This is a genomic window from Micromonospora sp. NPDC047527 (genome assembly GCF_040643015.1).
GTDB lineage: Bacteria > Actinomycetota > Actinomycetes > Mycobacteriales > Micromonosporaceae > Micromonospora.
On the sequence record NZ_JBEYTK010000010.1, the window covers coordinates 1 to 57,671 of the forward strand.

At 72.5% G+C, this 57,671-nt stretch carries 52 protein-coding genes (1 of these 52 running past the window's edge); 35 read left to right on the top strand and 17 right to left on the bottom strand.

Annotated features, from left to right (window positions below; genetic code table 11):
- Window positions 1–133: 133 nt before the first annotated feature.
- The 4 genes from ABZ808_RS27770 to ABZ808_RS27785 all read right to left on the bottom strand — a co-directional run bounded on the left by ABZ808_RS27770 (window position 134) and on the right by ABZ808_RS27785 (window position 4,414).
- Complete coding sequence (locus tag ABZ808_RS27770; RefSeq protein WP_357012033.1) at window positions 134–1,198, bottom strand: NADH:flavin oxidoreductase/NADH oxidase; 1,065 nt, start codon at window positions 1,196–1,198, stop codon at window positions 134–136.
- A 68-nt stretch (window positions 1,199–1,266) separates the two neighbouring features.
- A complete protein-coding gene (locus ABZ808_RS27775) occupies window positions 1,267–2,571 on the bottom strand; it encodes a dicarboxylate/amino acid:cation symporter (protein ID WP_357012415.1) in 1,305 nt (434 codons plus the stop codon).
- Window positions 2,572–2,772: 201 nt separating this feature from the next.
- The gene (locus ABZ808_RS27780; protein WP_357012036.1) at window positions 2,773–3,456 is read right to left on the bottom strand and encodes a DUF998 domain-containing protein; all 684 of its coding nucleotides are present in this window, start codon (window positions 3,454–3,456) and stop codon (window positions 2,773–2,775) included.
- On the bottom strand, window positions 3,449–4,414 hold the full coding sequence (locus ABZ808_RS27785) for a glutathione S-transferase C-terminal domain-containing protein (RefSeq protein WP_357012038.1): 966 nt from the start codon (window positions 4,412–4,414) through the stop codon (window positions 3,449–3,451). Before ABZ808_RS27785 ends, ABZ808_RS27780 begins: the two co-directional genes overlap by 8 nt.
- A gap of 107 nt (window positions 4,415–4,521) precedes the next feature.
- Between ABZ808_RS27785 and pcaF the strand changes: the two genes are divergently transcribed.
- The 11 genes from pcaF to ABZ808_RS27840 all read left to right on the top strand — a co-directional run bounded on the left by pcaF (window position 4,522) and on the right by ABZ808_RS27840 (window position 20,328).
- Window positions 4,522–5,727: a 3-oxoadipyl-CoA thiolase gene (gene pcaF, locus ABZ808_RS27790; RefSeq protein WP_357012040.1), complete on the top strand. Its 1,206-nt coding sequence runs from the start codon at window positions 4,522–4,524 to the stop codon at window positions 5,725–5,727.
- 153 nt (window positions 5,728–5,880) lie between these two features.
- A complete protein-coding gene (locus ABZ808_RS27795; RefSeq protein ID WP_357012042.1) occupies window positions 5,881–6,693 on the top strand; it encodes an SAM-dependent methyltransferase in 813 nt (270 codons plus the stop codon).
- 4 nt (window positions 6,694–6,697) lie between these two features.
- Window positions 6,698–8,863 carry an EAL domain-containing protein gene (locus tag ABZ808_RS27800; protein WP_357012044.1) on the top strand — a complete coding sequence of 722 codons (2,166 nt, stop codon included), beginning with the start codon at window positions 6,698–6,700 and terminating at the stop codon, window positions 8,861–8,863.
- Entirely contained in the window at window positions 8,860–9,360 is a 501-nt protein-coding gene (locus tag ABZ808_RS27805) for a DUF456 domain-containing protein (RefSeq protein ID WP_357012046.1), read from the top strand. Before ABZ808_RS27800 ends, ABZ808_RS27805 begins: the two co-directional genes overlap by 4 nt.
- A gap of 298 nt (window positions 9,361–9,658) precedes the next feature.
- Window positions 9,659–11,245 carry an amino acid permease gene (locus tag ABZ808_RS27810; RefSeq protein ID WP_357012048.1) on the top strand — a complete coding sequence of 529 codons (1,587 nt, stop codon included), beginning with the start codon at window positions 9,659–9,661 and terminating at the stop codon, window positions 11,243–11,245.
- Window positions 11,246–11,403: 158 nt separating this feature from the next.
- On the top strand, window positions 11,404–12,768 hold the full coding sequence (locus tag ABZ808_RS27815) for a glutamine synthetase family protein (protein ID WP_357012050.1): 1,365 nt from the start codon (window positions 11,404–11,406) through the stop codon (window positions 12,766–12,768).
- Between the two features lie 180 nt (window positions 12,769–12,948).
- A complete protein-coding gene (locus tag ABZ808_RS27820; RefSeq protein WP_357012053.1) occupies window positions 12,949–14,310 on the top strand; it encodes an aldehyde dehydrogenase family protein in 1,362 nt (453 codons plus the stop codon).
- Between the two features lie 5 nt (window positions 14,311–14,315).
- Complete coding sequence (locus ABZ808_RS27825; RefSeq protein ID WP_357012055.1) at window positions 14,316–15,083, top strand: 3-oxoacyl-ACP reductase; 768 nt, start codon at window positions 14,316–14,318, stop codon at window positions 15,081–15,083.
- A gap of 44 nt (window positions 15,084–15,127) precedes the next feature.
- Complete coding sequence (locus tag ABZ808_RS27830; RefSeq protein WP_357012057.1) at window positions 15,128–15,883, top strand: gamma-glutamyl-gamma-aminobutyrate hydrolase family protein; 756 nt, start codon at window positions 15,128–15,130, stop codon at window positions 15,881–15,883.
- A 46-nt stretch (window positions 15,884–15,929) separates the two neighbouring features.
- Window positions 15,930–16,481: a pyridoxamine 5'-phosphate oxidase family protein gene (locus ABZ808_RS27835; RefSeq protein WP_357012059.1), complete on the top strand. Its 552-nt coding sequence runs from the start codon at window positions 15,930–15,932 to the stop codon at window positions 16,479–16,481.
- 190 nt (window positions 16,482–16,671) lie between these two features.
- Window positions 16,672–20,328 carry a SpoIIE family protein phosphatase gene (locus ABZ808_RS27840; RefSeq protein ID WP_357012061.1) on the top strand — a complete coding sequence of 1,219 codons (3,657 nt, stop codon included), beginning with the start codon at window positions 16,672–16,674 and terminating at the stop codon, window positions 20,326–20,328.
- Between the two features lie 10 nt (window positions 20,329–20,338).
- On the opposite strand, the gene ABZ808_RS27845 is transcribed toward ABZ808_RS27840, so the two are convergent.
- Window positions 20,339–20,653 (bottom strand): STAS domain-containing protein, encoded by a 315-nt coding sequence (locus ABZ808_RS27845; protein WP_357012064.1) that lies wholly within the window; start codon window positions 20,651–20,653, stop codon window positions 20,339–20,341.
- A gap of 95 nt (window positions 20,654–20,748) precedes the next feature.
- Between ABZ808_RS27845 and map the strand changes: the two genes are divergently transcribed.
- Complete coding sequence (map, locus tag ABZ808_RS27850; RefSeq protein WP_357012066.1) at window positions 20,749–21,606, top strand: type I methionyl aminopeptidase; 858 nt, start codon at window positions 20,749–20,751, stop codon at window positions 21,604–21,606.
- Window positions 21,603–22,316 carry a VIT1/CCC1 transporter family protein gene (locus tag ABZ808_RS27855; protein ID WP_357012068.1) on the top strand — a complete coding sequence of 238 codons (714 nt, stop codon included), beginning with the start codon at window positions 21,603–21,605 and terminating at the stop codon, window positions 22,314–22,316. The genes map and ABZ808_RS27855 overlap by 4 nt, the downstream gene beginning before the upstream one ends.
- 28 nt (window positions 22,317–22,344) lie before the next feature.
- Here ABZ808_RS27855 and ABZ808_RS27860 read toward each other — a convergent pair whose 3' ends face one another.
- The 6 genes from ABZ808_RS27860 to ABZ808_RS27885 form a co-directional block, all read right to left on the bottom strand.
- Window positions 22,345–22,827, bottom strand: a complete 483-nt coding sequence (locus ABZ808_RS27860) for a nitroreductase family deazaflavin-dependent oxidoreductase (RefSeq protein WP_357012070.1) — start codon at window positions 22,825–22,827, stop codon at window positions 22,345–22,347.
- A gap of 97 nt (window positions 22,828–22,924) precedes the next feature.
- Window positions 22,925–25,699, bottom strand: coding sequence for an FtsX-like permease family protein (locus tag ABZ808_RS27865; protein WP_357012072.1), 2,775 nt, complete (start codon window positions 25,697–25,699; stop codon window positions 22,925–22,927).
- Window positions 25,696–26,409, bottom strand: a complete 714-nt coding sequence (locus ABZ808_RS27870) for an ABC transporter ATP-binding protein (protein ID WP_357012418.1) — start codon at window positions 26,407–26,409, stop codon at window positions 25,696–25,698. The genes ABZ808_RS27865 and ABZ808_RS27870 overlap by 4 nt, the downstream gene beginning before the upstream one ends.
- A gap of 17 nt (window positions 26,410–26,426) precedes the next feature.
- Window positions 26,427–27,029, bottom strand: a complete 603-nt coding sequence (locus tag ABZ808_RS27875) for a PadR family transcriptional regulator (protein ID WP_357012075.1) — start codon at window positions 27,027–27,029, stop codon at window positions 26,427–26,429.
- 54 nt (window positions 27,030–27,083) lie between these two features.
- Window positions 27,084–27,521, bottom strand: a complete 438-nt coding sequence (locus ABZ808_RS27880) for a ferritin-like domain-containing protein (protein WP_357012078.1) — start codon at window positions 27,519–27,521, stop codon at window positions 27,084–27,086.
- The gene (locus ABZ808_RS27885) at window positions 27,518–28,045 is read right to left on the bottom strand and encodes a hypothetical protein (protein WP_357012080.1); all 528 of its coding nucleotides are present in this window, start codon (window positions 28,043–28,045) and stop codon (window positions 27,518–27,520) included. The genes ABZ808_RS27880 and ABZ808_RS27885 overlap by 4 nt, the downstream gene beginning before the upstream one ends.
- 154 nt (window positions 28,046–28,199) lie before the next feature.
- Between ABZ808_RS27885 and rimP the strand changes: the two genes are divergently transcribed.
- The 9 genes from rimP to ABZ808_RS27930 all read left to right on the top strand — a co-directional run bounded on the left by rimP (window position 28,200) and on the right by ABZ808_RS27930 (window position 36,158).
- Entirely contained in the window at window positions 28,200–28,919 is a 720-nt protein-coding gene (gene rimP / locus ABZ808_RS27890) for a ribosome maturation factor RimP (protein WP_357012082.1), read from the top strand.
- Window positions 28,916–29,959: a transcription termination factor NusA gene (nusA, locus tag ABZ808_RS27895; protein ID WP_357012084.1), complete on the top strand. Its 1,044-nt coding sequence runs from the start codon at window positions 28,916–28,918 to the stop codon at window positions 29,957–29,959. Before rimP ends, nusA begins: the two co-directional genes overlap by 4 nt.
- A gap of 16 nt (window positions 29,960–29,975) precedes the next feature.
- Window positions 29,976–30,308 carry a YlxR family protein gene (locus tag ABZ808_RS27900; RefSeq protein WP_357012086.1) on the top strand — a complete coding sequence of 111 codons (333 nt, stop codon included), beginning with the start codon at window positions 29,976–29,978 and terminating at the stop codon, window positions 30,306–30,308.
- Between the two features lie 93 nt (window positions 30,309–30,401).
- Window positions 30,402–33,416: a translation initiation factor IF-2 gene (gene infB / locus ABZ808_RS27905; protein ID WP_357012089.1), complete on the top strand. Its 3,015-nt coding sequence runs from the start codon at window positions 30,402–30,404 to the stop codon at window positions 33,414–33,416.
- Window positions 33,417–33,506: 90 nt separating this feature from the next.
- Window positions 33,507–33,803: a DUF503 domain-containing protein gene (locus ABZ808_RS27910; protein ID WP_357012092.1), complete on the top strand. Its 297-nt coding sequence runs from the start codon at window positions 33,507–33,509 to the stop codon at window positions 33,801–33,803.
- 125 nt (window positions 33,804–33,928) lie between these two features.
- On the top strand, window positions 33,929–34,414 hold the full coding sequence (rbfA, locus tag ABZ808_RS27915; RefSeq protein WP_357012094.1) for a 30S ribosome-binding factor RbfA: 486 nt from the start codon (window positions 33,929–33,931) through the stop codon (window positions 34,412–34,414).
- Window positions 34,411–35,469 (top strand): bifunctional oligoribonuclease/PAP phosphatase NrnA, encoded by a 1,059-nt coding sequence (locus ABZ808_RS27920; RefSeq protein WP_357012096.1) that lies wholly within the window; start codon window positions 34,411–34,413, stop codon window positions 35,467–35,469. Before rbfA ends, ABZ808_RS27920 begins: the two co-directional genes overlap by 4 nt.
- Window positions 35,470–35,541: 72 nt before the next feature.
- On the top strand, window positions 35,542–35,949 hold the full coding sequence (locus ABZ808_RS27925) for a hypothetical protein (RefSeq protein WP_357012098.1): 408 nt from the start codon (window positions 35,542–35,544) through the stop codon (window positions 35,947–35,949).
- A complete protein-coding gene (locus ABZ808_RS27930; RefSeq protein ID WP_357012100.1) occupies window positions 35,949–36,158 on the top strand; it encodes a DUF6186 family protein in 210 nt (69 codons plus the stop codon). Before ABZ808_RS27925 ends, ABZ808_RS27930 begins: the two co-directional genes overlap by 1 nt.
- A gap of 585 nt (window positions 36,159–36,743) precedes the next feature.
- On the opposite strand, the gene ABZ808_RS27935 is transcribed toward ABZ808_RS27930, so the two are convergent.
- The gene (locus ABZ808_RS27935) at window positions 36,744–37,493 is read right to left on the bottom strand and encodes a hypothetical protein (protein WP_357012104.1); all 750 of its coding nucleotides are present in this window, start codon (window positions 37,491–37,493) and stop codon (window positions 36,744–36,746) included.
- Between the two features lie 395 nt (window positions 37,494–37,888).
- On the opposite strand from ABZ808_RS27935, the gene ABZ808_RS27940 reads away from it, so the two are divergent.
- The 7 genes from ABZ808_RS27940 to dapB all read left to right on the top strand — a co-directional run bounded on the left by ABZ808_RS27940 (window position 37,889) and on the right by dapB (window position 46,580).
- A complete protein-coding gene (locus ABZ808_RS27940) occupies window positions 37,889–39,229 on the top strand; it encodes an MATE family efflux transporter (RefSeq protein ID WP_357012107.1) in 1,341 nt (446 codons plus the stop codon).
- 31 nt (window positions 39,230–39,260) lie between these two features.
- Window positions 39,261–40,145, top strand: coding sequence for a tRNA pseudouridine(55) synthase TruB (truB, locus tag ABZ808_RS27945; protein WP_357012110.1), 885 nt, complete (start codon window positions 39,261–39,263; stop codon window positions 40,143–40,145).
- Between the two features lie 76 nt (window positions 40,146–40,221).
- Window positions 40,222–41,151, top strand: a complete 930-nt coding sequence (locus ABZ808_RS27950) for a bifunctional riboflavin kinase/FAD synthetase (protein WP_357012112.1) — start codon at window positions 40,222–40,224, stop codon at window positions 41,149–41,151.
- A 201-nt stretch (window positions 41,152–41,352) separates the two neighbouring features.
- Complete coding sequence (gene rpsO / locus ABZ808_RS27955; RefSeq protein WP_030337594.1) at window positions 41,353–41,622, top strand: 30S ribosomal protein S15; 270 nt, start codon at window positions 41,353–41,355, stop codon at window positions 41,620–41,622.
- A 226-nt stretch (window positions 41,623–41,848) separates the two neighbouring features.
- Window positions 41,849–44,245 (top strand): polyribonucleotide nucleotidyltransferase, encoded by a 2,397-nt coding sequence (locus tag ABZ808_RS27960; RefSeq protein WP_357012115.1) that lies wholly within the window; start codon window positions 41,849–41,851, stop codon window positions 44,243–44,245.
- A 47-nt stretch (window positions 44,246–44,292) separates the two neighbouring features.
- Window positions 44,293–45,690, top strand: a complete 1,398-nt coding sequence (locus ABZ808_RS27965; protein ID WP_357012117.1) for a pitrilysin family protein — start codon at window positions 44,293–44,295, stop codon at window positions 45,688–45,690.
- Window positions 45,691–45,806: 116 nt separating this feature from the next.
- The gene (gene dapB, locus ABZ808_RS27970) at window positions 45,807–46,580 is read left to right on the top strand and encodes a 4-hydroxy-tetrahydrodipicolinate reductase (protein ID WP_357012120.1); all 774 of its coding nucleotides are present in this window, start codon (window positions 45,807–45,809) and stop codon (window positions 46,578–46,580) included.
- A gap of 11 nt (window positions 46,581–46,591) precedes the next feature.
- Here the strand turns inward: dapB and ABZ808_RS27975 are convergent, their stop codons facing one another.
- Genes ABZ808_RS27975 through ABZ808_RS27985 form a run of 3 tightly spaced genes read right to left on the bottom strand, consistent with a single transcriptional unit; the run spans window position 46,592 to window position 48,472 of the window.
- Window positions 46,592–46,834 (bottom strand): VOC family protein, encoded by a 243-nt coding sequence (locus tag ABZ808_RS27975; RefSeq protein ID WP_357012122.1) that lies wholly within the window; start codon window positions 46,832–46,834, stop codon window positions 46,592–46,594.
- 9 nt (window positions 46,835–46,843) lie between these two features.
- A complete protein-coding gene (locus ABZ808_RS27980) occupies window positions 46,844–47,821 on the bottom strand; it encodes a sigma-70 family RNA polymerase sigma factor (protein WP_357012124.1) in 978 nt (325 codons plus the stop codon).
- Between the two features lie 60 nt (window positions 47,822–47,881).
- Window positions 47,882–48,472, bottom strand: coding sequence for a GNAT family N-acetyltransferase (locus ABZ808_RS27985; protein WP_357012127.1), 591 nt, complete (start codon window positions 48,470–48,472; stop codon window positions 47,882–47,884).
- A gap of 35 nt (window positions 48,473–48,507) precedes the next feature.
- On the opposite strand from ABZ808_RS27985, the gene ABZ808_RS27990 reads away from it, so the two are divergent.
- Window positions 48,508–49,782, top strand: coding sequence for a glycosyltransferase 87 family protein (locus ABZ808_RS27990; RefSeq protein WP_357012130.1), 1,275 nt, complete (start codon window positions 48,508–48,510; stop codon window positions 49,780–49,782).
- Here ABZ808_RS27990 and ABZ808_RS27995 read toward each other — a convergent pair.
- Window positions 49,681–50,232 (bottom strand): GNAT family N-acetyltransferase, encoded by a 552-nt coding sequence (locus ABZ808_RS27995; protein WP_357012132.1) that lies wholly within the window; start codon window positions 50,230–50,232, stop codon window positions 49,681–49,683. The genes ABZ808_RS27990 and ABZ808_RS27995 overlap by 102 nt on opposite strands.
- A 79-nt stretch (window positions 50,233–50,311) precedes the next feature.
- Here ABZ808_RS27995 and ABZ808_RS28000 point away from each other — a divergent pair, with 79 nt between their 5' ends.
- From ABZ808_RS28000 to ABZ808_RS28020, 5 genes are all read left to right on the top strand, one after another.
- Window positions 50,312–51,541, top strand: coding sequence for a crosslink repair DNA glycosylase YcaQ family protein (locus ABZ808_RS28000; RefSeq protein ID WP_357012134.1), 1,230 nt, complete (start codon window positions 50,312–50,314; stop codon window positions 51,539–51,541).
- 64 nt (window positions 51,542–51,605) lie between these two features.
- Window positions 51,606–52,142 carry a DUF2752 domain-containing protein gene (locus tag ABZ808_RS28005; RefSeq protein ID WP_357012420.1) on the top strand — a complete coding sequence of 179 codons (537 nt, stop codon included), beginning with the start codon at window positions 51,606–51,608 and terminating at the stop codon, window positions 52,140–52,142.
- A gap of 883 nt (window positions 52,143–53,025) precedes the next feature.
- Window positions 53,026–53,766: an FAD-dependent thymidylate synthase gene (thyX, locus tag ABZ808_RS28010; RefSeq protein ID WP_357012421.1), complete on the top strand. Its 741-nt coding sequence runs from the start codon at window positions 53,026–53,028 to the stop codon at window positions 53,764–53,766.
- Between the two features lie 47 nt (window positions 53,767–53,813).
- Window positions 53,814–54,740, top strand: coding sequence for a 4-hydroxy-tetrahydrodipicolinate synthase (gene dapA, locus ABZ808_RS28015; RefSeq protein ID WP_357012136.1), 927 nt, complete (start codon window positions 53,814–53,816; stop codon window positions 54,738–54,740).
- Between the two features lie 52 nt (window positions 54,741–54,792).
- Window positions 54,793–56,481 (top strand): ribonuclease J, encoded by a 1,689-nt coding sequence (locus ABZ808_RS28020; RefSeq protein WP_357012139.1) that lies wholly within the window; start codon window positions 54,793–54,795, stop codon window positions 56,479–56,481.
- Between the two features lie 75 nt (window positions 56,482–56,556).
- Here ABZ808_RS28020 and ABZ808_RS28025 read toward each other — a convergent pair whose 3' ends face one another.
- Window positions 56,557–57,671 carry the 3' portion of a YbjN domain-containing protein gene (locus tag ABZ808_RS28025; protein WP_357012141.1) on the bottom strand. 550 nt of this gene lie beyond the right edge of the window, so only the last 1,115 of its 1,665 coding nucleotides appear in the window; the start codon falls outside the window, past its right edge — the gene reads right to left on this strand; its stop codon occupies window positions 56,557–56,559.

Consider the following 57,671-nt stretch of genomic DNA (forward strand, 5'->3'; position numbering starts at 1 on the left):
CTCCCGCTCCCCCAATACCCCACCCCCGCGCGCGGGCGGGGCGTGTGGGGGGCCGCCGGGGGGGGGGGGGGGGGGGCCCCGGGGGCGGGGGGGGGGGGGGGGGGGCCCCCCCCGCCCCCCCGCCCGGCGGGGATCAGGCGCGGGCGTACTGCGCCGGCCCGTTGTACGCGACGCCGAGTTTCGCGGCGGCCCGGCGGGGCCAGTACGGGTCACGCAGCAGTTCCCGGCCGAGCAGCACCAGATCGGCCTCGCCGTTGGCGATGATCTGCTCGGCGTGCTCCGGCTCGACGATCAGGCCGACCGCGCCGGTCGGTACGCCGGCCTCGCGGCGGATCTGCGCCGCCAGCGGCACCTGGTAGCCGGGGCCGAGCGGGATGCGCTGGGCCACGCTGATGCCGGCAGAGGACGCGTCGACCAGGTCGACGCCGACACCGGCCAGCTCGCCGGCGAGCACGACGCTGTCCTCGATCGTCCAGCCGCCCTCGACCCAGTCGGTGGCGGAGATCCGGGTGAGCACCGGCACGCTCTCGCCGACCGCAGCGCGTACCGCCCGGGCCACCTCCAGGGTGAGCCGCATCCGGGCGGCCCGGTCACCGCCGTAGCCGTCGGTGCGGTGGTTGCTCAGCGGCGACAGGAACTCGTGCAGCAGGTAGCCGTGTGCGGCGTGGATCTCCACGGCGGCGAAGCCGGCGGCGAGGGCCCGCTCGGCGGCGGTGCCGAACGCCTCGACGACCCCGGCGATGCCTGCCGCGTCGAGGGCGGTCGGCGTCCGGTAGTCGGCGGCGAACGGCTCCGACCCGGGGGCGACGGGCGTCCAGCCGCCCTCGGCGTCCGGTACGCCGCCGCGCTCCGGTGCCCACGGCCGGTACGTGGAGGCCTTGAACCCGGCGTGCGCGAGCTGGACGGCCGGCACCGCGCCGTGGGCGGCCACGAACGCGGTCACCGGTCGCCACGCGTCGACGTGCGCGTCGGACCACAGCCCGGTGTCCTGCGGGCTGATCCGGCCCTCGGGCAGCACGGCCGTCGCCTCGCTCAGCACCAGCCCGGCGCCACCGACCGCGCGGCTGCCGAGATGGATCAGGTGCCAGTCGGTGGGCAGGCCGTCCGGGCCGGCGGAGTACTGGCACATCGGCGCCAGGGCGATCCGGTTGGGCAGAGTGACCGCGCGCAGGGCCAGCGGTGCGAACAGGGAGCTCATATCGTCATCCTTTCGGAAACGCCGACGGACCCCGTGCGGAGGGGTCCGTCGATGTCGGTGTGCCGAGGTCAGGCCGGGACGGGGCTCAGCTCGTCCCGCCGGTCGGGGCGCGCCGGCGGAGCCGGCTCCGGGTCGGTCAGGTCCCGTCGACCGGCGGCGTTGTACGCGGCCCGGTCGAGGGTGCCCTCGCGGGCGGCGACGACGGTCGGCACGAGTGCCTGCCCGGCCACGTTGGTGGCGGTCCGGACCATGTCCAGGATCGGGTCGATGGCCAGCAGCAGGCCGGCGCCGGCCAGCGGCAGACCCAGCGTGCTCAGGGTGAGGGTGAGCATCACGATCGCGCCGGTCAGGCCGGCGGTGGCCGCCGAGCCGACGACCGAGACGAAGGCGATGAGCAGGTAGTCGGTAATGCCGAGGTGCACGCCGAACACCTGGGCCACGAAGATCGCGGCGAGCGCCGGGTAGATGGCGGCGCAGCCGTCCATCTTCGTGGTGGCACCGAACGGCACGGCGAACGAGGCGTACTCGCGGGGCACGCCGAGCCGCTCGACGGAGCGCTGGGTCACCGGCATGGTGCCCACCGAGGAGCGGGACACGAACGCCAGCTCGATCGCCGGCCAGGCGCCGGCGAAGAAGCGCAGCGGGTTGAGCCGGCCGGCGAGGATCAGCACCAGCGGGTAGACCACGAACAGCACGATGGCGCAGCCGACGTAGACGTCGGTGGCGAACTTCGCGAGGGGGGCCAGCAGGTCCCAGCCGTACGAGGCGACGGCGTTGCCGAGCAGGCCGATGGTGCCGATCGGGGCGAGCCGGATCACCCACCAGAGTGCCTTCTGCACGATCTCCAGCAGGGAGCGGTTCAGCGCCACGAACGGCTCGGCGGCGTCGCCGACCAGCAGCGCCGCGGCGCCGACCACGAGGGCGAGGAAGACGATCTGGAGGACGTTGCCCTCGACGAACGCGCCGACCGGGTTGGTGGGCACGATGCCGGTGAGGAAGTCGGTCCAGGAGCCGGTGTTCTTCGGCGGTGCCGCGCCGCCCAGGTCGAGGGTGACGCCCCTGCCCGGGTTGGTGAGCAGGCCGATGCCGATGCCGATGCTCACCGCGATCAGCGCGGTGATGCCGAACCACATCAGGGTCTTCAGCGCGAGCCGGGCGGCGTTGGCCACGCCGCGCAGGCTGACCACGCTGACCACGATGGCGGTGAAGACCAGCGGCGGCACGGCCAGCTTGAGGAGTTGGATGAAGAGGCTGCCGACGGTGTGCAGGGTGGTGGTCAGCCAGCTCAGGTCATTGCTTCGGGCAACGAAACCGAGTGCGACGCCGAGCACGAGGCCGAGCAGTATCTGCACGGAGAAGGGGATCTTGCGCAGGCCGAAAGACATGAGAACGTATCCAATTGTCGGGGTCTGGTCGAGGTAGGCGCGGGGAGGGCGGCTACGCCGGACAGATGCCGCTGGCCTGCAGTCGAAGATCGACATACAGGCGAACGGTGAGGCCCCAGACATTGGTCATCGCTGAGCGAGGTTACGCCGATGGTGGGCCACCGCAAGGAGTGCTGGCCGTGATGCTCCTTACCGTCGCGCAACCTCAAGCTGCGGAATAAACCTGCTCAGGGCCAGCGTGGTGGCGGTGGCCACCGCCCACAGCACCGCGAGCCCGAGGACCAGCCGTTCCAACACGCCCACCAGGGTTCCCCGGCCGACGACGAGCATGGCCACCCCGACCGCCGCGCACAGCGGAAAGGCGAGCGTCGCCGCGCGAGCGGCCAGCCGGCGCACCGCCGGACCCGACTGCTCGGACCCGGCCAGCACGGCCATGGTGAGGACCACCGCCGCGGTCGCCACGATGCTCGCGCCGCCATGCACCAGGTCGGCCACCGTCGCCCGCTCGAACGGCGGCAGCGGGCAACCGGCCGAGCAGGTCACCGCCCCGGACACGGCGGTGAACACCGCGCTGGTGGCGAGCAGCGCCGGCGCGATCCGCACCCCCGGGGGCAGCGCCACGGCGAGCAGCAGCAACGCGCCGGCCAACGCCAGGACCCCGATCCGGTACGCCGCGGCGTACGCGCTGCCGGCGATGCCCGCCTCGCTCACGTACCCGGTGAGGCCTGGACCCGGACCGAAGACCACCGCGAACGTCACCGCGACCGCGCCGGCCAGCGCGCCCCCGGCAGCGGCCGACGCGGCGGCCCGGCGGGCGATGTCCCTGCGGGCGACGGACGCGGCCCCGGTGCCGGCCCGGCCCGGCTCAGTCACGCCCGTGCGGCGTGGTCCAGCCGGCCTCGTAAGGCCCGAGCGGCACGATGCCGCTCGGGTTGATCTCCCGGTGGGTGCCGTAGTAGTGCCGCTTGATGTGGTCGAAGTCCACCGTCTCGCCGAAGCCCGGGGTCTGGAACAGGTCCCGGGCGTACGCCCATAGCACCGGCATCTCGGTCAGTTTGTCGCGGTTGCACTTGAAGTGCCCGTGGTACGCGGCGTCGAAGCGGACCAGCGTGGTGAACAGCCGCACGTCGGCCTCGGTGATCGCGTCGCCCATCAGGTAGCGCTGCCCGGCCAGCCGCCGCGACAGCGCGTCCAACCGGGCGAAGAGCGCCCGGAACGCCTCGTCGTACGCCTCCTGCGAGGTGGCGAACCCGCACCGGTAGACGCCGTTGTTGACGTCGGTGTGGATCTCGGCCATCAGCGCGTCCATCTCGGGGCGCAGTTCGACCGGGTACAGATCCGGTGCGTCGGGGGCGTGCAGCCGCCGCCACTCGGTGGAGAAGTCGAGGGTGAGCTGCGGGTAGTCGTTGGTCACCACCCGGCCGGTCAGCGTGTCGACCAGCGCCGGGACGGTCACCCGGCCGGTGTAGTCCGGGTCGGTGGCCAGGTACGCCTCGGAGAGGAAACCGACGCCGAGGACCGGGTCGAAGCCATCCGGGTCGAGGGCGAACGCCCAGCCGCGCTCGTCCCGGATCGGGTCGACGGTGCCCAGCGAGATCGCGTCGTCCAGGCCGAGCAGGCCGCGCACGATCTTCGCCCGGTGCGCCCACGGGCACGCGCGGCACCAGATCAGCCGGTAACGACCGGCCTCCAGCGGCCAGCGGTCCTGATCGTCGGGGCCGCCGCCGGGCGGGGAGGTCGAGTGCGGGGTGACCCGACCGGTGAACCGGTTGGGCTGGCGGACGAACGCGCCGTCGCCGCTGGTCTCTGCGCTGAACTGGGCCGGGGCCATGCCGTCAACCTATCCGCTGCCGGCGCGGATATCCTGGCGGCCGGCAGCCTCCGCGACCCGGTGGGCGTGCCCCCACCCCCGCCGTCTGCACCCCCGAAGGACTCGCGATGACCGTGGCATACCTGGTGGCCGGTGTCCGTACCCCGATCGGCCGGTACGCCGGCGCGCTGGCCGGCGTCCGCCCCGACGACCTGGCCGCGCACGTGATCCGCGAGTTGGTGGCCCGCCACCCGTCGGTGGACTGGGCCCGCGTCGACGACGTCGTGCTGGGCTGCGCCAACCAGGCCGGCGAGGACAACCGCAACGTGGCCCGGATGGCGGCGCTGCTGGCCGGTCTGCCCGAGGAGGTGCCGGGCAGCACGGTCAACAGGCTCTGCGGCTCCGGGCTGGACGCCCTCGCCACCGCCGCCCGGTCCATCGTGGCCGGAGAGGCGGAGCTGGTGGTCGCGGGTGGGGTGGAGAGCATGAGCCGGGCGCCGTTCGTCATGCCGAAGGCCACGTCGGCGTACTCCCGCTCGGCCGAGGTGCACGACACCACCCTGGGCTGGCGGCTGGTCAACCCGCTGATGCGCGACGGCTGGGGGGTCGACTCGATGCCGGAGACGGCGGAGAACGTGGCCGCCGAGTACGGCGTCAGCCGCGCCGAGCAGGACGCCTTCGCGTACCGCTCACAGCAGCGCGCGGCCAAGGCGCAGGCCGACGGCCGGTTCGCCGAGGAGATCGTGCCGGTCACCGTGCCGGCCGGCCGCCGGGAGACCCGGCTGGTCGAGGCCGACGAGCACCCCCGGGAGACCACGCTTGCGAAGTTGGCCGCGCTGCCCACCCCGTTCCGCGACGGCGGCACGGTGACCGCGGGCAACTCCTCGGGCGTCAACGACGGCGCGGTCGCGCTGCTGGTGGCCAGCGAGGCGGCGGTCGCCCGGTACGGCCTGACCCCGCTGGCCCGCATCGGCGGTGCGGCGGCAGCCGGCGTGCCGCCCCGGATCATGGGGATCGGCCCGGTGCCGGCCACCCGCAAGCTGCTTGACCGCGTCGGTGTCGAGTTGAGCGCGGTGGATGTGATCGAGCTGAACGAGGCGTTCGCCGCGCAGTCGGTGGCGGTGCTGCGGGAGCTGGGCCTGCCGGTCGACGCCGAGCACGTCAACCCGAACGGCGGTGCCATCGCGCTCGGGCACCCGCTGGGTGCCAGCGGCGCCCGGCTGGCGTTGACCGCCGCCCTGGAGTTGCGCCGTCGCGGTGGCAGCCGGGCGCTGGCCACCATGTGCATCGGCGTCGGTCAGGGCATCTCGCTGTTGCTGGAGTCGGCGGCCTGAGCGCGGAAAGAGCGTGAAGGGATCTCCCGAACGCGGGAGTCGGCGGCCTAGAGTGGTCCACACCACACGAACCGCGGGGTCGGCCGGTGGTCGCGCGGGCCCGCCGACGCCGGAGCCGCCTCGCGCCGCGGCGATGAACTGGGGAGCACGCTGATGCCGGACGGACTGCCGACCGAGATCGATCTGACCAGGCCGAGCGCGGCCCGGGTGTACGACTATTTCCTGGGTGGGGCACACAACTTCGAGATCGACAGGCAGTTGGCCGAGCAGATCGCCAGCATGACCCCGAACCTCGCCGCCACCATGCGCTCCGGTCGGGAGTTCCTGCGCCGGGCCGTACGCGCGCTGCTCGACGCCGGCATCGATCAGTTCCTCGACATCGGCTCCGGAATTCCCACCGTGGGCAACGTGCACGAGGTGGCCCAGTCGGCGAACCCGAAGGCCCGGGTGGTCTACGTCGACATCGACCCGGTGGCCGTCGCGCACAGCCGGGAACTGCTCGCCGGCAACGACCTGACCGGGGTGATCCACGCCGACCTGCGTGAGCCGGAGCGCATCCTCGACGAGACCCGGCGGCTCGGGTTGATCGACTTCAGCCGGCCGATGGGCATCCTGCTGGCCGGGGTGGTGCACTTCATCCCGGACGCCGACCGGCCCGATGACATCCTGGCGACCCTGCGGGCGGCCGCCGCGCCCGGCAGCTTCCTGGTCATCTCGCACTCCACCTTCGAGGACCAGCCGCAGGAGATGCTGGACGCCCAGCGTCTCTCCTCGCGTACCGACACCGAGATCACCCTGCGCTCCCGCGCGCAGGTCACCGGGTTCTTCGGCGACTGGACCGTCCTCGAACCGGGCGTCGTGCACATGCCGCTCTGGCGTCCCGACTCGCCGTCCGATGTGGACGAGCACCCCGAGAGGTTCGGCGCCTTCGGGGCGGTGGCCCGGTACGACCAGTCCGTCGGCTGACCCCGTGGCCGCCGTCCCGGACCCCACCGGAGTCGACGTCGGCCGTGCCGACGCCCAGGGCTACGCCGCCGACTGGGCCCGCGCGGTACGCCGCCTCGGTTTCGTGCCGCTCAGCGCGGCCGAGACCGAGCGGCTGCTGCTGGCACACACCCTCCGGCTGGCCCAGGCCCTGCGGGCAGAGCCGTTCTCGGTCCGTCCCGCCGAGGAGGTCGGGCGGGCGCTGGTGGAGGCGCACCTGACCGAGCCCCGGGCGTTGGAGTGGTCGCTGCGCGCCCTCGGTGACGATTTTCCCCAGCGGGTGCTGACCGCCGACGACCGACCGGTCGACCTGACCCGGCGGATCGCGGCCGTGCAGGGCGGCCTGGCGGCCGGGTTCGCCCGCGCGTTGCGCGACCGCACCTTCACCCAGCAGGAGCGGATCGCGCGGTCGGCGTGGCAGGCACGCGACGAGGTCGAGCAGGCGCTGCGCGACAGCGAGGCGCGGTTCCGGGCGGTCTTCACCGGCGCCGCCATCGGGATCGGCATCGCCGGGGTGGACGGTCAGATCCTCGACGTCAACCAGGCGTTCGCCGACATGCTCGGCTACTCGATCGAGGAGTTGTGTGAGACAAACGTGGCGGGGCTGTTCCACCCCGACGACACCGCCGGCATGTGGGAGCTGTACCAAGAGTTGATCGAGGGCAAGCACGAGTCGGCGCGGGCCGAGAAGCGCTACTACCGCAAGGACGGCAGCGTCGTCTGGACCAACCTGGTCGTCTCGCTGATCCGGCACGACGACGGCCGACCCCGCTTCACCGTCGCCATGATCGAGGACATCACCGAGCGGTACGAACTCCAGCAGCGGCTGCGCTTCCAGGCGTCCCACGACCCGCTGACCGGGCTGCCCAACCGGACGCTGTTCTTCGAAACGCTGGGCCGGGTCCTCGACACCGCGGGTGCCGGGCAGCGGGTCGGGGTGTGCTTCCTCGACCTGGACGGCTTCAAGGCGATCAACGACAGCCTCGGCCACGACCTCGGTGACCGGCTGCTGGTGGTGATCGGCCGGCGGCTGGCCGAGTGCGTGGCCGACCACGGCCACCTGGTCGCCCGGATGGGTGGCGACGAGTTCGTGATCCTGGTCGACGGCGGGGCCGGCACCGCCGACGCGGTGGCCGTGGCGGAGGCGGCGCTGGCCGCCGTCGCCGCCCCGGTGCACGTCGGCGACCAGCAGTTGGCGGTCTCCGCCAGCGTGGGCATCGTGGACTGCCCGGCCGCGGAGACCACCGCCTCGGAGCTGATGAAGGCCGCCGACACCACGCTCTACTGGGCCAAGGCCGCCGGCCGTGGCCGGTGGGCGGTGTACGACCCCGAGCGCAGCGCCCGCGACATCGCCCGGTCGGCGCTTGTCGCCGGGCTACCCGCCGCGCTTGACCGGGGCGAGTTCGTGGTGCACTACCAGCCGATCGTGTCGCTGCTGGAGGGCACCATGCTCGCGGTGGAGGCGCTGGTCCGCTGGGAGCACCCGGAGTTGGGCCTGATCGGCCCGGACCGGTTCATCGGCCTGGCCGAGGAGACCGGCCTGATCGTCGGGCTCGGCGAGTGGGTGTTGCGGCAGGCCTGCCAGGACGCCGAACGGTGGTGGCGGGAGTTCCCCGAGGCTCGGCTGGTGGTCAGCGTCAACCTGGCCGCCCGGCAGGCCGACGACCCGGCGATCGTCGAGACGGTGGCGGACGTGCTGGCCACCAGCGGGCTGCCGGCGGAGCTTCTCCAACTGGAGTTGACCGAGAGCGCCGTGATGGGCAGCGCCGGGGAGCCGCTGCGCAGCCTGCACCGGCTCGCGGCGCTCGGCGTCCGGCTGGCCGTGGACGACTTCGGCACCGGCTACTCCAACCTGGCGTACCTGCGCCGGCTGCCGATCCACTGTCTGAAACTGGCCGGCCCGTTCGTCGAGGGCATCCGCGCCGACGGGACGGACGTCGTGGCCGACCACCGTGACGAGCGGATCGTCGACGCGTTGGTCCGGCTCGCGCACGCCCTGGAGCTGTGGGTCACCGCCGAGGCGGTGGAGACCGGGGTGCAGGCGGAACGGCTGCGGGCGCTGCGCTGCGACACCGGTCAGGGGCGGTACTTCGGCGCCCCGGCCCCGGCCGATGTGATCACGGCCCGACTACGCGGCGGGGTGGCGGCGTGAGCCTGACGGACTCACAGACGGTGGTGACCGTGGTGGCCGCGCTGGCCATCCTGGCCGGGTTGGCAGGCGTGGTGGTGCCAGGTCTGCCGGCGCTGCCGCTGTGCTGGGGCGGTGTCCTGGTCTGGGCGATCTTCGGCGGTGCCGGCGTGGGTGGCTGGGCGGTGTTCGCCGCCGCCACGTTTGTCGCCGTGTCCGGCGCCGTGATCAAGTACGCGTGGCCCGGGCGGAACCTGAAACGCACCGGCGTGCCGACGTCCACGCTGCTCGCGGGCGGCGTGCTCGGCATCGTCGGGTTCTTCGTGGTGCCGATCGTGGGGCTGGTGCTCGGCTTCGTCGGCGGGGTGTGGGCGGCGGAGCGGCTGCGGCTCGGCAGCCACCAGCTCGCCTGGCCGTCCACCGTGCAGGCGCTCAAGGCGGCCGGCCTGTCGATGCTGGTGGAGTTCCTGGCCGGCCTGGTCATCGCGGTCCTCTGGGCAACCGGCCTCCTCCTCACCTGACCGCTTTTCGTCGGCGATCAGGAGGAGGGGGCGCGGGGCACATTTGGGTACGGCGGTGCCGTCCGTGAGAGAGAGGCTGTGCCCCGCGCCGCCGCGGTCCGGGCGGTCCGAGCGCCCGGGGTCGGCCCGTCGTGATCGGGCCTGGTCACGAGGTCAAGGATGCGGCCGGGTGGCCGGCGTGGCAACACAATTACCGCGACGGCGGTGCGATTCCCACCGACCAACGTATTGACCGCCTTAATCGGCCAGGATCACACTTTGCCCACTCGCACGCGGAACCACCTCAGGGAGGTGTGCAGTGGCCACGACCCCCGTGCCGACCGCCGAGCAACCGATGGACGAGGACGCCCGACGGCTCGCCGAACTCGGCTACAAACAGGAACTGCGCCGTAAGTGGAGTGGCTTCTCCAACTTCGCCATCTCGTTCTCCATCATCTCCATCCTGGCCGGCTGCTTCACCACGTTCGGCCAGGCGTGGAACAACGGCGGGCCGGTCGCCATCTCCTGGGGCTGGCCGCTGATCTCACTGTTCATCCTGATCATCGGCTTCTGCATGGCCGAGCTGGTGTCGGCGTACCCGACGGCCGGCGGGATCTACTGGTGGGCGGCCACCATGGGTCGTCCGGTGCACGGCTGGTTCACCGGCTGGTTGAACCTGATCGGCCTGGTCGCGGTCACCGCGTCGGTCGACTACGGCTGCGCGACGTTCCTCAACCTCACCCTGTCGGCGCTCTTCGACGGCTGGGCCGGCACGCTGCGCCAGGCGTTCATTCTCTTCGTGATCATCCTGGCGCTGCACGGGCTGATCAACGTCTTCGGGCACCGGATCATCGACGTACTCCAGAACGTCTCGGTCTGGTGGCACGTGGCCGGCGCTGCCGCCGTGGTGGCCATCCTGGTCTTCGTCCCGGACAACCACCAGAGCTTCCAGTTCGTGTTCACCGAGCGGTTCAACAACTCCGGCTTCGGTGACGGGGACATCGGCGGGTTGACCTTCTGGTTCTACGTGCTGCCGCTGGGCTTCCTGCTCACCCAGTACACGATCACCGGCTTCGACGCCTGCGCGCACGTCTCCGAGGAGACCCGCGGCGCCTCGCAGGCCGCCGCCCGCGGGCTCTGGCAGTCGATCTTCTATTCGGCGATCGGCGGCTGGATCCTGCTGCTGGCGTTCCTCTTCGCGGCCACCGACGTCGAGGCGGTCAACGCCGCGGGTGGCTTCTCCGGCGCCATCTTCGAGTCGGCGCTCACCCCGGTATTCTTCAAGATCGTCATCATCATCTCCACCATCGGGCAGTTCTTCTGCGGCATGAGCTGCGTGACCTCGATGAGCCGCATGACGTACGCGTTCAGCCGCGACCGGGCCGTGCCCGGCTGGCGGCTGTGGTCCAAGGTCGACCGCAACGGCACCCCGGCCAACGCGATCATCGGCGCCACCCTGGCCGGCCTGGTGCTCACCCTGCCGGCGCTCTACGAGAGCTCGGCTGGCATCCCGATCGCCTTCTACGCGGTCGTCTCCGTCGCGGTGCTCGGGCTCTACCTGTCCTTCCTCATCCCGATCGCGCTGCGACTGCGCCTCGGTGACCGGTTCACCCCCGGCCCGTGGACGCTGGGGCGCAAGTACAAGGTGCTCGGCTGGATAGCGGTGATCGAGATCGTGGTCATCGCCGTCTACTTCGTGCTGCCGATCGTGCCCGCCGGGGTGCCCGGCAACGACGACTTCGCCTGGTCGGCGGTGAACTACGCGCCGCTGGCCGTCGGCGGGGTGCTGCTGGTGGTCGCCGTCTGGTGGTACGCCTCGGCCCGGAAGTGGTTCACCGGCCCCGTGCGTACCGTCGAGGACCCGGCCCGGTCGCCCGACCCGGCGCCGGTCGACGGGCCGGGCTGACCCGACCGTCCCGGTCCGTCGCACGGCGGACCGGGACGCGGGTACGGCCGCAGCCCGCCGCCTGCGCACATCCGAGCGATCCCGTTTGCGGGGGTCGCCGCAGCGGGCATTGACGGTGGTCCGGTTTGCCAGTAGACCTTGGTGATGGAGGCCCGCGAATGAGGAAAGCACCGCTCACGCTGGAACAACTGCGGGTCGCCGTCGCCGAGGGCGAGATCGACACCGTGGTGCTGGCCCTCGTCGACATGCAGGGCCGGTTGCAGGGCAAGCGGTTCCACGCGCCCTACTTCCTCGACCAGGTGGTGGCGGGCGGCAGTGAGGGCTGCAACTACCTGCTCGCCGTGGACGTCGACATGAACACCGTCGACGGGTACGCGATGTCGAGCTGGGAACGCGGCTACGGCGACTTCGCGATGGTTCCCGACTTCGACACCCTGCGCCGGACGCCCTGGCAGCCCGGCTCCGCGCTGCTGCTCGCCGACCTGACCTGGCTGGACGGCTCCGGTGACGTGGTCGCCTCGCCCCGGCAGATCCTGCGCCGGCAACTGGCCCGGCTGGCCGAGCACGGGCTGACCGCGTACGCCGGCACCGAGCTGGAGTTCGTGCTGTTCCGCGACTCGTACGAGGACGCCTGGCGGCGCGGCTATCGTGATCTCACCCCGGCGAATCAATACAACGTGGACTACTCGCTGCTCGGCACCGCCCGGGTGGAGCCGCTGCTGCGCCGCATCCGCACCGAGATGGCCGGCGCGGGGCTCACCCCGGAGAGCGCCAAGGGCGAGTGCAACCTCGGGCAGCACGAGATCGCCTTCCGCTACGACGAGGCCGTGGCGTGCGCCGACCACCACGTGATCTACAAGAACGGGGCCAAGGAGATCGCCGCCCAGGAGGGCATGGCGATCACCTTCATGGCCAAGCCGAACGAGCGGGAGGGCAACTCCTGCCACATCCACTTCTCACTGCGGGACTCGGCCGGCTCGTCGGCGATGCTCGGCGACGGGCCGGCGCACCTGTCGCAGACCGGCCAGCGGGTGCTCGCCGGGCTGCTCGCCACCATGCGGGAGTTCAGCCTGCTCTTCGCCCCGAACATCAACTCCTACAAGCGCTACCAGCCGGGGTCGTTCGCCCCGACGGCGCTGCGCTGGGGAGTGGACAACCGCACGTGCGCGCTGCGGGTGGTGGGGCACGGGCAGGGCATGCGGGTGGAGAACCGGGTGCCGGGCGCCGACGTCAACCCGTACCTGGCGATCGCCGGTCTGGTCGCCGGCGCGCTGCACGGCATCGACCAGGAGTTGGAGCTGGGCGACGAGTGCACCGGCAACGCCTACGACGACCCGGAGGCCGAGCGCGTCCCCGGTACCCTCCGCGACGCCCTGACCCTCTGGGAAAACTCCACCGTGGCCCGCGACGCCTTCGGCGACGAGGTGGTAGCCCACTACGCCAACCAGGCAAGAGTCGAGCTGAAAGCCTTCGACGCAGCGGTGACGGACTGGGAGCTGACCCGTGGCTTCGAACGCCTCTAACCCACCCACCGCGCCGCGTTCCGCGCCGCCACCCTCCGCCGCGATCTTGCACTTTCTGTCGCTGATTCGTGATGGATCGCGGCTTATGTCGGGGCAGTAACTGCAAGATCGCGGCAGAGGGCGGGGAGCGCGCGGGAGCGTGGGAGCGCGGGGAGCGCGGCGGAGCGCGGGAGAGGGGTGGTGACGGTGGCTTTGGTTGTTGATCCGGCTTCTGGGGTTGGGTTTCGGGACGTGCCGGGGGCCTCCGTGGAGGTCGTTGATTCCGCGATCTCGCGGGCTGTCGCCGCGTTCGAGGTGTGGCGGAAGGTCACGCCGGGGGATCGGGCTCGGTTGTTGCGGCGGTTCGCCGCTGTTGTCGACGCGCACCTGGACGAGTTGGCCGCGCTGGAGGTTCGCAACTCCGGGCACACCATCGGCAACGCCCGCTGGGAGGCCGGCAACGTCCGGGACGTGCTGGACTACTACGCGGGCGCGCCGGAGCGGCTGACCGGGCGGCAGATCCCGGTGCCCGGCGGGCTCGACGTCACCTTCCACGAGCCGCTCGGCGTGGTCGGCGTGATCGTGCCGTGGAACTTCCCGATGCCGATCGCCGCCTGGGGGTTCGTCCCGGCCCTCGCCGCCGGCAACACCGTGGTGCTCAAGCCCGCCGAGCTGACCCCGCTCACCGCGCTGCGCCTGGCCGAGTTGGCCCGCGAGGCCGGTTTGCCCGAGGACGTGTTCACCGTCGTCCCCGGCGAGGGCGCGGTGGTGGGGGAGCGGTTCGTCAGCCACCCGGCCGTCCGCAAGATCTGCTTTACCGGCTCGACCGAGGTGGGCACCCGGATCATGGCCGGCTGCGCCGCGCAGGTGAAGCGACTCACCCTGGAGTTGGGTGGCAAGAGCGCCAACATCGTGTTCGCCGACGCCGACCTGGAGCGCGCCGCCGCGACCGCGCCGGGCGCGGTCTTCGACAACGCCGGCCAGGACTGCTGCGCCAGGTCGCGGATCCTGGTCCAACGCCCGGTGTACGACCGTTTCCTGGAACTGCTCGAACCGGCGGTGCGGGCGGTACGGGTGGAGGATCCGTCCCGGGACACCGCCGAGATGGGTCCCCTGATCTCCGCCGCCCAGCGCGACCGGGTCGCCGGCTACCTGACCGGGGCGACTGTCGCCTTCACCGGCTCCTGCCCCGACGGCCCGGGGTTCTGGCACGCGCCCACGGTGCTGCTGGCCGACTCACCCGCCGACCGGCACTGGCGGGAGGAGATCTTCGGTCCGGTGGTCTCGGTCCTCCCGTTCGACGACGAGGCCGACGCGATCCGGCTCGCCAACGACACCGAGTACGGTCTCTCCGGCTCGATCTGGACCCGCGACGTCGGTCGCGCCCTCCGGATGGCCCGCGCTGTCGAGGCCGGCAACCTGAGCGTCAACTCGCACTCCTCGGTGCGCTACTGGACCCCGTTCGGTGGGATGAAGCGCTCCGGGCTCGGCCGTGAGCTGGGTCCGGACGCGCTGCATTCCTTCACCGACGTCAAGAACGTGTTCATCGCGACAGAGGAGTGACGCCAGTGCAGGGTCGGTTGCAGGACCGGGTGGCCGTGGTCACCGGAGCGGGTAGCGGGATCGGGTTGGCCACCGTCCGGCGGTTCGCCGCAGAGGGTGCCCGGGTGGTCTGCGTGGACATCGACGCGGCGGCCGGCGAGAGGGCCGCGCGGGAGTGCGGCGGCGAGTTCGTGGCCGCCGACGTCGCCGATGAGGCGGCGGTGCGTGACCTCTTCGACGGGGTCGCCGAGCGGCACGGACGGGTCGACGTCGCGTTCAACAACGCCGGTATCTCCCCACCGGACGACGACTCCATCCTGGACACCGGGCTCGACGCGTGGGAGCGGGTGCTGCGGGTCAACACCACGAGCGTCTACCTGTGCTGCAAGTACGCGATTCCGCACATGCGCCGTCAGGGCAAGGGCTCGATCATCAACACCGCCTCGTTCGTGGCGCTGATGGGTGCGGCGACGTCGCAGATCGCGTACACCGCGAGCAAGGGGGGCGTGCTGGCGATGACCCGGGAGTTGGGTGTCCAGTTCGCCCGGGAGGGCATCCGGGTCAACGCGCTCTGCCCCGGCCCGGTGGCGACCCCGCTGCTGCTGGAGTTGTTCGCCGCCGACCCGGAGCGGGCCGCGCGTCGGCTGGTGCACGTGCCGATGGGCCGGTTCGGGCAGCCGGAGGAGATCGCCGCCGCGGTGGCGTTCCTGGCCAGCGACGACGCCTCGTTCATGACCGCCGCGCAGTTCGTGGTGGATGGGGGCATCACCGGCGCGTATGTCACTCCGCTGTGAGCGCGAGGAGTGGGCCGGGTTTGCGAGCGAACGGTGCCGGTCCCGTGAGGCGGCCACTAATCGGGATCAGCGCGTACGTCGAGCCCGCGGACTGGGCGGTCTGGCGTGGCGTGCGGGCGGTGCTGGTGCCCGAGGCGTACGTCCGGGCGGTGACCGCCGCGGGTGGCCGGGCGGTGGTGCTGCCGCCGGACGACGAGGACGGTGACGTGCTGGCCGTCCTCGACGGGTTGCTGCTGGCCGGCGGTGCGGACGTGGACCCGGGGCGGTACGGCCAGTCGCCCGACCCGCGGACCGAGGACCGGCCGGACCGGGACGCCGGTGAGCTGACCCTGCTGGCCGCCGCGCTCGACGCCGGGCTGCCGGTGCTGGGCGTCTGCCGGGGGATGCAGTTGCTCGCGGTGGCCTACGGCGGCACTCTGCACCAGCATCTGCCCGACGTGGTGGGTCACGAGGCGCATCGGCCGGCGCCGGGGGTCTACGGCGCCCATCCGGTGCGGTTCGCGCCGGGCAGTCTTGCCGCCACGGTGTTGGCCGGGGTGGAGCGGGTCAACTCGTACCACCATCAGGCGGTCGCCGACCCGGGGCGGCTCGTGGTCACCGGGTGGGCGGCGGACGGGGTGATCGAGGCTGTCGAGGATCCGGACCGCCCGTTCGTGCTCGGTGTGCAGTGGCATCCGGAGAACGAGGCGGACCCTCGCCCAATCACCGCGCTGGTCAGAGCCGCCGGTCGGCGAGGGCCCACCCCTCCGGTCACCGTCCGGGACGAGAGTCGGGGTCCGGCCCGGCCGACGGCGGTGTGACGTACGTCCCCCCGCCCGATGGTGCGGCCGGTGCAAGGATCAGCGCATGGGGAAGGTGTATGCGGAGATCGACGGTCGTCTGCGGGACTTCATCGAGGCCCAGCGGGTCTTCTTCGTGGCCACCGCGCCGTCCGGTGCGCAGGGGCACGTCAACGTGTCGCCGAAGGGCATGACGGGCACCTTCGTGATCCTCGGCCCGCACCGGGTGGCCTACCTGGATTACCACGGCAGCGGTGCGGAGACCATCGCCCACCTGCGGGACAACGGCCGCATCACGCTGATGTTCTGCGCGTTCGAGGGGCCGCCGAAGATCGTCCGCCTGCACGGCCGGGGCAGCAGCGTCGCGGTCACCGAGGCCGCCTTCGCCGACCGGCTCGCCGAGTTCCCCGCGCCGCCGGACGTGCACGCCGTGCGGGCCGTGATCAGCGTCGAGGTGGAGCGGGTCAGTGACTCCTGCGGCTATGCCGTGCCGCTGATGGACTTCCGCGCGGAACGCGACCTGTTGCTCACCTCGCACTCCCGGCGTACGGCCGACGACCTGGTGACCTACCGGGCCACCAAGAATGCCGCGAGCATCGACGGGTTGCCCGTTTTCTGAGCCGTCGGGCCGCTTCCGCGCCACCGGTGGGGCCGGTGCCCGCCCCGCGCTGTCGGGTGTCCGACCGGCCCGGCGTAGGTAACCAGCGTCTACGGTCCGCCGTGCGTTACGTTGCTGATCCGCCTGGGTACAAGTCGATGCACGGCGCGGAAGATCAACGGCTGGGGGCACGGCCGGAGCGGGAGGCTGCATGAGCTCGGCTCAGGGGGGCGCGGACGCGGGGCATTCCGTCACGGACGGCGATGAGGTCCCCCCGCTGCTGGCTGCCGCGTTCTCGAACGGCGGCGAGCTGGGCGAGCGGCTGCGGGCCTTCGACTGGTCCACGGCGCCGCTGGGCGCGCCGTCCCGCTGGCCGGTGGCCCTCTCCAGCGCGGTCGGCATGATGCTCGCCTCCAGCGCGCAGATCGTCATGTTCTGGGGTGACGACCAGCTCGCCTTCTACAACGACGCCTACCGGCCGACGATCGGCGGCAAGCATCCGCACGTGCTCGGGCAGCCGGCCCGGCAGCACTGGGTGGAGACGTGGGAGGTGCTCGGTCCGCTGCTGGACGGGGTACGACGTACCGGGCGCTCCTACCGCGCCGAGGACCACCCGTTCCTGCTGGACCGGCACGGCTTCGTCGAGCAGACCTACTTCGACATCGCGTACGACCCGATCCGGGGTGCCGACGGCGCGGTCAGCGGCGTCTACTGCATCGTCAACGAGACCACCGGGCGGGTGCTCGGCGAGCGTCGACTGCGGGCGCTCGCGGAGTTGGGCGCGGAGCTGGTCGACGTGACAAGCGCGGCCGAGCTGGGCCGTACCGCAGTCAGCGTGCTCGGTCGGCACCGGGCCGACGTGCCGTTCGCGTTGATCTACCAGGCCGACTCCGCCGGCCGGTTCGTCCTGACCGGCGCGACCGGCGCCGACCCGGCCGCGGTCGGCATGACCGCGGACGCGTTCGCCCAGTTGGTCGCCGAGGGGCCCGCCACCGTCGAGGTCGCCGACCTGTTCGACCAGCCGCCGGCCGACGTGGCCGACGTCGCCCGCGTACTGCCGCTCATGGCGACCAACGAGACGGTCGGCGCGTTGGTCGTCGGCGTGGACCGTCGGCTGCCGCTCGCCGACGAGTACCGCGACTTCCTCGACCTGGTGGCCGCGCAGATCTCCCGGGCCGTGAGCATCCAGCGGGCGTACCAGCAGGAGCGGGCCCGTGCCGCCGAGCTGGCCGCACTGGACCGGGCGAAGACCAACTTCTTCGCCAACGTCAGCCACGAGTTCCGCACCCCGCTGACGCTGGTGCTCGGCCCGATGGAGGACATGCTGGCCGACCCGAAGCTGCCCGCCCCCTACATCGACCGGCTCACCATGATGCACCGCAACGCGCTGCGCCTGCTCAAGCTGGTCAACACCGTGCTGGACTTCTCCCGGCTGGAATCCGGTCGGCTCGCCGCCCGCTACCAGCCCACCGACCTGGCCGGCTACACCGCCCGGCTCGCCAGCACCTTCCGTTCGGCCACCGACCGTGCCGGGTTACGCCTGGTGGTGGACTGCCCACCGCTGCCGACGCCGGTCTTCGTCGACCGGGACATGTGGGAGAAGATCGTCCTCAACCTGGTGTCGAACGCCCTGAAGTTCACCTTCGACGGCGAGATCCGGGTGCGGGTCCGTGCGGTCGACGGCGCGGCCCGACTCGACGTCACCGACACCGGCGTGGGCATCGTGCCGACCGAGTTGCCGCACGTCTTCGAGCGGTTCCACCGGGTGCCCGGCGTGCGCGCCCGCACCCACGAGGGCACCGGGATCGGTCTCGCGCTGGTCCGCGAGCTGGTCGAGATGCACGGCGGCACGGTCGGGCTGACCAGCCAGGTCGACGAGGGCAGCACCTTCACGGTGACCATCCCGTTCGGGTCGGCGCACCTGCCCGCCGACCGGGTGGCCGGGTTCGCCCCCCTGCCGGCCGGCCAGCCCGAGCAGGCCCGGCTCTACGTGGCGGAGACAGCGCTGTGGTCCGGCGCCGACACGGGCCCGGAGTTCGACAGCCAACCGTCCGCGGGCACTCCCGCCGGCCGGATCCTGGTCGTCGACGACAACATCGACCTGCGTGAGCACGTCACCCGGTTGCTCTCCCCGACCTGGGAGGTGGTCACCGCGAGCGACGGTCTGGCGGCTCTGGAGCTGGCCCGCGAGGGCGGTTTCGACCTGGTGCTCACCGACGTGATGATGCCCCGGTTGGACGGGTTCGGGCTGGTCGGCGCGTTGCGCGGGGATACGCGTACCCGTGATGTGCCGATCGTGCTGCTCTCCGCCCGGGCCGGTTCCGCGGAGGCGGTGGCCGGCCTCTCCGTCGGCGCCGACGACTACCTGACCAAGCCGTTCTCGGGGCAGGAGCTGATCGCCCGGGTCCGGGCGAACGTCGAGCTGGGCCAGCTGCGCAGGCAGATCATCCGTCGGCTGCGCGCACTGGCCGACGCGGCGGTGGCGGTGAACACGGCCCGCTCCACCGGCGACGTCCTCGAGGTCGCCGCCCGGCACGCGCTCAGTCTCGCCGAGGCGGCCCGGGTGGTGGTCACCTCGGCCGATGCCCGGTTCGAGGCCGACGCGGGCGGCGCCACGGCCACCGACCCGTCCTTCGTGGCCGAGCTGACCGGCACGAGCGGTGAACAACTCGGCGAGTTGCGGGTCTGGCAGGCGGCCGGTGACGAGTCGCAGGCCGACGAGGCCGCGCTTACCCAACTGGCCCGGCTGGTCGGGGTGCGGCTGGAGAACGCCCAGCTCTACGAGGCCGAACACCGCATCGCCACCACGTTGCAGCACAGCCTGCTGCCGAGGACGCTGCCGCAGATGCCGGGCGCGGTGGTGGCGAGCCGCTACCTGCCGGGCACCGCCGACGTCGAGGTCGGCGGCGACTGGTACGACGCGATCGCGCTGGAGAGCGACGAGTTGGTGCTGGTCATCGGCGACGTGGTCGGCAAGGGCGTGCAGGCCGCCGCGGCGATGGGGCAGCTGCGCAACGCGCTGCGCGCGTACCTGCTGGAGGGCTTCGACCCGGGTGAGTCGCTGACCCGGCTCAACCGGCTGGTCGGGTCCACCGAGGGGCGCTCCTTCGCGACAGTGGTCTGCCTGCTGTTCAGTCCGCGTACCGGCCGGTTGCGCTATGCCAGTGCCGGTCACCCGTCCCCCCTGGTGATCCGGGGGAGCGACGCGGCGTTCCTGCACGACCGTGCGCTCGGCCCGCCGGTCGGCGCCATTCCGGGCGCGACGTACCAGACGGTCGAGGGGGAGCTGACCGCCGGCGGTCGGCTGCTGCTCTACACCGACGGGTTGATCGAGGACCGGCAGGTCGGCATCGACGCCGCGCTGGCCCAGTTGCGCGTCGACGCGGCCACCCCGGGCGAGCACGTGGCGGACCTGATCGACACGGTGGTCGACCGGGTCGCCAGCCGACCGCGCCGCGACGACGTGGCGGTGCTCGCCCTGGAGGCGGCTGAGCTGAACCGGTTCGCGTTGCGGCTGCCGGCGGACCCGACCCGGTTGAGTGTGCTGCGCAAGCGCCTGGAGGACTTCCTGGTCGCGCACGACGTCGACGAGACCGACCTGTTCGACCTGACCGTGGCGGTCTCGGAGGCCGCCGCCAATGCCATCGAGCACCCGCTCCACCCCGCCGAGCCGGTGATCGGCGTGGAGGTGGCCATCGAGGACCGGACGGTCGTCGCCACGGTGCGCGACAGCGGGCAGTGGCGTGAGTCGACCGACTCTGGGTTCCGGGGGCGCGGGCTGTCTTTGATCAGCGCCCTGGGTGACCTGACGGTGCGGCGTACCGATGACGGCACCGAGGTGACACTGCGCCGGGAGTTGCGGGCCTGAGCGGGGCGGGTCAGGCCGGTTCGAGCCAGCTCTGGTCGCCCAGGCCGGAGATCTCCAGCACCCGGCGGACCTGCCGGGACGGCAGCACGGACAGCGTGCCGGAGAACTGCTGGGCGAGCCGGACCAGCGCGTGGATGGCGGCCGAGTCGAAGAAGGTGACCGCGCGCAGGTCGAGCGTGATCCGCTGGGCGGGCTCGCGCAGCGCGGTCTGGAGCATGGTGTCGGCGGTCGCCATGTCGACCTCGCCGGTCACCACGACCTGGAGGTGATCACCGTCGATCTCCGCGCTGGCGGAGAAGACGGGCGGTGCTCCCCCTTGATCCACGCAGACACCATGGCACAGCCGACCTGACAGGGCAACAACCGGGACGGGCCCGCCGTGGCGCGGGTCACCGGCGAATCCGGCGATAGGCTGGGGGCATGACCGTCCGTCCGCCGCTGACCCCCGGCACGCTCTCCCCGTGGCGATCGGTGCCCGCCCACATTCCCCGCCCGGAGTACGTGGGTAAGAAGCAACCACAGGAGTGGCGCGGCTCGCATGTGCAGACACCGGAGACCATCGAGAAGATGCGGGTCGCCAGCCGGCTCGCCGCCCAGGCGACGCAGCTCGCCGGGGAGCACTGCAAGCCCGGCGTAACCACCGACGAGATCGACCGGGTGGTGCACGAGTTCCTCTGCGACCACGACGCGTACCCGTCGACGCTGGGCTACCGGGCCTTCCCCAAGTCCTGCTGCACCAGCATCAACGAGGTCATCTGCCACGGCATCCCGGACTCCACCCCCCTTCAGGACGGCGACATCATCAACGTCGACGTGACCGCGTACATCGGCGGGGTGCACGGCGACACCGATGCCACCTTCTGCGTCGGGGAGGTCAGCGAGGAGGCCCGGCTGCTGGTCGAGCGGACCCACGAGGCGATGATGCGCGGCATCAGGGCGGTGAAGCCGGGCCGGCAGATCAACGTGATCGGCCGGGTCATCGAGTCGTACGCCAAGCGGTTCGGCTACGGCGTGGTCCGTGACTTCACCGGCCACGGCATCGGCGAGTCCTTCCACAGCGGGCTCTACGTGCCGCACTACGACAGTCCTCGCCCCACGGACATCATGGAGCCGGGGATGACCTTCACCATCGAGCCGATGATCACGCTGGGCACCTACCAGTACGACATGTGGGACGACGGGTGGACCGTGGTCACCAAGGACCGCAAGTGGACGGCCCAGTTCGAGCACACCATCGTGGTGACCGACGACGGCCACGAGATCCTGACCCTGCCGTGACCGACACCCCTGCCGCACTGCGCGAGGCTCACCACGCGGACGTGTCCGGCGGCTGGCTGCGGCCGGCCGTCTTCGGCGCGATGGACGGGCTGGTCACCAACATCGCCCTCATCGCCGGGGTCGGCGGCGGTGGGGTGTCGCCGCGCAGCATCGTGCTGACCGGCTCCGCCGGCCTGGTGGCCGGCGCGATCTCGATGGGGCTCGGCGAGTACACGAGCGTGCGCTCCGCCAACGAGCAGGTCGCCGCCGAGGTGGCCAAGGAGCGGCGCGAACTGGAACGGCACCCCGAGGCGGAGGCCCGGGAGTTGGCCGACGCGTGGGTGGCCCGTGGCCTGCCCCGGGACCTCGCCACCCAGGTCGCGGAGGCGGTGCGGCGTGACCCGGAGGAGGCGCTGCGGGTGCACGTCCGGGAGGAGTTGGGCGTCGACCCCGACGACCAGCCGAGCCCGTGGGCGGCGGCGATCTCCTCGTTCGCGTTCTTCTCGGTGGGCGCGTTGGTCCCGCTGCTGCCGTACCTGCTCGGCGCCACCGAACTCTGGCTGGCGCTCGCCGTGGGCGGGCTCGGGCTGTTCGCCGCCGGCGCGGTGGTGGCACGGTTCACCAGCCGACCCTGGTGGACCAGCGGGCTGCGCCAACTGCTGCTGGGCGCCGCGGCGGCCGGTGCCACCTATCTCATCGGCTCGCTGATCGGTGTGCAGGGCGGGCTCTGACGCCCGTGGCCTCGAACCCGAGGTCGGCCTAGCCGGCAGACGGCGGCCCGGCCGGCACCAGCCGGAACACCCGGATCTCCCGGTCGCCGGCCCGCTCGACGTAGGTGCGGTAGGCCGGCCACTCGGTGACGAGAAGCTGCCACAACCGGTCCCGTTCCGCGCCGGTGGCCAGGTCGGCCCGCACAGGGATCCGCCGACCCCGCACGTCCACCTCGGCGGTCGGCTCGGCGAGCAGGTTCAGCGCCCAACTGGGCTGCTGGGTCTGCCCCCAGTTGGAGCCGATCACCACGTACGCGTCGCCGTCGGGCACGTAGAGCAGCGGATTGCTGCGTGGCTGGCCGGAGCGGCGGCCGGTGGTGGTGATGACGAGGGACGGGATCAGGCCGAGCGCGACCACCCGGCCCCGGGTGAGCCGGCCGACGATGCGGTCGGCGGGCACCAGGAGGCGGGCGGCGGCGCCGAACCAGCGGTGGTGGCCGACCCGACGGGTGAGGGTTCCGAGCGCTGACACGCGGATCAGTCTGCCGGCTGTCGCGCCCCGGCGGCACCCCCGGACGGCCCCGGGTTTGGGGTTCATCGAATCTCGCCCGGGTCGGTGCCGCGCCAGCTCAGTCCAACCGACGCTCGATCGGCAGCCGGGCGCGGGTGAACAGGCCCGCGCCGAGCATCGCCACCAGGGGCACCAGCACGAGGACACCGAGCACCGGCCACGGCACCAGGTACGGGTACGGCGCGGGCGTCGGCCAGTCCGTCGCGTACTGGCGGTTCACCGAGAACAGCACGATCGCGGCGGTGCCCAGCCCGGCCACGATGCCGAGCACCGAGCCGAGACCGGCGATGACCCCGGCCTGGCAGATCGCCAGCAGCCGACGTACCGCCGGGGCCGCGCCGACCGCCGCGAGGGTGGACAACTCGGCCCGCCCCTCGGCGGCGGCGAGCGCCGTGGCGATTCCGGCGGCCCCCACCGTGATCAGCCCGGCCGCCGCGGCGAGCAGGAGAAGCAGCGGTGAGATGTCGCTGGGGGCGGCGCCGTACTCGACGCTCAGTGACACCGATCCGAAGGGCCGCATAGCCATAAAGAACCGCTCCTGCCGGTCCTCGTCCGGCGGCGTGGTGGCGCCGATCACCCAACCGACCGGGGACAGGCCCAGGCCGAGGCTGCGGGCCGAGGCCGCGGACAGCAGCAGGCGGGACTCGCCGACGGACGCGGGCAGCGCGTACCCGGGGAAGTCAACGGTGACGGGCGGTCGTTCCACCTCGCCGTCCACCTGGGTCACGCGTACCGTCACCCGGCCGTCGTGCAGGTAGCGGGGGTCGGTCACCACGACGCCGCCGGACCGCAGCACGCTCGTGGCCGTGGCGGTCACCGCCGCGTCCGCGCCGGTGAGCAGCGGCAGTGCCGTCCCGTCGTCGACCAGGGGCCGCGCCGAGGGGCCGTAGAAGTCCGTGTCGCGGATCTGGCAGCGCGGGTCGGCCCGTGCCTGCCGGCGGTACGCCGCGGAGAGAACCTCCCCGGGCTGCCAGGGGCAGACCTGCTCCGGCGGGAGCTGCGGGGTGACGTCGCAGTAGCCGTTGCCCGTCGTGGCGCAGGCTATCCCCTGCACCGGGGCGACCGCGTCGGTGCCCAGATGTTCCCGGGCCGCGGCGGTGACCTGGGTCAGTGTGGGCTGCCGGGCCTCGCTCGCCGGGTTGACCAGCAGGTGGCCCGTCGGCAGCAGCGGCTGGTAGGTGCTCGCGTCCCGGACGTGGTCGCTGGCCAGGTATCCGCCGAGTGCGACGCTGCTCGCCACGGCGGCCATCACCGCGCAGATGGCCGGCGCGGCGGCGGCCCGGTTGCGGCTGGCGTCGCGCAGTGCGATCCGGGGAGCGAGCGGTAGCAGCCGGCCGAGCCGTGCCAGCACGCCGATCAACGTGGGCGTGCAGCACACCAGGCCGAGTTCGCCGAGGATCAGGCCGGTGAGGATCACCGCCGCAGACGTCTGGGTGGCGCCGTACGCGGCGAGCGCCGCCCCACCGCCGGCCAGCGTCAGCCCCAGGACCAGCCACCTGGTCTGGGACGAGGGCGGGGTACGCCGTCCGGCGAGCCCGGCGCTGACATCCTGCCGGGCGGCCATCCAGGCCGGCGCGAGCGCCGCGAGGACACCGGCCAGCACCGCGACCCCGCCGAGCGCCAGCAGTGCCGCCGGCCAGCAGCGATACCCGCCGAGTCGGGCGCCGAAGACGTACTGCTCCATGAGTGGGCGACCGGCGAACGCCGCGCTGACCCCGAGCAGCAGTCCGACGGCGGCGCCCAGCACACCCAGCACCACGCCGTCGGCGAGCACCACCCGACGCAGTTGGGCGGCGTCTCCACCGGCCACCGCGACAAGCGCCAGGTCCCGGCGACGGCGGCGGACGCCGACCGCGAAGGCCGGCCCGACCAGCAGCACCACCTCCAGCAACCCGAGGCCGGCGATCAGCACTCCGGTGCTCAGGTCGTCGGCGTCGCCCGGCGCGACGGACCCGAGCCACCTGCGGGCCGGTGTCCCCGTGCCGTTCGGCTCGCGCGTCGTGACCACCACGCCGCGGTCGTTGAGCCGGGCCACCAGCGCGGCGTCGTCGCTGCCGGGCACGTCGACCAGCCAACTGCTGACGGCCTGCGGATCGGCCCGGGGGACGGCCGACGGGTGCAGCGCCACCACCGCGCCGAGATCGTCGGGGAACTCGACCACCCCCACCACGGTGTACGCCGTGGTCCCGTCGGCGGTGGCCACGGCCGACCCCAGGCGTAGGTCGAGGCGGCGCAGCGCGGCCGGGCTCACCGCCACCTCGCCGGGCTGTTGCGGCGCCCGACCGGACCGGAACCGCACGAGCCCTCGGGCCAGCGGGTCGGTGAGGTCGAGCACCCGCCCTCGGATGTTCTCGTCGCCCTCCGGGCCCTGCACGGTCAGGGAGACCTCGCCGCGCAGTTCGGTGAACCGGCTGTCCGGGCCGAGCAACGCGGCCACCTCGGCGGCGGTGGCCTGATGGCTGAACGCCTCCGGGTCGCCGTTGCGGGGATACCAGCTCTCGCCCCACTCGTCCTGGTCGATCGGGGTGTCGGCGAACCACCGCAGTTCCGCGTCGGCGACACCGAGGCGCCGGTCGACCCGTTCCTGCGGGGTCAGCTCGGCCATGTCGTAGCTCACCGCGAGGAAGGACAGCACCAGCACCGGCAGGGCGATCATCGCGAGCACCAGGGCGGTACGTTTACGCGCCCGGCGCGACTCCCGCCGGGCGATCCGCAGCGCCGTCCGCCACGAGCCGGCCATCTCGGCGAAGCGCCGCCGGCCCGGGGGAGCGGGAGGAGACTCCGGCGTGCCGACGTCCGGACCGGGTGCCCGCGACGCCCGGCGGAGGGTCAACGGTCGCTGCCGGACAGCAGTTGCTCGACGCTGCCCAGCGGGGCCGTCGTGTCGACCAGCACCCCGTCGCGTAGGAACACCACCCGGTCCGCCCAGCCGGCGTGCCGCGCCTCGTGGGTGACGAGGATGCCGGCGGCGCCCGCGTCGACCCGACGGCGCAGCAGGTGCAGCACCGCCTCACCGGTCTGCGAGTCCAGTGCCCCGGTCGGTTCGTCGGCGAGCACCAGTCGCCGCTCGCCGACAAGCGCGCGGGCGATGGCGACCCGCTGCTGTTGGCCGCCGGAGAGCTGGTCGGGGAAACGGTCGGCCAGCGCCGGCAGGCCCACCTCGGCCAGCGCGGCCAGGGCCGCCGTGCGGGCCTTCCGTCCGCCGACGCCGTCGAGCTCCAGCGGGAGCGCGACGTTCTCCAACGCGCTCAGGCTGCCCAGCAGGTTGAGCTGCTGGAAGATGTAGCCGATGCGGCGGCGGCGCAGCTGGGCCAGCCCTCGGGGGTCCAACGCCCCGAGCTGCTGCCCCTCGACCCGTACGTCACCGCGGGTCGGGCGGTCCAGGCCGCCGGCGAGGGCCAGCAGCGTCGACTTGCCGGAGCCGGACGGGCCCATCACGGCGACCAGCTCACCCGGCCGGACGACCATGCTGACCCCGCGCAGCGCGTGCACCGCCGCCGGGCCGGTCCCGTGGGTGCGGTGGACGGCGCGAAGCTCCAGCACCGCGACGTCCGGTCCGCTCACCGTCGTGCCCCCTCGTCGGCCCACCGCGCCGGGTCGGACACCCCGCCGCCGCCCGGCCCCGGCAGCGGGGGCGGCGGGCCGCTCGGCTGGTGCCGGACGAGGCTGCTCTCACAGTGGTCCAACCAGCGCACCTCCGCCTCGGCCTGGAACACCATCGAGTCCAGGACCAGCCGCCAGGGCAGGTCCTCCGGCCGGTCGCTGCCGTACTTCAACCGGGTCAACTCCTGCAGGGCGCGCATCGTCGCGCTGCGCTGGGCCTGCACCACCGAGCGGACGTCCACCCCGGGGGTGGTCAACGCCAACGCCAGCTTGATCGCCAGCTCGTCGCGGGGGCGGTCGGTACGGCTGATCGGGGTGGCGAACCACAGCGTCAGGTCCGCCCGGCCGGCGTCGGTGATCTCGTACGGGCGCTGCCCGGCCTCGCTCTCCGGCAGCGGGCGCACCAGACCGTCCCGTTCCAGCCGGGACAGCGTGGTGTAGACCTGCCCGATGTTCAGCGGCCACGTCGAGCCGGTCGACTCCTCGAATGCGGCGCGCAGCTGGTAGCCGTACATCTGGCCGCGTTCGAGGAGGGCGAGCAGCCCGTGACGGATGGACATGGCAACGGAGTATGCATACCTGGTATCCCGTACCGCAACCGGAGCGGATCCGGCTCAGCTCGGGCGACCGGGAAAAGCGACAGTCAGCGGGGTGACGCCGGCGGTCTTGCGCCACCGTGTGGCGCGTACGGCGTACTCGACGAGGGCGGCCAGCGCCTGGTCGCGGTCGGCGCCGGTGGTGGAGGCCAGCGCGGCCCGCCAGTGCGCCGCGGTCCGCTCCTCCACGTCGACGGCCAGTCGCAACGCAGTTGCCCGATCGGTGACGGCGAATGGCAGCGCGTACCCGGCCCGGTCCGGCGGCACGGTGCCGCCGGTGGTGCTGAGCTGCACCACCAGCGCGTCGCGCCGGCGTCGGTGCGCGGCCTCGGCCTGGCGTGCGGCGTCGCGGGCCGCCCCGGTGAGCCGGACGCCGATGCGCCCGTAGGCGTAGATGGCCGCGTACTCGGCGGAGAGGGCGGTGGCGAGCGCCTCCGCGGCGGTCGGCTGCCTCACTTCAGTGCCTCCTGGTGGGTGGCCCGCGCGGCGGCGATGGAGCCGAGCAGCGCGGCGCGTTCCGCCGGGGCGGACGCGCAGGCGGCGGTGGCGGACTGCTGGGCGGTCTTCTCCAGCGCGCGGAGGGCGGCCAGCGCGCCGGCCGGGTCGGTCGCCGGGGTGGTGCTCGGTGCGGCGGCGGGCGCGGAGGGGAGCGGGACGCCGATGACCCGGGCGAGCTCGGTGGCGTGCGCGGTGTGCGTCTCGGCGATCGGATCGAGGCGGCCGGCCAGGTCCGGGTGGGTCACGGCGCTCTCCCGGTACGCGGCGGCCAGCCCGAGCGACTCGTCGACCATCGGTCGTAGCGGGTCCGGTGGCGGTGTCGGCTCGTCGTCCCGATCGAAAAGATCACAGCCGGCCAGCGGGGCCACGCCGGTGCCGAGCGCCACCAGTGCCCCGGCACGCAGGAGGTTTCGCCGGGAATGTCCGGATGCATGGTCGCGCTGTGTCGTTCTGCCGATCCCCACCGGGCAAGTCAACACCATCCGCGCCGCTCCGGGGGCCACCGGCGTCGGTGCGCCGCCCGGTCCGGCGACCGGCGGGCGCGTTACGCTCTGCGCAGCCGCCGGCGCGTCCGCTCCGGTGGCGTGCCGGCATGGCGGGACGAGCGTCCCGGTCGACCAGTGAGAGGGTGCGGAGATGACACAGCGTGGCCGTGCCACCAGGTCGACGGGTCGACCCCGCGACGCCGCGGGTCCCCGCGGCCCGCGCGACACCACCGGCCCGCGCGGCGGCGGTGATCTCGCCGCGCGACGCACCCGGCTGCGGGCCGTGATTGAGCCGGTGGTCAACGACGCGGGCTACGACCTGGAGGACCTGTCGGTCTCCCGGGCCGGCCGCCGGCACGTGGTGCGGGTGATCGTGGACGCCGACGGCGGGATCGACCTGGACGCCGTCGCCGACGTCTCCCGCGCGGTCTCGGCCGCCTTGGACGCGGCCGAGGAGGCCAGCGGCGACATCCTCGCCGGGGAGTACCAGCTCGAGGTCAGCTCGCCGGGTGTGGACCGGCCGCTCACCCTGCCCCGGCACTGGCGGCGCAACGTGGGTCGGCTCGTCAAGGTCACCGTCCGGGGCGCGGTCGCGCTGCCCGGCCAGCGCGGTGAGCAGCCCTCCGGGGACCGCCAGCTGACCGGCCGGGTGGTAGGGGCCGACGACGAGACAGTGCAACTGGAGACCGACGCCGGCCGGGACTCCTGGGCGTACGCCCAGTTGGGGCCGGGCCGGGTTCAGGTCGAGTTCACCCGCCTCGCCGAGTTGGGCGAGCCGGACGACGAGATCGACGACGCGGACGACTCGGACGAGATCGACGATTCAGACGACATCGACGACGAAGATGATGTGGAGGACGAGGAGAGGTGAACATCGACCTCGCGGCGCTACGCGCACTCGAGCGCGAGCGGGAGATCCCGTTCGACACGATTCTCGCGGCGATCGAGACCGCGTTGCTGACCGCCTACCGGCACACCGACGGCGCTGAGCCGCACGCCCGGGTGGAGATCGACCGCAAGTCCGGCGCTGCCCTGGTGTACGCGCAGGAGATGGACTCCGACGGCAGCCTGGTGCGGGAGTGGGACGACACCCCGCACGACTTCGGCCGGATCGCCGCCATGACCGCGAAGCAGGTGATCCTCCAGCGGCTGCGGGAGGCCACCGACGAGGTGCACTTCGGCGAGTACGTGGGCCGCGAGGGTGACCTGGTCACCGGCGTGGTGCAGGCGCACGAGACGCGGATCGAGAAGGGCATCGTCAGCGTCGACCTGGGCAAGCTGGAGGGCGTGCTGCCGCAGTCCGAGCAGGTGCCCGGCGAGCGGTACGCGCACGGCGAGCGGATCCGCTGCGTGGTGGTGCACGTGGCCAAGGGCATGCGCGGGCCGCAGATCACCCTGTCCCGGTCGCATCCGGCGCTGGTCAAGAAGCTGTTCGCGTTGGAGGTCCCGGAGATCGCCGACGGCACGGTGGAGATCGGCGCGATCGCGCGTGAGGCAGGTCACCGTACGAAGATCGCCGTACGCTCCACCACCGCCGGGGTGAACCCCAAGGGCGCCTGCATCGGCCCGATGGGTCAGCGGGTCCGAGCCGTGATGAGCGAGCTGCACGGCGAGAAGATCGACATCATCGACTGGTCGGACGACCCGGCAACCTTCGTCGGCAACGCGTTGTCGCCGGCCAAGGCGCTGCGGGTCGAGGTCGTGGACCTGGCCGGCAGGGCCGCCCGGGTGACCGTTCCGGATTTCCAGCTCTCTCTCGCCATCGGCCGGGAGGGGCAGAACGCCCGTCTCGCTGCCCGTTTGACCGGTTGGCGGATCGACATCCGTTCCGACGCGGAGCAGGCCGCGCCGGCCGCACGTGGCGGAGCTGATCAGGTACCGGAGCCGGGCGGCGCGATCTCGGGCAGCTAGGGGTAGACTTCCTCCAGTGGTACGACGCGCGCAGCCGGAGCGCACCTGTGTGGGTTGCCGGAAGCGTGCGCCGGCCAGCGAATTGCTGCGGGTCGTCGCGATCGGGGACGAGGCTGGTTACAGCCTCCGGCCTGATCCGCTCCGCAGGCTGCCGGGTCGGGGAGCGAACATGCACCCGGATCCGGCCTGCTTCGCGCTGGCGGTGCGGCGCCGAGCCTTCGGGCGAGCGCTGCGCATCACCGAGGTCCTCGACCACGGTGTGCTGGCGGAGCACGTCGATGCGCCAACCACTACGTCCGGTCAGCCCGACCGGGCGAGGGTCGCTAGCAAGGTAGGACGACCGACATGAGCACACGATGAAGTCCCTGAAATGACCAGGCTTCAAGTGCACGAGTGAGGTCGCTGCGGGTGCTGCCCGCACGACCTCGGAGTGAGGAGTGCAGTGGCAGGCAAGGCCCGCGTACACGAGCTTGCAAAAGAGCTCGGGGTCGAGAGTAAGACCGTTCTCGCCAAGCTGAAGGAAATGGGCGAGTTCGTGAAGTCCGCGTCCAGCACCGTCGAGGCGCCCGTCGCCCGACGACTGCGTAACGCATTCGTCGCGTCGACCGGTGCTCCGGCGCCGGCCGCCCCGTCGGCGCCCGCGTCGGCGCCGGCTTCGACCCCGAGTCCCACGCCGTCCCCGACCCCGGGCGCGCCCCGGGTCTCGGCCAAGCCGATGCCGCCTCGGCGGCCGGCCGCGCCGGCACCCGGTCCGAAGCCGAAGGGGCCGGTTCCCGGTGCCCCGCAGACGGTGACCCCGGTCGCCAAGCCGGCGAGTGCCCACGACATCGAGGTGGCGGCCGCGGAGGCGCGTGCCGCCGCGCTGAAGGCTGAGCAGGAGGCCGCGGTCAAGGCCGCGCAGGCCGCCCGCCAGCAGCAGCGGGACAACCCCGTTCGCCGGGAGCCTCCGGCAGACGGCGGTAACCGGCCCGGTCCTCGGCCGGGTCCCGCAGCGATGCCGCCCCGTCCCGGTTCGCCGGCAGCTCGTCCGAGCACGCCGGCTCCCGGTCCGGGTGCCCGGCCGGGCGGTCGTCCGCCGGCGCGCGGTGCCGGTAACAACCCGTTCGGCATCCAGGGTGGCCAGCAGCAGCGGCCCCCGGCCGCCGGTGCGGGTGGCCCTCGGCCCAACAGCCCGGCGGGCATGCCGCCGCGGCCGAGCCCGAACTCCATGCCGCCGCGGCCCAGCCCGGCGTCCATGCCGAGCCAGCGTCCGGCTGCCGGTCGCCCCGGTCCCGGTGGCGCCGGTCGTCCCGGTGGCGGCGCAGGTCGTCCCGGTGGCGGTGGCGGCGGTTTCCGTGGCGGTCCCGGCGGTGGCGCCGGTGGCGGCGGTTACCGCGGCGGCCCTGGTGGCGGCGCGGGTGCCGGCGGTGGCGGTGGCTACCGTGGCGGTCCCGGCGGCGGTGCGGGTGCTCCCGGTGGCGGTTTCCGTCCGGGTGGTCCGGCCGGTGGCGGCGGTCGTCCGGGTGCGGGCGGTCGTGGCCGTGGCGGCGGCGCCGCGGGTGCCTTCGGGCGTCCGGGTGGTCGGCCGACGCGCGGTCGCAAGTCCAAGAAGCAGCGCAGACAGGAGTTCGACAACCTGTCGGCTCCGACCATGAGCTCGGGTGCTCCCCGGGGTCAGGGTCAGGTCGTCCGGCTCTCCCGTGGCGCCTCGCTGTCCGACTTCGCGGACAAGATCAACGCCAACCCGGGTTCGCTGGTCCAGGAGATGTTCAACCTGGGCGAGATGGTGACCGCGACCCAGTCCTGTTCTGACGACACCCTGCACCTGCTGGGTGAGCACCTGGGCTTCGACATCCAGATCGTCAGCCCGGAGGACGAGGACCGCGAGCTGCTCGCGCAGTTCAACATCGACCTCGACGCGGAGGTGGCCGAGGAGCGTCTGGTCAGCCGTGCGCCGGTGGTGACCGTCATGGGTCACGTCGACCACGGTAAGACCAAGCTGCTCGACGCCATCCGTAAGGCGAACGTCGTGGCCGGTGAGGCGGGTGGCATCACCCAGCACATCGGTGCCTACCAGGTCCACGTCCCGCACGAGGGCGAGGACCGGGCGGTCACCTTCATCGACACCCCGGGTCACGAGGCGTTCACCGCCATGCGTGCTCGTGGCGCCCAGGTCACGGACATCGTGATCCTGGTCGTCGCGGCCGACGACGGTGTGATGCCGCAGACCATCGAGGCGTTGAACCACGCCAAGGCGGCCGACGTGCCGATCGTGGTCGCGGTCAACAAGGTCGACAAGCCGGAGGCCAACCCGGACAAGGTTCGCCAGCAGCTGACCGAGTACGGCCTGGTCGCCGAGGAGTACGGCGGCGAGACCATGTTCGTCAACGTGGCAGCCAAGCCGGGCATCGGCATCGAGGAGCTGCTCGAGGCCGTCCTGCTGACCGCCGACGCGTCGCTGGAGCTGACCGCTCCGATCGACGGGCCGGCGCAGGGTGTGGCCATCGAGGCGCACCTGGACAAGGGCCGCGGTGCGGTGGCGACGGTGCTGGTGCAGAAGGGCACCCTGCGGGCGGGCGACTCGATCGTCGCCGGTGGGGCGCACGGCCGGGTCCGGGCCATGCTCGACGAGAACGGCAACCAGCTCTCCGAGGCTGGGCCGGCGCGTCCGGTCATGGTGTTGGGTCTGACCGCGCCGCCCGGCGCGGGAGACACGTTCCTCGCCGCGGCGGACGACCGCACGGTGCGGCAGATCGCCGAGCAGCGGCAGGCACGGCGGCGGGCGGCGTCCTTCGCCAACTCCCGTGGTCGGGCCACCCTCGAGACGCTCATGGAGCAGCTCAAGGAGGGCGAGAAGACCTCGCTCAACCTCATCCTCAAGGGCGATGTCTCCGGTTCGGTGGAGGCCCTGGAGGACGCGCTGTTCAACCTCGACATCCCCGAGGAGGTCCAGCTCAAGGTCCTCGACCGGGGCGTCGGCGCGATCACCGAGAGCAACGTCATGCTCGCGAGTGCCTCGTCCGAGCCGGTCACGATCATCGGCTTCAACGTGCGGGCCTCGAACAAGGTCCGTGAGATGGCCGACCGCGAGGGCGTGGAGATCCGGTACTACACCGTCATCTACCAGGCCATCGAGGAGATCGAGGCAGCGCTCAAGGGCCTGCTCAAGCCGGAGTACGAGGAGGCCGAGCTGGGCAGCGCGGAGATCCGCGACGTCTTCCGCTCGTCCAAGATCGGCAACATCTCCGGTTGTATCGTCCGGTCGGGCATCATCCGACGCAACGCGAAGGCTCGGCTGCTTCGGGACGGGACGGTCGTGGCGGACAACCTCACGATCACCTCGCTCAAGCGGTTCAAGGACGACGCCACCGAGGTCCGCGAGGGCTTCGAGTGTGGTCTGACCCTGGGTGGTTACAACAACGTCCAGGTCGGCGACGTCATCGAGACCTTCGAGATGCGGGAGAAGGTTCGCGCCTGATCCGGCAGTGACACGCTGATCAAGGGGTTTACGCCGACCGGCGTAAACCCCTTGATCATGCGGGGTGGGTTACCGGTATCGTCCGGGGCGATGTTCACCGGAACCGCGGTCTTCGACCTGCTGCTGCCGGGCGACTCCCGGTCGCTCAAAGCCAAGAGATCATATGTACGGCCGATCGTGGCGGCACTGCGCCGCTTCGAGGTTTCGGCCGCCGAGGTGGGTGCGCTCGACCTGCACGGTCGGGCGCAGATAGCGGTGGCCGTGGTGGCCGCCGAGGCGGTGCACGTCCGCGAGGTGCTCGGCTCCTGCGAGCACCTGGTGGCCGCTCGCCCGGAGGTAGAGCTGCTGTCGGTCCGGCGCCGGCTGTACGGCGTGGACGACGACTGACCAGGGTGCCGACGGTGCCGGGCGACCGGTGCGGGCCACGAAGGTAGTGTTCGAGATGTTGGCCGGTCGGCCGGCGGCCCCACGGTCGTCGGCGGCCGGGAGCAGGACGCCGTGGAGGTGGCGAGATGTCTGATCCGGCCAAGGTACGCCGGCACGCGGAACGGGTGCGCGAGCTGGTCGCGTCGGTGGTGCGGAGCCAGATCAAGGACCCGCGGCTCGGCATGATCACCATCACCGACGCCCGGATCACCGCGGATCTGCGCGACGCGACGGTCTTCTACACGGTGCTCGGTGACGCGGTGGCCCAGGCGGACACGGCGGCGGCGCTGGAGAGCGCCAAGGGGATGCTGCGCAGCACCGTCGGCAAGGCCCTCGGGCTGCGGCACTCGCCGACGCTCACCTTCGTCCTCGACGACGTGCAGGACCAGGTCAAGCACATCGACGACCTGCTCGCCGCCGCCCGTAACGCCGACGCCGAGGTGCAGCGCCTCGCCGCCCAGGCGAAGTACGCGGGCGAGGCGCAGCCGTACCGGGTCGACGACGAGGACGACGACGAGGCTGACGAGGCCGACGAGGTCGCGGACAACCCCCGGGGTGGGGAAGCGCGGTGACCGGCAGCGCCGGCACCCAGCTCGCCACCGCGATCGGCGCCGGCCCCGCCGAGGCGGACTGGGCGGCGGCCGAGGCGCTGATCCGTGCCCTCCCGCCGACCGGCCGGGTGCTGCTGATCTGTCACATCAACCCGGACGGCGACGCGCTGGGCAGCATGCTCGGCTTCGGTCTGGGTCTGCGCCGGTTCGGCGTACACCTGTTGCAGGCGACCTTTCCCGGGCCGCCGGAGGTGCCCGAGCCGTTCCGGGGTCTGCCCGGCCTGGATCTGCTGGTCCCGGCGAGCGCCGCGGACCCGGATCCGGATCTGGTGATCTGCTTCGACGCGGCGAGCGAGTCGCGCCTCGGCGAGCTGGCCGGGCGGCTGTCGGCGGCGGGTTCGTCGCTGGTGCTCGACCATCACGCCTCCAACCCCGGCTTCGGCACGGTCAACCTGATCGACGCCAGGGCCGCGGCGACGTCGGTGGTCGCCGAGCAGTTGTTGGCCCGGCTCGGCGTACCGCTGGACCGGGCCGTCGCCGAGTGCCTGTACGTGGCGCTGACCACGGACACCGGCTCGTTCCGGTTCGAGGCGACGACCCCGGCGGTGCACCAGTTGGCCGCCCGCCTGCTGGCGACCGGCATCTCGCCCGGGGACATCTCCCGGCGGGTCTTCGACACCCGGCCCTTCGGGGCGGTCCGGCTCTTCGGCGAGGTGCTCGGCAGGGCCCGGCTGGAGCCGGCGGCGGCCGACGGGCGGGGGCTGGTGTGGACCTTCGCCACCCTGGACGACCTGGCCCGCCACGAGCAGCGGCCGTACGTGCTGGAGGCGCTGATCGACTCGGTGCGCTGCACCGCTGAGGCGGACGTGAGCTGCGTGCTGAAGGAGACCGCATCCGGCGACTGGGCCGTGTCGATGCGCAGCAAGGGCGCGGTCGACGTCAGCCGGGTGGCGGTCGCGCTGGGCGGGGGCGGGCACCGCTTCGCGGCCGGGTTCACCGGCCGGGGCTCCGTCGAGCAGGTGGTCGAGGCGATCCGCGGCGAGCTGGGCGCGGCCCTGATCGACACCGCCGCCTGACTGCGAAGATCAGGGTCAGCTCCGGGGGGTGTTGGTCTTCCGACACTCCGTATGACCGGGAAGAATTGCGGGATGGAACAGCCGCACGACCTCACCATGGAGGCCCCCCGAGTCTGGGACCGGCCTGCCGTCTCCGTCCCGGTTCTCGTCTGCCTGTCGCTCGTCGGTGGGCGGTTCGCGTCGTTCTCGACCGAGGCCAATCTTTACACGCTCGGCACCGGCGGGGTGCTGATCTGGCTCGGTCTGAGCAACCGCGTGCCGCGCCGGCCGGCGCCGCGCCGGTTGGGTGCGGGAGCGGCCTGGTGGGCGTTGCCGGTGGTGGTCTTCGGCGTCTTCGAGGGCGCTACCTTCGTCATGGCCGTCGGTGACGACTTTCCCACCTTCTCCCGGCTGGCCGACCCGCTGCTGGAGGACAGTCTGACCCGTTCGGCAGCCTGGTTCGCCTGGCTGGCGGCGTTCTGGGGGCTGGTGCGGCGATGATGCGGGCGTTCGCTATCGGTGGTTTCCTCGTCTCGCTGGTGCTCTTCGCCGTGGTCGAGTGGCTGGCCCGGCGGGAGGGTTCCCGGATCCCCACCCTGGGTGAGGTCTGCGCGTACGTGATGCGCTACGAGGTCGGCCCGGTGCCGGTGGGCCGTATCGGTCTGTTCGGTTTCTGGTGGTGGCTAGGGTGGCACTTCCTGGCCCGCTGAACCGGGTCGGCGGGTGCCCAGATGATGGGAACCGTAAGCAGCATGTGGACCTGAACGATAACTTGGGAGGCGACCGGCAGCGCGCTGCGGTGCAGGTCGTGGGTGGTGGTGCCACACCTCGCGCTGCCTTCCTCCAGGGTCGCACCGACCCGGGCTCACGCTGCCCAGCCGGCTGCTCCGGTAACCCCGGACCGCCGTGGGGCGCGCAGTAAGACCGCCCGTGAGGGCTGCCGTTGTCGGCGGCTCGCACCCTGGAAGGAGCGCCACCATGCCGAAGAAGTCCAAGCCGGAAACCACCGACGACGCCCGCGAGCAGGCTCGCCGCGCACTCCAGACCTCGATGGACACGCGTCAGTGACCCGAGGCACCAGGCGGTGACGCTGTCGACGCGACACGTCGACAGCGTCACCACCTGGCCGGTTTGATGTCCCAACCCGGTTGCCGCTCATGATCGGCGCCGTCCTCAGCAACTCCGCCGAGGTGACTGTCCCCTCGGGCCAGAAGCGCTGACCCGCCCGATGACCGGCCGAAAAGACGGCCGGGGCGGCCGGTCTCCCGCCCTCCCCGGCCGCCCGCAGAAGCCGCTCAGGACAGGAACTTGTCCAGGGCGGCCTCGATGGTTCCGGAGTCCGGCGCCGCGTACGCCTTCATCGTGGACTTGTCGTACGAGATGATGCTCGGGCACCGGTTCGCCGGGCCGGTCACGGTGCCGCCGTCGCCGATCTTCTCGGCAGTCTTGGCCGCGTAGAAGGTCAGGGTGTAGCGCGACGAGACGTAGTCGACGGTGACCTGCTTCTGGGCGCTGTCCTTGTACTGGCACTTCTTCGGCGTGCCCTGGCTGCCTTCCTCGAACTTCAGGCAGCCGACCACCGACACCTTCTCGTACTCATCGCTCTTGGCGTAGTAGGGCTTGCTCGAGCCGACGAACTTCGACGACCAGAACGTCGGCCGGTCAGGGTTGTTCGAGAACGTGTACGCCTTGGCGCCGGCCGGTCCGCTGTAGGGGGCCGCGTTCAGGATCTGGCTGCCCTCGCAGACGTTCGACAGGTCGCTGGAGAAGCGGGCCGTCATCGAGTTGTTGTCGTTCGGCTGGTCCGACTGGGCGGGCGTGGGGGAGGCCGCCGCGTCCGGCGTGCTGCCCGTGTCGGTGCCGGGGGTGGGGTTCGGGCCTGCGGATGCGGTCGCCCCGGGCTCGTCGTCGTCAAAGGCGAGCACGAGCCCGACGCCGGCGCCGCAGATGGCGAGCACGAGGACCACCGCGCCGGCGACGAGCCCGATGATCAGGCCCTTGTTCGACTTCTTCGGCGGCGGAACGGGGGCTCCGTACGGGGGCATCGGGGCTCCGTACTGTGGCGCCGGGGCTCCATACTGTGGCGCCGGGGCTCCATACTGTGGCGCCGGGGCGCCGTACTGCGGTGCCGCCGGTGGCTGCTCGTAGGGGGGGTAGCCGCCCTGCTGCGGGGCTGGCGGCCCGCTCCAGGGTGTGACGTTGGGGTCTGGCTGCTGCCCTTCGTACGGGGGGTAACCGTTGCTCACTGTAAGCCCTATCGGTGTCAAAAATGTGAACCACATGCGTGGGAGTCCCGATCAGGGTAGTGACCGCCGCAAGTGGGTGCCCTGGCAGGCGACTTCGGCAGGCTGGCCCTCCTCGCTGTTCCCATTGACTGAGAGATTTGTAAGCGCCCACTGCTCTTGTACTCCTTACAGTGGTCGTGCCAGGATCGGCGGCGATGAGCCAACAAGCCACCACCGGCACCCCGACGGCCACCAACGGGCCAGCCTCGCCGCGCCGGATCGCCGCACTCGCACTGCCGGCCCTCGTCGTGCTCGCCGCCGAGCCGCTCTACGTGCTCGTCGACACCGCCGTGGTCGGGCACCTCGGCCGGGTGCCGCTCGCCGCGCTCGCCGTCGGCGGCACCGTGATGACGCTCACCGCGTGGGTCGGCACCGTGGTCGCCTACGGCACCACCGGCCGTTCGGCCCGCCGCTTCGGCGCCGGCGACCGGGCGGCGGCCGTGGCCGAGGGCGTCCAGTCGTCCTGGCTGGCGCTCGGCGTCGGGCTGCTGATCGCGGTCGGCATGCAGTTCGGCGGGGGCGCACTCGCGCGTACCCTCGCCGGCGGTGGTGGCGAGGTGGCCGACGCCGCCGCGCACTGGCTGCGGATCGCGGCCCTGGGCGCTCCCGGCCTGCTGCTCGCCGCCGCCGGCAACGGCTGGCTGCGCGGTGTGCAGGACACTCGCCGCCCGCTGATCTTCGTGCTCGGGCCCAACCTGCTCTCCGCGCTGCTCTGCCCGCTGCTGGTCTACCCCGTCGGGCTGGGCCTGATCGGATCGGCGATCGCCAACGTCGTCGCGCAGACGCTCTGCGGGGTGCTCTTCGCGGTGGCACTGGTCTCCGAGCGGGTGTCGCTGCGCCCCCGGCCCCGAGTGATCCGCCAGCAGTTGGTGCTCAGCCGGGACCTGCTGATCCGGGGCGTGGCGTTCCAGGCCAGCTTCCTCTCGGCGACCGCGGTCGCCGCCCGCTTCGGCGCCGCCGCCGTCGGCGCGCACCAGATCGCCCTGCAACTCTGGTTCTTCACCGCGCTGGTGCTCGACGCGCTGGCCATCGCCGCGCAGTCCCTGGTCGGTGCCGCGCTCGGCGCCGACGACGACGCGGGCGCGCGGGCGCTGGCCCGCCGGATCGGGCTGCTCGGCGGCATCTGCGGCGTCGCGTTCGCGCTGCTCATCGCCGCCGGCGCCGGCGTCGTACCGTCGTGGTTCAGCTCCGATGCGCAGGTACGCGAGCAGGCCATGGTGGCCTGGCCGTGGTTCGTCGGGATGCTGCCGCTGGCCGGGGTGGTGTTCGCCCTCGACGGCGTGCTGATCGGCGCTGGCGACGTGCGGTACCTGCGCAACCTCACCATCGTGGCGACGCTCGGCGGCTTCCTGCCGGCCATCTGGCTGGCCTACGGGCTCGATCTCGGGCTGGGCGGCATCTGGGCCGGGCTCACCCTGTCCGTGGTGATCCGCCTGGTCGCTCTGCTGCTGCGAATGCGCGACGGCCGTTGGGCGGTGGTCGGGGCCGTCCGCTGACCGACGCCTGCGTCTGGCAGGCTTGGCCGACGTGAGCACCGATGGTCTGATCGTGGTCGACAAGCCCGGCGGCATGACGTCGCACGACGTGGTGGCGCGGATCCGCCGGCTGGCGAAGACCCGGCGGGTCGGGCACGGCGGCACCCTCGACCCGATGGCCACCGGTGTGCTGATCATCGGCGTCGGCCGGGCCACCCGGCTGCTGACCTACGTGATCGGCGCCGGCAAGAGCTACACCGGCACCATCCGGCTCGGCCAGGCCACCGTCACCGACGACGCCGAGGGTGACGTGATCGCCACCACGCCGGCCGGCCAGGTCACCGACGACGCGATCCGGTCGGCGCTGGCAGCACTGGCGGGCGAGGTCGACCAGGTGCCGAGCGCCGTCAGCGCCATCAAGATCGACGGGCAGCGGGCGTACAAGCGGGTCCGTGACGGGGAGAGCGTCGAGCTGCCCGCGCGGCGGGTCACCATCTCCCGGCTGGAGGTGCTGGCGATCCGCCGCACCGAGCCGGACGTCGTGGACGTTGACGTCGACGTGACCTGCTCGTCGGGGACGTACATCCGGGCCATCGCCCGGGACGCGGGCCTGGCGCTCTCCGTCGGTGGGCATCTCACCGCGCTGCGCCGCACCGCGGTGGGCGGCTTCACCCTCGCCGAGGCGGCGACCCTCGACGAGCTGGAGCAGCGCTCCCCGGACGTGGTGAACCTGCCGCTGGACGCGGCGGCCGACCGGTTCTTCCCCCGGCGGGAGGCGACGCCCGACGAGGCGCGGGTGCTCGCCCACGGCGGGCCGCTGGACCCGGCCGGCCTCACCGGCCCGTACGCCGTGTTCGGACCGACCGGCGGCCTGATCGCTATCGTCAGCGAGCGGGACGGGCGAGCCCGCGCGGAGATCGTGCTCGCCCCGGCCTGAGACCGGGAGGCAGGTTCGCCGGCCCCGGTCGGCGGTGTCGACCCGCCGGACGGCGGGACAGCAGGGGAGGAACGGCATGCAGCGGTGGCGGGGGTACGACGCGGCGCCCGGTGGTTGGGGGCGCTCGGTCGTCACCATCGGTGTCTTCGACGGCGTGCACAAGGGGCACCAGGCGACGATCGGGCACGCCGTGGCGCGGGCCCGGGAGTTGGGCGTGCAGTCGGTGGTCGTCACGTTCGACCCGCACCCGGCCGAGGTGGTCCGGCCCGGCTCCCACCCGGCGGTGCTCACCGAACCGGCCCGCAAGGCGGAGTTGGTCGAGGCGCTCGGCGTGGACGTGCTCTGCGTGGTGCCGTTCACCGCGGAGTTCTCCCGGCTGCCGGCCGAGCAGTTCGTGCACGACATCCTGGTCGAGCACCTGCACGCGGCGCTGGTGGTGGTGGGCAGCAACTTCCGTTTCGGGCACCGGGCGGCCGGCGACGTGGCACTGCTGGAGCGGCTGGGGCAGACCTTCGGCTTCGGGGTGGAGGGCGGCCCGCTGGTCGCCCAGGACGGCACGGTCTTCTCCTCCACGTACATCCGCTCCTGCGTCGACGCGGGTGACGTGGGCGCCGCGGCGGCCGCGCTGGGCCGCCCGCATCGGGTGGAGGGCGTGGTGGTGCGCGGCGACCAGCGCGGCCGGGTGCTGGGCTTCCCCACGGCGAACCTGCTCTGCCACCGGTACGCGGCGGTGCCCGCCGACGGGGTGTACGCCGCCCGGATGATCCGCCGAGGGCAGCACGAGCCGCTGATGGCGGCGGTGTCGGTGGGCACCAACCCGACCTTCTCTGGCCGGGAGCGGCGGGTGGAGGCGTACGCGCTGGACTTCGACGGCGACCTCTACGGTGAGCGGCTGGCGCTGGACTTCGTGGCACACCTGCGCGGTCAGGTCCGGTACGACTCGGTCGAACCGTTGATCGCCCAGATCGAACAGGACGTCGCACGCACTCGGCGCGCTCTGAGCTGATCGTCGCGGGGGATCGCGCCGCTCCTGCCGAGCCCTTCACCGGGCGCTTCCGCTGGTTGCTGGTAGTCTTGCCCGGACGTCGGGTGACCGGCGTGGGGCCTCGCGTGCCTGCACGACGCCGCGGGTGCGAGGTACCGGTCCGTTCCCGGTTCATCGGGACGACGGACACCTACTTGATCAACCCATCGAAACAGGGAGAACATGGCGCTCGACCAGGAAGCCAAGGCCAGCATCCGCGCGGAGTACGCGACCGCCGAGGGCGACACCGGTTCGCCGGAGGTCCAGGTCGCGGTCCTCACCAAGCGGATCGCCGAGCTGACCGAGCACCTGAAGGTGCACAAGCACGACCACCACAGCCGCCGTGGGCTGCTGCTGCTGGTCGGCCGTCGCCGTCGGCTGCTCAACTACGTCCAGAAGAAGGACATTGCCCGCTACCGGTCGCTCATCGAGCGGCTCGGCCTGCGCCGGTGACGTGACGGGGGAGTGGCCGACCGGCCGCTCCCCCGTACCGCGTCCCACCTGAACAAACACGGGCCGCGCGACCACCCGAGAGGGAGCCGGTCAGCGTACCGGTCTCCGGTAGTGGCCCCCGGGAACCCGGCATCATGCCGGCCACCCGGGCGCTTCGATCGAAGACCGGCCGGCTGAGCAGCTCCCCGATGTCGTGGGCCCACGACGCGAAGGAGCACGACAGCACATGACCGAGACCAAACTCGGCACCGAATCCCGCACCGCCGTGATCGACAACGGGTCCTTCGGCACCCGTGAGATCACCTTCTCCACCGGCCGGCTGGCTCGCCAGGCCGCCGGTTCCGTCATCGCCCAGCTGGGCGAGACGGTGGTTCTCTCCGCCACGACCGCCGGTAAGCACCCGAAGGAGCAGTTCGACTTCTTCCCGCTGACCGTCGACGTCGAGGAGCGGATGTACGCCGCGGGCCGCATCCCCGGCTCGTTCTTCCGCCGTGAGGGTCGGCCCAGCGAGGACGCGATCCTCACCTGCCGGCTGATCGACCGGCCGCTGCGCCCGTCGTTCGTCAAGGGCCTGCGCAACGAGGTCCAGGTCGTCGAGACCATCCTCGCGCTCGACCCGCAGCACCCGTACGACGTCGTGGCGATCAACGCCGCCTCGATGTCGACCAAGCTCTCCGGCCTGCCGTTCTCCGGCCCGATCGGTGCCACCCGGGTCGCGCACATCGACGGCCAGTGGGTCGCCTTCCCGACCCTGGAGGAGCTGGCTCGCGCCACCTTCGACATGGTCGTGGCGGGCCGCACGCTGGAGGACGGCGACGTCGCGATCATGATGGTCGAGGCCGAGGCCACGCCGAACGCCGTCGCCCTGATCTCGGCCGGTGCCACCGCCCCGACCGAGGAGGTCGTGGCCAGTGGCCTGGAGGCCGCGAAGCCGGCGATCCGTGAGCTGTGCCGCGCGCAGAGCGAGCTGGCCGAGGTCGCCGCCAAGCCGGTCACCGAGTTCCCGGTGTTCCTGGACTACCAGGACGACGTGTACGACGCCGTCTCCGAGCTGGCCCGCGGCGAGGTCGCCGAGGCGATCACCATCGCCGGCAAGGCCGACCGCGAGGAGGCCCTGGACCGGGTCAAGGCCCGGGTCGCCGAGGAGTTGGGCGCTCGGTTCGAGGGTCGGGAGAAGGAGCTCAGCGCCGCCTTCCGGTCGCTGACCAAGTCCGAGGTGCGCAACCGCGTGCTGCGCGAGCAGGTCCGCATGGACGGGCGTGGCCCGCGCGACATCCGGGCGCTGACCGCCGAGGTCGGCGTGCTGCCCCGGGTGCACGGTTCGGCGCTGTTCGAGCGGGGCGAGACCCAGATCCTGGGCGTCACCACGCTGAACATGCTCCGCATGGAGCAGATGGTGGACACGCTGTCCCCCGAGAACCGCAAGCGCTACATGCACAACTACAACTTCCCGCCGTACTCGACCGGTGAGACCGGCCGGGTCGGCTCGCCGAAGCGGCGCGAGATCGGCCACGGCGCGCTCGCCGAGCGGGCACTGATCCCGGTGCTGCCGTCGCGCGAGGAGTTCCCGTACGCCATCCGGCAGGTCTCCGAGGCGCTCGGCTCCAACGGCTCCACCTCGATGGGTTCGGTCTGCGCGTCGACGCTGGGCCTGCTCTCCGCGGGTGTGCCGCTGAAGGCGCCGGTCGCCGGCATCGCGATGGGGCTCATCTCCGACGAGGTGGACGGCAAGACCCAGTACGTGACGCTGACCGACATCCTCGGTGCCGAGGACGCGTTCGGTGACATGGACTTCAAGGTCGCCGGCACGCCGGAGTTCGTCACCGCGCTCCAGCTCGACACCAAGCTCAACGGCATCCCGTCGGACGTGCTGGCCGCCGCGCTGCAGCAGGCCAACGAGGCCCGGCAGATCATCCTCGGCGTGATGAAGGCGGCGATCGAGGCTCCGGCCGAGATGTCCGACTACGCGCCGCGGGTCACCACCGTCAAGATCCCGGTGGACAAGATCGGCATGGTGATCGGCCCGAAGGGGCAGACCATCAACGCGATCCAGGACGAGACCGGCGCCGAGATCTCCATCGAGGACGACGGCACGATCTACGTCGGCGCCACCAACGGCCCGTCGGCCCAGGCGGCCGTCGACCGGATCAACGGGATCGCCAACCCGACGCTGCCGAAGCAGGGCGAGCGGTTCCTCGGCACGGTGGTCAAGACCGCCGCGTTCGGCGCGTTCATCTCGCTGCTGCCGGGCCGCGACGGTCTGCTGCACATCTCCAAGGTGGGCGACGGCAAGCGGGTCGAGCGTGTTGAGGACTTCCTCAACGTCGGCGACCGGGTCGAGGTCGAGATCGCGGACATCGACGCCCGCGGCAAGATCTACCTGGACAAGGTCCGCCCGGAGGGCGCCGAGGCGCCGGCCGCTGGCGAGGCCGCCGGTGGCGACCGGCCGGCCAGCCGTGACCGGGGCGACCGTGGTCCGCGTGACCGGGGCGACCGCGAGCGTGGCGGCGACCGGGGCGGCCGTGGCCCGGAGCGCGGTGACCGTGGCGAGGGTGGCGGCAACGGCGGCGGCGAGGGTGGCGAGGGCGGCGAGCGTCCGCGCCGCCGGACCCGGCACAGCTGACCTCCGCACATCGCATCACCCACCCCTCGTCGAACCGGGAGCACCACGTGAGTCGGGCCTTCAGTGCGCCGTTTCCACCGGATCGACGGGGGGTGGCCCCGTCTCGGGACACCGGGGCGGGCCGCTCCGGCGGCACCGCTCGGGCGGTGACCCGGACGCTCAGCGACGACCCGCTGGGCGGCACGGTACGTCGTACCGTGCTGCCCAGCGGCCTTCGTGTGCTCACCGAGGCGATTCCCGCGATGCGCAGCGTCTCCTTCGGGATCTGGGTGGCGGTGGGCTCGCGGGACGAGACCCGTCCCCAGGCCGGTGCCGCGCACTTCCTGGAGCACCTGCTCTTCAAGGGCACCCACAAGCGCACCGCGCTGGAGATCTCGTCGCAGATCGAGGCGGTGGGTGGCGAGACCAACGCCTTCACGACGAAGGAATACACCTGCTACTACGCCCGCGTGCTGGACGAGGACCTGCCGCTGGCGATCGACGTGATGTGCGACCTGGTCGCCGACTCGCTGCTGGAGCCGGCCGACGTGGAGACCGAGCGTGGCGTGATCCTGGAGGAGATCGCCATGCACGACGACGAGCCCGGTGACGAGGTGCACGACCTCTTCGCCCGCGCCGTCTACGGCGACCACCCGCTGGGCCGGCTGATCTCCGGCACCGAGGCGACCGTCACGCCGATGACCCGCCGGCAGATCCAGAGCTTCTACCGGGGGCGGTACACGGCGCCGCAGATCGTCATCGCCGCCGCCGGCAACCTCGACCACGCCACGGTGGTCAAGCTGGTCCGCCAGGCGATACGCGGCACCCCGCTGGACAGCGACCCGGCGGCCCCGGCGTCGCACCGCGCGGCCACCCCGACGGTACGCACCAAGCCGGCCACCACGCTTGTCGAGCCGAAGGAGACCGAGCAGGCGCACGTCATCCTCGGCTGCCCCGGCATCGACCGCATCGACGATCGGCGCTTCGCCCTCGGGGTGCTCAACAACGTGCTCGGCGGTGGCATGTCCAGCCGCCTGTTCCAGGAGATCCGCGAGCAGCGCGGCCTGGCGTACTCGGTCTACTCCTACGCCAGCCAGTACGCCGACAGTGGCCTGTTCGCCGTCTACGCCGGCTGCGCGCCGGGCAAGGTGGACGAGGTGCTCGCCCTGACCCGCGCCGAGTTGGCCCGGGTCGCCGCCGACGGGTTGACCGAGGCCGAGGTGGCCCGGGGCAAGGGGATGAGCAAGGGCTCGTTCGTGCTCGGCCTGGAGGACACCGGTTCCCGGATGAGCCGCCTGGCCAAGGGTGAGCTGCTCTACGGCGACCTGATGCCGGTGGACGAGCTGCTCCGTCGGGTCGACGAGGTCACCGTGGCGGACGTCAACGCGCTCGCCGCGGAACTGCTGAGCCGACCGATGTCGCTGGCCGTGGTCGGCCCGTTCGGCAAGGGCGACTTCTCCGCCTGAGGGTTGTCGCCGCCGCGTGAGCGCGTGATGGCGCTGTCGGGCAGGCGTGCTCCCGGATGGTGGGTGTGGACCCCGTCCGGCGGGAGGCGCACGTCCCGATTGGTAGGTTGTGGCGCGTGACGGACGCGCAGGAGAGAAACCCGAACGAGCCGCTGCGAGTCGGTGTGCTCGGCGCTCGGGGCCGGATGGGCATCGAGGTCTGCAAGGCGGTCGACACCGCCGACGATCTTGACCTGGTGGCAGCTGTCGACCAGGGTGACGACCTGTCCGCGGTCTCGGCCGCCGGCGCCGAGGTGGTCGTCGACTTCACCACGCCGGACGTCGTCATGGACAACCTGCGGTGGTGTGTCGAGCACGGCATCAGCGCGGTGGTCGGCACCACCGGCTTCACCGAGCAGCGCCTGGAACAGGTGCGCGGCTGGCTGGCCGGCAAGCCCGGCGTCAACGCCGTGATCGCACCCAACTTCGGCATCGGCGCGGTGCTGATGATGCAGTTCGCGGCGCGGGCCGCCCGGCACTTCGAGTCCGTCGAGATCATCGAGCAGCACCACCCGCGCAAGCTGGACGCGCCGAGTGGCACCGCCACGCACACCGCCCGGCAGATCGCCCAGGCCCGGGCCGCCGCCGGCCTCGGCCCGGTGCCGGACGCCACCCGGGACGAGGTGCCGGGCGCGCGGGGCGCCGACATCGACGGGGTACGCGTGCACGCCGTCCGTGCCACCGGCCTCGTCGCCCACCAGGAGGTGCTCTTCGGCACCACCGGCGAGACGCTGACCATCCGGCACGACTCGTACGACCGGGTGTCCTTCATGCCCGGTGTGCTGCTGGCCGTCCGCGCGGTGCGCAACCACCCCGGCCTCACCGTCGGCTTGGACGCCCTGCTCGACTGATCGCGCCCCGGTTACTGCTCCAGGACGGACAGGATGTTGCCGGCCGGGTCGGTGAACCAGGCGATCGCGGGCCCCTGCCCACGCATGATCCCCTTGTCGTCCTGCGGCATCCCGTCGTAGCGGGCGAAGCGCACCCCGCGCGTGGTCAGCTCGTCGACCGCCCGGTCCACGTCGTCGACCGGGAAGTTGAGCACCGTGTAGGTCGCTGGCGTGTGGTCGGCCTTCGGGTGGACCAGGGCCGGCGCCGAACTCATCGGTGGTGGTCAGGGCAGCCGGTCGGGCAGGCCGAAGCGGGCGAAGATCGCCGGATCCAACATGGACGTGACCCGCGTGATCCGGCCGCCGGCGACCTCGATGAACTGAATGGCGAACGGTAGGTGCCCACCGGCCGGGTCGGGCCGGTACTGGGCGAACGCCGGCCCGCCGTTGGCCGACACCGACAGGAGCCGGGAGCCACGGCAGCCCGCCCCCGGGCCGACCATCCAGCGACCGATGTCGGCCGCGCCGCGCAGCCACATCCGGTACGGCGGCATGCTCTGGATGGCGTCGGCGCGCAGCAGACCCACGAGGGCGTCGATGTCGTAGCGCTCGAAGACCCGCACGTAGCGGGCCAGCAGATCGCGTTGCTCCTCGTCCAACACAGGCGTGCTCGCCGCGTCGGCCGTTGCCACCCGGTCGGCCAGCGTCGCGCGGGCACGTTGCAGCGCACTGTTGACGGCCGGCACGCTGCTGTCGAGCAGGCCAGCGACCTCGTCGGCGTGCCACCGCAGCACGTCGCGCAGGATCAGCACCACGCGCTGGCGGGCCGGCAGGTGCTGGAGCGCGGCGACGAACGCCAACCGTACCGAATCCCGTAGCAGCGCCAGCTCCGCTGGATCCGCCGTCGGCAGCACCGCCGCGTCCGGTGCCGGCCCCACCCAGCCGGCCTCCGGATCACCCAGGGCCGCCGCCACCGGCGGTGACGGGTCGCCGAAGTCCGTCGGCAGGGCGCGCCGGTTGCGGCCGCGCAGATGGTCCAGGCAGACGTTCGTGGCGATGCGGTAGAGCCAGGTGCGCGGGCTGGACCGGCCGTCGAAGCCCTCCCACCCACGCCAGGCGCGCAGCAGGGTCTCCTGCACCGCGTCCTCGGCGTCGAACAGCGAGCCGAGCATCCGGTAGCAGTAGCCGGTCAGCTCGACCCGGTGCTCCTCCAGCCGGCCGTCGTCTGTCGGCGCCGTCACTGACGCGCTCGCTGCCCTCATGAGCCCGACCGTAGGCGAACGGTCCGACATCGGGCCGGTAGATCCGGCGGGCGCGCCGCGTCAGTCGGCGGGCTGGTCGTCCTCCCGCTCGGCCGGGACGCCGACGTGCAGGCGTACCTGCGGCACCAGCATGTCCTCGACGTCCAGCGCGCGGGCCGCGCCGTCGGCCTCCCACCCGGTGCTGGCGAGGAACTTGCGGGTCGCCTCGTCACCCTCGAACGCCCAGGCCACCGCCCGGCTCAGACCGTCCTCCCGCCACAGGTCGACGGAGGCGGCGAGCAGCCGGCTGCCGTGCCCACGTCGACCCCAGCGCGGCTCGACCAGCAGGTCGGTCACCGCCGCCACGTCCGGGCCCAGCGCCTCTTCCGGCTCGCCCGGAGCCAGCGCCTCGGCGTCGGCCGGGCCGGAGGCGGCGAAACCCACCAGATACGATTGCTCGGCCTGTTCGACGGCGACCAGCACCCGGTGCGCGGCCGAGGGCGGCTCCAGCACCGCGGCGCTCCACCGCCGGGCGAGGAACGCCTCGTCCAGGTTGTCGAGGACGTGCCGAGGCAGGATCCGACGGTACGCGACCCGCCAGGTCGCGAGTTGAATGCGTGCGATCTCGCCGGCGTCCTCGGGACGCGCCGGGCGGACGTACCCGAGAGCCATGGGACGGAAGCCTACGCAGGGCCAGGGAGGCGACGGTGGCGCAGGGTGCCAACAGGACGACCGCGCAGGTCGTGGGCGTGGTCGTGCTCGCCGCGGCGGTCACCGCGTTCCTCGCTGTGGCGGCCGTACGGCACGGCTTCTTCGACCTGAAGGTCTACTACGGCGCGTTGACCTGGTGGGTGCACGACGGCGGGGAGATCTACGACTACCTCAAACCGGGCACCCAGTACGGCTTCACCTATCCGCCGTTCGCCGCGCTGGTCATGCTGCCGATGGCGTACCTGCCGTGGACGGCGGCGATCGTGGTGAGCGTGCTGGCCAGCGTGGTCACCACGACGGTGCTGATCTGGTGGCTGGTCGACCCGATCGCCCGTCGGGCCGGGTGGACCCGCTGGTTCGCCCTGGCCGTGGCGCTCTGCCTGGCCGCCGCCTTCGAACCGATGCGGGAGACGGTCAACTTCGGTCAGGTCAACACCCTGCTGCTCTTCCTGGTGGCGGTGGACCTGCTGCGGCTGCTGCCGGCCGGCAACCGGTGGGCGGGTGTGGGCGTCGGCCTGGCCACCGCGATCAAGCTGACCCCGGGCATCTTCATCGTCTATCTGCTGGTCACCGGGCGGTGGCGGGCCGCGCTGACCGCCAGCGGCGTGGCCGCCGGTGTCACCCTGCTGGCCGGGGCGCTCTTCCCGGACGCGTCGCGGGAGTTCTGGACCGAGGCGCTGTGGAACACCGGCCGGGTCGGCGAACTGGCCTTCGTCTCCAACCAGTCGCTGCGCGGGGTGGTCGCCCGGCTCGACCCGCAGCACCCGAGCACCCTGCTCTGGCTGCTGCTGGTGCTCGCCACCCTGGCGCTCTGGGCCTGGCGGTCCCGGGCCGCCGTCGCGGCCGGCGACGAGGCGACCGGTCTGGCGCTGACCGGCGCGGTGATGTGCCTGGTCAGCCCCGTCACCTGGGTGCACCACCTGGTCTGGTTGCTGCCCGCGCTGATCCTGCTGGTCGACAACGCGATGGCCGCGCCGGCCGGCCGCCGTCGGCTGGTCCTGCTGGCCGCCGCGACCATCGGGTACGCGCTGCTGATCAGCCGTACCGTGTGGTTCTGGGAGAAGGACTTCACCGGCGTCGACGGCTTCCTGGGCAGCAACGCGTACGTCTGGATCAGCCTCGCGCTGCTGGCCTTCCTGCCGATCCGCCGGTGGCTGACCCCGCACGGGTCAGTCGTCGAGGCGTCCGGCGTACCGCAGCTCGGCCAACCCGACCGGCCCGCGCCCGCCGGCGAGCGGCACCTGATAGGTCGCCTGCTCACCGTCCGGTGACAATCCGGCCCGCTCGCAGAACCGGCGTGCCCGCACGTTGTCCGCCAGCACCCACAGCCGGTATCCGGTCCAGCCCTGCTCGCCGAGCCCGGCCTGGGCGGCGGCGAACAGCGCGGCGGCTGTCCCGTCACCCCAGAACGCCGGCTCGACGTAGAGCGCCAGCACCTCGCCGACGGCCGGGTCCAGGTCGTCCCGGTCCTGGTTGCGGCGGTACGGCCCGAACGTGGTGAAGCCGATGACCAGGCCGTCCACCTCGCCGAGCAGAGTGGTGAACGGGTGCTCCGGGTCGGCGGTGCCGACGTCACGGCGGCGCTGTGCCCAGGCCGCCACGTTGAGCCGTCCCAGCACCTCGTCCGGCATGAACCCGGCGTAACCCGCCTGCCAGCCGTGCACGTGCACCCGGGCGACCGCGTCGGCGTCGTCCGGCTCCTCCCGGCGGATCGTCAGCATTGCACCGTTCTATGCCCCGTGATGGTCGGAGTCCAGCTTCCCGCACCGGCGTCGTACCCATGATTTAAGGTCGCCGACGATGACCGCACCGGAATCACTCTCGCTCGCCCAGGCCCGGCGGGTGGCTCTCGCCGCCCAGGGCTTCGCCGACCCGGCACCGGCCGGCGTGCCCACCCGCCGGCACCTGCGCCGGGTCCTCGACCGGGTCGGGCTGATCCAGATGGACTCGGTAAACGTGCTGCAACGCGCGCACTACCTGCCGCTCTACAGCCGGCTCGGCCCGTACCCGACCACGCTGCTCGACCAGGCCGCCTACCGCCGACCCCGCGAGCTGTTCGAATACTGGGGCCATGAGGCGTCGCTGGTCCCGGTCGGGCTGCACCCGCTGCTGCGCTGGCGCATGGCCCGCGCGCACAGCGAGTCCTGGGGCGGCATGCGGCGCATCGCCGAGGAGCAGCCGGAGCTGGTCGCCTGGGTGCGCGACGAGGTGGCTGCCCGTGGTCCCTTGACCGCGGCCGAGATCGAGCACGACGCGCCCCGGGAGACCGGCAACTGGGGGTGGAACTGGTCGGCGGTGAAGCGGGCGCTGGAGTTCCTGTTCTGGGCCGGCGAGGTGACGGCCGCCGAGCGCAGCACCTCCTTCGCCCGCCGCTACGACCTGCCCGAGCGGGTGCTCCCGCCGGCCGTGCTGGCCGAGCCCACCCCGACCGACGCCGAGGCGTACCGCAGCCTGGTGGCCCTCGCCGCGCGGTCGCTCGGGGTGGCCGCCGAGCCGGAGCTGCGCGACTACTTCCGACTGCCGCTGGCCGGTGCCCGCCAGGCCATCGCGGAGCTGGTCGAGGCCGGTGAGCTGGTGCCGGTCAGCGTGGCGGGCTGGCGCCAGCCCGCCTGGCTGCACGCGTCCGCCCGACTGCCCCGGTGGGTTCGAGGCAACACGCTGGTCAGCCCGTTCGACCCGCTGATCTGGGAGCGGGCCCGCACCGAACGGCTCTTCGACTTCACCTACCGCATCGAGATCTATGTGCCGGCGCCGCAGCGGGTCTACGGCTACTACGTGCTGCCGTTTCTGCAGGGCGACAGGTTCACCGCCCGGGTCGACCTGAAGGCCGACCGCAAGGCCGGGGTGCTGCTGGTGCCGGCCGCGTGGGTCGAGCCCGGGGCCGACCCGGGGGAGACCGCCGTCGCCCTCGCGGCCGAGCTGTACCGGCTCGCCGGCTGGCTGGGGCTGAGCGCGGTGGCACCGCCCACCGCCGGTGACCTGGCCGGCCCGCTCACCGCCGCGTTGGCCGGCGTGTCCGGTGTACCGTGAGCGCGTGACGAGCGCTCCCGGACCGGTCGACCAGCCGACGCCCGCCCCCGGGGCGGTCCGCACGGTGCCGGCAGAAGCTGACGCTGCCGGTGGAACTGGTCCTGCCGGGTGGCCGGCGAGCCCGCCGGCTGGCTACGGCTACCCAGCCCCGGAGCCGGACCGGCTGACCCGGTTCGTGTTGCGGCTCTACGAGCGTTCGCCACGCTGGGCGGTGCCGTTGGCCGCGGTCGGCTGCGTCGCCGCCGGCATGGGTTACGCGCTGCTGAGCAACCCGACCCACGCCGACCCGGATGCTGCGCCGACCTGCCTGCTCAAGCTGACCACCGGGCTGGACTGTCCGGGCTGCGGCGGCACCCGCGCCCTCTGGTACGTGCTGCACGGCGACCTGCCGGCCGCTGCCCGGCACCACTTCCTGTTCGTCTTCGCGGTTCCGTTCCTGGCGTACCTCTTCGTCGCCTGGGCGGGCAACCAGGCGTTCGGCTGGAGGCTGCCCGAGCTGCGGATCAGCTCCAAGGTCATCGGTGGTTTCCTGGCCGCGTGGCTCGCCTTCTCGGTGCTGCGCAACCTGCCCTGGGCGCCGTTCACCTCGTTCTACGTCTGAGCCCTACCTCTGAGCGCTCCGCCCGCCCGACGCGGTGGTCTGTCGGTGCACGTCGGCCTGTCGATTTGCGGCGGCCTGTCGGTTCGCGGCGGCCTGTCGGTTCGCGGCGGCCTGTCGGTTCGCGGCGCTGGCGGTTCACGCGTCGTCGGTTCGCGGCTGCCGGCCCGGCCGGCAGGTGTTGCTCGCGCCCTTTGGAGCTGAACCGTTTAGGACATCGCCTGTTTCCTCCGGCCGTCACTGCCGACCAGCTGTCCAATTTCTCGCCCGCAGCCCGCAGCCCGCAGCCCGCAGCCCGCAGCCCGCAGCCCGCAGCCCGCAGCCCGCCGCCCGCCCGGACCCCGCGCTGCTGTCGCGGACCCGCGCGGAGACTGCTCGTCCGCGCAGGGATGGCTGATGTCGTAGACGATTCAGCTCCAAAGGACGCGGCCAGTAGTGGCCGCCCTGGCCGCGATGCTTCGGCGGTGGAGTTCCGGGCCGTGGTGCCGGGGCCGCGACGCCTTCGCCGCGATGCCTCGGCGGTGGGGTTCCGGGCGGTGATGCGGGGCGGCGATGCCTTCGCCGTGATGCCGCGGCGGTGGGGTTGCGGGCCGTGGTGCCGGGGCGGCGGTGCCTTCGCCGTGATGCCTTGGTGGTGGGTTGCGGGCCGTGGTGCCTTCGCCGCGATGCCCCGGCGGTGAGGTCCCGGGTCACGGGCGGCCCCGCCGCGACCTCCTGGCCGCGACCTCCTGGCCGCGACGTTCTGGCCGCGACTCCCTGGCCACGACGCACCAGCCCGCCCCCCGGGGTTTCGGCTCCGGGGCCGTCTGAGTGATCGACATTGCACGGGGTGAGTCTGAGTTGGGCCGAGGGGCGGCGCGCCACTACAGTGCCAGGAATGCCGGAGATGGTGCAGCCCCAGGTCAAGTTGATCGCGTGGACCCAGTTCGCGGCCCCGGACGACGTGCCGTGGTCGACCGATGCCGAGGGCGGTCAGGCGCTCGCCGAGTTCGCCGGTCGGGCGTGTTACCAGTCCTGGAAGAAGCCGAACCCGGCGACCGCCACCAACGCCGGTTATCTCGCGCACATCCTTGAGGTCGGCCACCTGAGCGTGCTGGAGCACGGCTCGGTGACCTTCTACTTCACCGGGGTGTCCCGCTCCTTCACCCACGAGCTGATCCGGCACCGGCACTTCTCGTACTCCCAGCTGTCCCAGCGCTACGTCCCGGAGCGGGACGCGGCCATGGTCGAGCCGGCGGTGATCGCCGACGACCCGGAGCTGCACAAGAAGTTCACCGAGGCCGCCGAGGCGAGCGTGCGGGCGTACACCGAGCTGTTGGAGGGCCTGGAGAAGCGGTTCTCCGACGAGCCGAACCCGACGCTGCGCCGCAAGCAGGCCCGGCAGGCGGCCCGCGCGGTGCTGCCCAACGCCACCGAGACCCGGATCGTGGTCAGTGGCAACTACCGGGCGTGGCGGCACTTCGTCGCGATGCGTGCCACCGAGCACGCCGACGTGGAGATCCGTGAGCTGGCCGTGGAGTGCCTGCGCCAGCTGCAGGGGGTCGCCCCGAACGTCTTCGCCGACTTCGTGATCTCCACGCTGGCGGACGGGACCGAGGTGGCGGCCAGCCCTCACGAGGCATCCTGAGCCCTTCCCCGGCTGGCCCCGGCCGGTCGTCCGCTAGGTTGGAGGGTATGACGCACGACCACCCCGACACCGGCGCCCGAGCGGTGTCCCGCCCCTTCGGGCGGTTGCTCACGGCCATGGTGAGCCCGTTCACCCCCGACGGCTCGCTCGACCTCGACGGCGCCGCCCGGCTGGCGACTCACCTGGTCGACGAGCAGGGCAACGACGCGCTGGTCATCAACGGCACCACCGGTGAGTCACCGACCACCACCGACGCGGAGAAGGAACGCCTGATCCGGGCCGTGGTGGAGGCCGTCGGTGACCGCGCCAAAGTGGTCGCCGGGGTCGGCACCAACGACACCCGGCACACCATCGAGCTGGCCGCCACCGCCGAGAAGGCGGGCGCGCACGGTCTGCTGGTGGTCACCCCGTACTACAACAAGCCGCCGCAGAGCGGGCTGCTGCGGCACTTCACCGCGGTGGCCGACGCCACCGGCCTGCCGGTGATGCTGTACGACATCCCGCACCGCTCCGGCGTGCCGATCGACACCGAGACGCTGGTCCGGCTCGCCGAGCACGGCCGGATCGTCGCGGTCAAGGACGCCAAGGGCGACCTGACCGCCACCAGCTGGGTGACCAGCCGAAGCTCCCTCGCCTTCTACAGCGGTGAGGACGCGCTCACCCTGCCGGCGCTGGCCGTCGGCAGCGTGGGCCTGGTCGGCACCTCGACGCACTTCACCGGGGCGCTGACCGCACAGATGATCGAGGCGTACGACGCGGGGGACATGCCGGCCGCGCTTGCCCTGCACCGGCGGCTGCTGCCGCTGTTCACCGGCATCTTCCGTACCCAGGGCACCATCCTGGTGAAGGCGGGCCTGGCGTCGCTGGGCCTGCCGGCCGGCCCGGTGCGACCCCCGCTGGTGGACGCCACCAACGACGAGATCGCCCAGCTGCGCGCGGACTTCGCGGCAGCGGGCCTGGAGCTGCCCGAATGATCGAACGACACGATGGGCGCCGAGTGATGGCGTCGCAGAATGAGGTGGACGCGTGACCGAGGCGCACATCGAGGCGGAACTGCCCCCGCCGCTGCCGGAAGGGGGCCTGCGGATCATCCCGCTCGGCGGGCTCGGCGCCATCGGTCGGAACATGACCGTCTTCGAATACGACGGCAAGCTGCTGATCGTCGACTGTGGGGTGCTCTTCCCCGACGTCGAACAGCCGGGCGTGGACCTGATCCTGCCCGACTTCGGGCCGATTCTCGACCGGCTGGCCGACGTCCAGGCGATCGTGCTGACCCACGGCCACGAGGACCACATCGGCGCGGTGCCGTACCTGCTCGCCCACAAGCCCGACATTCCGCTGGTCGGCTCACAGTTCACCCTCGCCCTGGTCGAGGCGAAGCTGGCCGAGCGGCGCATCCAGCCCTACACGTTGACCGTGCGGGAGGGCGGCCGGGAGCGGCTCGGCCCGTTCGAGTGCGAGTTCTTCGCCGTCAACCACTCGATTCCGGACGCGCTCGCCGTGGCCATCCGTACCCCGGCGGGCCTGGTGCTGCACACCGGCGACTTCAAGATGGACCAGCTTCCGCTGGACGGCCGGATCACCGACCTGGCGGGCTTCGCGCGGCTCGGCGCCGAGGGCGTCGACCTGCTGCTGTCCGACTCCACGAACGCGGAGATCCCCGGCTTCGTCACCCCGGAGCGGGAGATCGGGCCGGTGCTCGACTCGATCTTCGCGAAGGCCAAGGGCCGGATCATCGTGGCCTCGTTCGCCTCGCACGTGCACCGGGTGCAGCAGGTCTTCGACTCCGCCGCGGAGCACGGCCGCAAGGTCGCGCTGATCGGCCGGTCGATGGTCCGCAACATGGGCATCGCCCGGGACCTGGGCCTGCTCAACATCCCGGCCGGCCTGGTCATCGGGATCGACGAGGCGACCACGCTGCCTCCCGACCAGATCGTGCTGATGTCCACCGGTTCGCAGGGCGAGCCGATGAGCGCGTTGGGCCGGATGGCCAGCGGCGACCACCGGCACATCACGATCGCCCCCGGCGACACGGTGGTGTTGGCCTCGTCGCTGGTGCCGGGCAACGAAACCTCGGTCTACCGGGTGATCAACCGGCTCGCCCGGGCCGGTGCGGTGGTCGTGCACAAGGACGTGGCGAAGGTGCACGTCTCAGGGCACGCCCCCGCCGGAGAGCTGCTCTACCTGCTCAACGTGGTCCGGCCCAGCAACCTGATGCCGGTGCACGGCGAGTGGCGTCACCTGCGGGCCCACGCCCGGCTCGGCATCGAGTCCGGGGTCGCCGCCGACCGGGTGGTGATCTGCGAGGACGGCGACGTGGTCGACCTGGTCGAGGGCCGCGCCAGCCTGGTGGGGCACGTCAAGAGCAAGTACGTCTACGTCGATGGCCTCGCCGTCGGCGACGTCAGCGAGTCGTTGCTCACCGAGCGGCGGATCCTCGGTGACGGCGGCTTCATCGCCACCACCGTGGTCGTCGACTCGGTCACCGGCAAGGTGGTCGCCGGCCCGACGCTGTCCGCGAAGGGCTTCTCCGAGGACCCGGAGGCGTTCAACCCGGTGGTTCCGCTGGTCACCGAGGCGCTCAACCGGGCCGCCGCCGACGGCATCACCGACCCGCACCAGCTCCAGCAGATCGTCCGGCGGACCGTTGGGCGGTGGGTCAACGACAAGTACCGGCGTCGGCCCATGATCGTGCCCACCGTCGTCGAGGTCTGAGCAACGTCGCGCTGACGCCGGTCCACCCTGTTCGGGGTGGACCGGCGTCGCCGTCTCCGCTGCGGCCCGCCGGAGTCAGGGCAGCGCGGCGACGGCCTCGGCGTACGCCACGCCGGTGGCGACGGCGGCGTCCACCAGGACCCTGATCTGCGCTGGCGCCACCCCGTGGGTCAGGTCGGTGGCCACGTCGCCGGCCAGCACGATCTCGGGGCCGAGGTCGTGCGCGTACGCCTTGGGCAGCAGCCGGTCGTGGTTCCACGCGTTGCAGAAGGCGTACGCCTCGGCGCGGCGCTCCGCCGGCAGTCGACGGGCTGCCATCGCCCGGGTGTGCAGCACCTCGCCGCGCTCGCCGGCCCGGCGGAACTGGATCAGCGCCGCACCCCACCGCCCGACCACGGTGCCGTCCTCGTCGACCACGTACTGATCGCCGCGCCGATCCAGCGCACTGGTGATCAGATCGAGGGTGAAGCCCGTCACCTCGTGCTCGGGGTACGCGTCGGCGCCCGGCGGACCGGCGTCGTCGGTGTCGTCGGTGTCGGTCTCGTCGTCCCGCACGGGCAGCGGCATCGACGCCGGGACTGGGCGTTCGGCCAGCCAGGCCGCCATCCTTCCGGAGTGGTGACCGGTCCCGTTGCGGGCGTCGAAGCTGCCCGCCAGTTCGCTTGCCACGCCGAGCAGCAGCGCGCCGAGGGCGGCGACGTCGAGGTCGGCGGCCGGGCGTTCGCCGTACGCCGGGCGGCGCACCGTCCGTCCACCGAGGCCGGCGTCCCCGGCCAGCCCGCAGAGCAGCGCCCCGGCGGCGGCGAACTCCATCGCCGCGTGGTCGTCGGTGGGTTGGTCCAGCCGGGGCAGTTGCGCGGCCAGGATGGCCAGGCCGCGTTCCAGATGGCCGCCGAGCGCGCAGAACCTCAGGTGCGTGGCGAGGTGCGGGAACGCGGCGCGTTCGCGCCGGTGCCTCCGGTACGCCCGCACGTGTGCCGCCGCGGCCCGGGTCGGATCGCCGGCCCGCAGCTCGGGCAACAGCCCGGCGACCAGCGATCGCTCGGGCTGGTCGGTGCAGCCGTCCGCGGCGGCGGGCTGCCGCAGCTCGGTGAGGGCCGAGTGCCACTCACCCCAGCCGGCGAGCAACTCCGCGCGCCGGGCCGGGGCGCAGCCCGCGCAGCCGCCGGCCGGCCCGGGGCGTGTGCCGG

Coding starts and splice junctions, on each gene's coding strand:
- ABZ808_RS27770 (WP_357012033.1), bottom strand. CDS start 1,198: ATGAGCTCCCTGTTCGCACCGCTGGCCCTGCGCGCGGTCACTCTGCCC.
- ABZ808_RS27785 (WP_357012038.1), bottom strand. CDS start 4,414: ATGGCCCCGGCCCAGTTCAGCGCAGAGACCAGCGGCGACGGCGCGTTC.
- pcaF (WP_357012040.1), top strand. CDS start 4,522: ATGACCGTGGCATACCTGGTGGCCGGTGTCCGTACCCCGATCGGCCGG.
- ABZ808_RS27795 (WP_357012042.1), top strand. CDS start 5,881: ATGCCGGACGGACTGCCGACCGAGATCGATCTGACCAGGCCGAGCGCG.
- ABZ808_RS27815 (WP_357012050.1), top strand. CDS start 11,404: ATGAGGAAAGCACCGCTCACGCTGGAACAACTGCGGGTCGCCGTCGCC.
- ABZ808_RS27835 (WP_357012059.1), top strand. CDS start 15,930: ATGGGGAAGGTGTATGCGGAGATCGACGGTCGTCTGCGGGACTTCATC.
- ABZ808_RS27840 (WP_357012061.1), top strand. CDS start 16,672: ATGAGCTCGGCTCAGGGGGGCGCGGACGCGGGGCATTCCGTCACGGAC.
- map (WP_357012066.1), top strand. CDS start 20,749: ATGACCGTCCGTCCGCCGCTGACCCCCGGCACGCTCTCCCCGTGGCGA.
- ABZ808_RS27875 (WP_357012075.1), bottom strand. CDS start 27,029: ATGTCCATCCGTCACGGGCTGCTCGCCCTCCTCGAACGCGGCCAGATG.
- ABZ808_RS27885 (WP_357012080.1), bottom strand. CDS start 28,045: ATGGTGTTGACTTGCCCGGTGGGGATCGGCAGAACGACACAGCGCGAC.
- rimP (WP_357012082.1), top strand. CDS start 28,200: ATGACACAGCGTGGCCGTGCCACCAGGTCGACGGGTCGACCCCGCGAC.
- ABZ808_RS27910 (WP_357012092.1), top strand. CDS start 33,507: ATGTTCACCGGAACCGCGGTCTTCGACCTGCTGCTGCCGGGCGACTCC.
- rbfA (WP_357012094.1), top strand. CDS start 33,929: ATGTCTGATCCGGCCAAGGTACGCCGGCACGCGGAACGGGTGCGCGAG.
- ABZ808_RS27925 (WP_357012098.1), top strand. CDS start 35,542: ATGGAACAGCCGCACGACCTCACCATGGAGGCCCCCCGAGTCTGGGAC.
- ABZ808_RS27930 (WP_357012100.1), top strand. CDS start 35,949: ATGCGGGCGTTCGCTATCGGTGGTTTCCTCGTCTCGCTGGTGCTCTTC.
- ABZ808_RS27935 (WP_357012104.1), bottom strand. CDS start 37,493: ATGCCCCCGTACGGAGCCCCCGTTCCGCCGCCGAAGAAGTCGAACAAG.
- ABZ808_RS27940 (WP_357012107.1), top strand. CDS start 37,889: ATGAGCCAACAAGCCACCACCGGCACCCCGACGGCCACCAACGGGCCA.
- ABZ808_RS27950 (WP_357012112.1), top strand. CDS start 40,222: ATGCAGCGGTGGCGGGGGTACGACGCGGCGCCCGGTGGTTGGGGGCGC.
- rpsO (WP_030337594.1), top strand. CDS start 41,353: ATGGCGCTCGACCAGGAAGCCAAGGCCAGCATCCGCGCGGAGTACGCG.
- ABZ808_RS27960 (WP_357012115.1), top strand. CDS start 41,849: ATGACCGAGACCAAACTCGGCACCGAATCCCGCACCGCCGTGATCGAC.
- ABZ808_RS27975 (WP_357012122.1), bottom strand. CDS start 46,834: ATGAGTTCGGCGCCGGCCCTGGTCCACCCGAAGGCCGACCACACGCCA.
- ABZ808_RS27980 (WP_357012124.1), bottom strand. CDS start 47,821: ATGAGGGCAGCGAGCGCGTCAGTGACGGCGCCGACAGACGACGGCCGG.
- ABZ808_RS27985 (WP_357012127.1), bottom strand. CDS start 48,472: ATGGCTCTCGGGTACGTCCGCCCGGCGCGTCCCGAGGACGCCGGCGAG.
- ABZ808_RS27995 (WP_357012132.1), bottom strand. CDS start 50,232: ATGCTGACGATCCGCCGGGAGGAGCCGGACGACGCCGACGCGGTCGCC.
- ABZ808_RS28000 (WP_357012134.1), top strand. CDS start 50,312: ATGACCGCACCGGAATCACTCTCGCTCGCCCAGGCCCGGCGGGTGGCT.
- thyX (WP_357012421.1), top strand. CDS start 53,026: ATGGTGCAGCCCCAGGTCAAGTTGATCGCGTGGACCCAGTTCGCGGCC.
- dapA (WP_357012136.1), top strand. CDS start 53,814: ATGACGCACGACCACCCCGACACCGGCGCCCGAGCGGTGTCCCGCCCC.